Here is a 57,214-nt window from a genome sequence, read left to right as displayed (position 1 = left end):
AGGAGATCCCGCCGGCCTACGTGGAGTGGAAGCGGACGGGAGCCACCGCGCCCGCGTCCTCCGGCCCCGTCTCCGGGGTGGCGGCCTCGCTGTCGTCGTCCCGTTCGCGTTCGTCGGCGTCGGGCGCGTCCGGTTTCGCCACGCGCCGGACCTCCGAGAAGCCGGTCGTGTCCCTGGCGGTCGGGGACCGGGTCACGCACGACCAGTTCGGCCTCGGGACCGTCGTGGCGGTGAAGGGCACGGGCGGGAACGCCGAGGCGACCATCGACTTCGGGGACACCAAGCCGAAGCGGCTGCTGCTGCGGTACGCGCCGGTGGAGAAGCTGTAGACCGGAGAGATCGGCCCCTGCCGGGCGACCGGCGGGGCTGCCGGGACGTTACGCCGGGTCGATGCCGTGGCTGCGCAGCCACGGGAGCGGGTCGATCGCCGAGCCGCCGGCCGGACGCACTTCGAAGTGTAGGTGAGGGCCGGTCGAGTTGCCGGAGTTGCCGGAGCGCGCGATCGGATCGCCGGCCTTCACGGTCGTACCGGAGGGGACCGTGTAGGTGGAGAGGTGGCAGTACCACGTCTCCGTGCCGTCCTTCGCGGTCACGATCATCATGTTGCCGTACGCGCTGTTCCACTGCGTGCGCACGGTGCCGTCGGTCGCGGCCATCACGGTCGTGCCGTACGAGACGGGGAAGTCGATACCGGTGTGCAGGGACATCCAGTTGATGCCGGACTGGCCGTAGTAGGCGCTGAGTCCGTGCCGGGCGACCGGCAGGGCGAACTTGGGGCGCAGCCGCTCCTTGCGGGCCGCCTCCTCCGCCGCGCGCTTGCGCTCGGCCGCCTGCTGGGCCTTGAGGTCGATGCGCTCCTGCGTACGGCTGGCCCGGTCGGCGAAGTCGTCCGCGCCGGCGGCGAGGCTCTGGAGCTGCGTGTCCAGCTTGTTGTTGGCGGTGGCCGGTTTCACCGGCTGCACGTCCGCCGCGGTCGTCTGCGCCTCCGCGGCGCCGTCGTCGGAGAAGGTGCCGACGGAGGCGGCGGCGATCCCCGCGACGCCCATCACGCACGCCGAGGGCACCGCGATGGTCAGCAGCGCCGAGCGCTTGGGCGGCGTACGGCGGCGGGAACGGGCCCCGGCGCGCGCGGCCGCCCGTGAGCCGGCACGCGGGCCGAGCTCTTCCTGACCGTCCAGCAGCGGGGCGACGGTGGGCAGTTCGCCTGTGGTGGCCGGCTCGCCGTCGTCCGTGGCGGGATCGTGGTAGGCGGCCCCGTCGGCTTCGTCGAAGGCGACCTGCTCGAACGTCGCCGTCTCGTGCTGCTCGAAGGTTTCGCCGTGCTCCTCGTACGCGTCGGGGGCCGGGGCGCCGGCGCCGTCGGTGTTCCACTGCGTGGCGTCGTAGGCACCGGTGTCGAAGGCCTGGGTGCCCCATTCCCACTGCTGGGTCCGGTCGGCCGGATTGCCGGACTGGTCGGGCTGGAGCCAGGCGCCGGTGTCCCACTGCCCGGTGCTGTCCGGGGAGGTGGCCTGCGGCGGGATGACGGAGAGCGGCTGCTGCTCGGCCGTCCAGGACGTCGTGTCGTAGACGCCGGTGTCGTAGGCGGCGTGGTGCTGGGCCGCGTACGCGTCGTAGTGCGGGTTGTCGTGCGTGCCGGTGGGCCAGTGGCCGGTGTCATAGGCGCCCGTGTCGTGGCCGCTGCCCGGCATGTCGCCGAAGAGGGGGTCGGTGGCGAACGTCGCGGTGGTGTGGCCGGTGGCGGCGAAACCGGTGCCGTCCGTACCGGTGGTGTCAAATCCGGTGGCGGCGTAGTCGCCGTACGTGGTGAAGTCGCCGTACTGGGCTTCCTGGGTGCCGTACGACGCGTAGTGCGCCGAGTCGGCGTCGGAAGCCGGAGCCGGGGTCATGGTCCCCGACGGGTGACGGTCGTTCACCAACTTCTCTTTCGCCTCGACAACAGGGGCTGCCAGAGCAGTGCGGCGACTGTACCCGGCGGTACGCGGGCACGACAATCTTCGGCAGGTTTCGCGCGCGCAGGAAACGGGCATTCGGCCGTGTTTTGGCGGACGACGGGCACGGGTTTGGCCCTGTGTTCGAAGTTTGTTCGAGGCTGATCGGTGCTTCGACGCTGAGTGCCCGCTGTATGACGAGTCTCAGGCCACGGTCAGACCGCCGGTCCGGCCGACGGACGGTTCACCCTCGTGGGCCGTGTCGAGAACCTGCCGTATTCCGTTGGCGACAGCGGGGTGCACGGGCAGGGCGAGATGACCGATGCCGGTCACCCGCACGTTCTGCACCGTCAGGTCGGGATGGTCGATGCAGGCCGTCTCCAGCGGGTCCATCACATGGTCCAGGTCGCTCCAGAAGCTGACGAAGTGCGTACGGCAGCCCGGGGCCGGCCGAGTGAGCTCCTCGAGCACCGGTGAGCCGGGGCGCATCTGGCGCACGATGGGGTGCGCGTCGGCCAGGGGCACCACCCGGGTGCCCGAGTGCGGCGTGCCGAGTGTCACGAGAGTGCGCACGCGCGTGTCGCCGCCGAGCCGCTGCACGTAGTAACGCGCTATCAGGCCGCCGAGGCTGTGCCCCACGACGTCGACCTGCTGGGCTCCGGTGCGCTCGCAGACCTCTTCTATATGGCGGCCGAGCAACTCGGCCGCAGCGCGTATGTCGCAGGTGAGTGGCGAGTAGTTGAGGGACTCGATCTGCTGCCTGCCGTGCTGGGCGAGGCTGCGGCGCAGCAGGACGAAGACCGAGCGGTTGTCGATGAAGCCGTGCAGCAGGACGACCGGGGGCTTGGCCTCCGTGGGCAGTTGGGCGGCTCCGGCCGTGGGCAGGGCCGGGGTGGGGGTCCGTCGCTCCTGCGTGATGCCGGAGGGATAGAGGAGGAGATGCCCGGCCAGAATCGCGATCTCCAGGGCCGTGGCCTTCAGGAGTGCCAGCGAGAGTCCCGCCAGACGGCTCGGCAGCAGACGCTGGCAGAACGGAAGAAAGGGCAGAGCAGCCCTGGTGACCTTCATGGCCGACCTCCTGTCGGCACGCGGGAGGCCTGCCGCCCCCCGTATGCCCTCGTGGAAAGCAGCGGCGAAGACGGCTGATGACTGCGTGAGCGGCGTGAGTCGCGGGGAAGGAGCGCGGCTTGTGGCGCATGTGACGCCAGTGATGCGACGAGGTCCCCTGCCGGTGTGGCGAAGAGGCTCCCCGCTGTTGCGCCGTGTCTGCCCTGCGTGCTGTGCGTGCCCTGCGTGTCCCGCGTGCCTTCACCGAAGTGCCGTACCGCCGCTGTGCGTGGTGGGTGGGGCGGCGGTACGGCGACCTCGTCGCGGCTCCCCTTGCGCTTGTCCCATCGTGTGATTTCCCCCTCGGTCCGCACCGCGAAACTGCCGGTCGCGGGATCCTGGAGATAACGTTCGTTCACTTGCCGGGACGAATCGGGGCAGGGTGTCCGTGCGGTGCGGCGTGTACGACGAGCGCGATATGTGCGGTACTTGTCGATACGGATGGATGTAGTCGCTTCATGGAGGCAGTGATGGGTGTGGCAGCCGGTCCGATCCGCGTGGTGGTGGCCAAGCCGGGACTCGACGGCCACGATCGCGGGGCCAAGGTCATCGCGCGGGCGCTGCGCGACGCCGGTATGGAGGTCATCTACACCGGGCTCCACCAGACTCCCGAGCAGATCGTCGACACGGCCCTCCAGGAGGACGCCGACGCGATCGGGCTGTCCATCCTCTCCGGCGCGCACAACACGCTCTTCGCCGCGGTGATCGACCTGCTCAAGGAGCGGGACGCGGAGGACATCCTGGTCTTCGGCGGCGGGATCATCCCCGAGGCGGACATTCCCCTGCTGAAGGAGAAGGGCGTCGCGGAGATCTTCACGCCCGGCGCGACGACGGCGTCGATCGTGGACTGGGTCCGGGCGAACGCACGCCAGCCGGCCGGGGCGTAGGCCTCCGGCGGTGGTGCCGGGTGGTGTGCCGGTGGCCCGGGGGTTTGTCTGCCGGTGGTGATGGTCTGCCCGGGGTGCTGTCTGCGGGTGGTTACGGTTTGTCGGGGGTGCTGTCTGCGGCTGGTTACGGTCTGCTCGCGTGTGGTGATGGTCTGCCGGGGCCGGGGCCGGGGCCGGGGCCGGAGCCGGTGGGTGGCCGCCGGGCTCCGTGACGCGGGCCCGGGTCAGGAAGTGTTCAGCTCCTCCGTCATCGCCGCGCGCAGGCGCAGCGTCGTGACCAGGCGCTGGAAAGCCTCCGCCCAGTAGCCCCCGGCGCCGGGAGACGCGTTCTCCGGCTCGTCCGGTACGGCCAGCAGGGCGTCGAGGCGGCCGGCCTCGGACGGGTCCAGGCAGCGCTCGGCCAGGCCCATGACTCCGCTGAAACTCCATGGATAACTCCCCGCGTCCCGCGCGATGTTGAGCGCGTCCACCACCGCCCGGCCGAGCGGCGGCGCCCAGGGCACCGCACACACCCCGAGCAGCTGAAACGCTTCGGACAGGCCGTGCGTCGCGATGAAGCCGGCCACCCACTCGGCCCGCTCGGCGGCGTCCAGCGTGCCGAGCAGCTTGGCGCGTTCGGCCAGGGACACCGCGCCCGGGCCGCCCGCTTCCGGTGCCGAGGGCTCTCCGAGCAGCGCCCGCGACCACTCGGCGTCCCGCTGGCGCACGGCGGCCCGGCACCACGCCGCGTGCAGTTCGCCCTGCCAGTCGTCCGTGACCGGCAAAGCCACGATCTCCCGGGGTGTCCGCCCGCCCAGCCGCCGCGACCAGGTCCCGAGCGGGGCCGCCTCCACCAACTGGCCGAACCACCACGACCGTTCCCCGCGCCCGGCGGGGGCCTTCGCCACGACTCCGTCGCGCTCCATGTCGGGATCGCACTCGTGCGGCGCTTCGACGGTGATCGTCGGCGTGGCCACGGTGGATCCGGTGGCCGGGGCATCTTGGGCGGGCCGGGTGGGTTGCATGTGGTCGATGGCGACGCACGCCTCCGCCCTGAGCGCCATCCGCGCCGCGAGCGCCGAACCGGGCAGCGCCGACAGCAGCTCCGCCGCCGTCGCCCGGACGTTGCGGCTGCGGTCGGCCAGGGCCTGTTCCAGGAACGGCTCGTCGTCCGGCCCCAGGCCCGCGCGCAGCGAGTCGAGGAACATCAGCCGGTCCTCGGCCCGTTCCGTCGCCCAGGTCGTCGCGAGCAGGTCGCGCGCGGCAGCCGGTTCGCGGGAGCGCAGGGCGGACAGGAGGGCGACCCGTTCGGCGAACAGGCCCTCCTGCCACAGCTGCCGGATGCTGTCGGCGTCATCGAGATGCGGCAGGGCCGCTCCGCCGCCCGGCGTCGAGCGCAGGGCGAACCGCCAGTCCGGGTTCAGCCGGGCCAGCCACAGGGCCCGCGGCCCCGCGAACTCCAGCGCCGCCGGACGCAGGTCCGTACGCCCCCGGGCCGCGTCCAGCAAGGCCGGCAGCAGCTGCGGAGGCGGGGCAAAACCACGGGCGTTGGCCGCCGCGAGCCACTGGGGCAGCAGCTCCGTCAGGTCGGGCGCGGTACCCCGACGGCCGCCGCCGGACGCGCCCGGGCGGTCGGCCAGCAGTATCGCGAGTCTGCGGGCGGCCGCCTGCGGCAGAGGCGGACGCGGGTCCTCCGGTGTCGGTTGCGGACGCTCCGCCGCCGGCGCCGGACGCAGACCGGCCCGTCGCCGTACGGTCTCCACGGCCGCCGCGTCCAGCAGGGCCGCCGGTGCCTCCGGGCCCGGCCCGGTGCCAGGCGGTGTGCGCCGGTCCGTGCCCAGCAGTGCCGTGGTGACGAGCCCCTCCCAGACGCCCGTCGCGGGCGCGGCCACAGGAGCGGAGGTCCTGGTCATGAGCTTCCTTTCCATGGGGCGCCCGGGGTGGTTGAAGGCTCACCCTTACCGGTTGTCCCGGGATGCCTGAAAAATTCGCGGATTTGTGGGGGAGGAGGGGTGGGCCGGAAAGGCCCGGCCGCCGGCGCCGGCATGCGCGCCGGCGTCGGCGGCGGCGCCGGCTCAGCACAGGGCTGTCGCCTCGCCCGGGCCTTCCGGCCACGCCGTCAGCGGAGTGAAACCCTGGTGGCCGCATTCGCCGAAGACCCGCACCGGGGCGCCGCCCGACAGCGCGACGAGCCGCCACAGGCCCGGCCGGGAACGCGCGGCCGGTGTGAGCGGCAACGCCGCGTCCTCGTCCTCGTCCGCCAACTGCCAGGAGTCGCCGTCCGGGGTGGGGACGACCCGGTCCAGCGTCACCGGGACGGACTCCAGCCAGGGATCGTCGCGCAGGGCGTCGCCGTAACGGGCGGCGGCCTGGGACGTCGTCATCCCCCGCGGACGCATCGCCGTCGGCGAGGGTGGGGCGAACTGTTCGCCCAGGGCCACCCGCGGCTGCCCGGCGCCCGGGTAGGCGGACACCTCGGCATCCAGGGACAGCCCGACCGGCAGCGCCAGCTCCGGGGCGCGGCCGGCGGCACCGTAGGAGAGGAGCAGCACGGTGCGGTCCGAGTCCGCGCCGTACAGCCAGATCCGGCGGGTCGTCAGGCGGGTGTCCGCCGTGTCGTACTGGGCGAGCACCAGCCAGCGGTCCCGCACAGGCGGTCCGTCCGCGGAGCCCGGCAGACCGACGCGGGAGCGCACCGTCGCGGCGAGGGCGTCGGGCAGCCGCTCGCGACGCAGCCAGCCCTGACCGAGGAGATGCAGCAGCGCGCACTCCTCCAGCAGCCGCACCGGCCAGCCCGGACCGGTGGACGGTATGGCCCCCAACTCCCTGACGCGCGAGGCCAGACCTTGAGCCTGGGCGTCGACCATGCGGGCCGCCGTCTCCTCCCACAGGCCGTAGCCCGACTGCTCCGCCGAGGCCAAGCCGCCGCGCAACAGGTCTGTCAGGCGCTGCTCCAGCTCCACGGCGCCCGCCGTCACCCGCTCGGCCCGGCGCTCCGCCCGGCGCCGCGCAGCCTCCGGATCAGCGGACCCGGACGGCGAACCGGAGCTGTCCCCGGCCTTCTTCTCCTCCGCGCGCTTGCGCCGCCCCGCTATCCACTGCCCGGCCCACTCCGGCGCCTCTCCCGTCGGCACCGCTCCGTCGCCGCCGGCCCAGAGCAGCAGCAGCCCGAGCGCGTGCTTGCACGGGAACTTCCGGCTCGGACAACTGCACTTGTACGCGGGCCCGGAGGCGTCCGCGATGTCCACGATCGTCTGATACGGCTTGCTTCCGCTGCCCTTGCACAGCCCCCACACCGTCCCCTCGTCGGAACTCCCCGCCTCGGACCACGGCCCCGCCGCGCCGAGTTTGCTTCCCGCTTTGCGTGATGCGGCGTCAGGCGCCAGTGCCAGCACCTGGTCCGCAGTCCAGCGCACCCCCTGCTGAGTCATGTCATCGAAGGTAGATCCCACCACTGACAATCGGGTCCGCGAGCGGCTTCGGCGGAGCGTTTGCGCAGGTCAGAACGCATTGTCAGTGGTGTGGTGCAACGTGGATGCCAGATCCGAACCGGCCGAGCTGGAGGGGGACTCAGCCATGCCTGTGTCCGTAGAACCGACGTCCGTCGACCCGAGCCAGAACGGGTCCGCGCCCGCGAACGCGGGCACGGGCGCACCCGCGGACGTACCTGAGGCAGAAGCGCTGCGGCCGCACGCCGAGGACGCCTTCGCCGGTGAACTCGCCACGCTGGCCGCGCAGGACGACCGTCCGCGTCCGGCCCGCTGGAAGCTGTCGCCGTGGGCGGTGGCGACGTACCTGCTCGGCGGCACGCTGCCGGACGGCACGGTGATCACACCCAAGTACGTCGGCCCGCGCCGCATCGTCGAGGTCGCCGTCACCACACTCGCCACCGACCGCGCCCTGCTCCTGCTCGGCGTGCCCGGCACGGCGAAGACCTGGGTCTCCGAGCATCTGGCCGCAGCGGTCAGCGGCGACTCCACCCTGCTGGTGCAGGGCACGGCCGGCACACCGGAGGAGGCCATCCGGTACGGCTGGAACTACGCGCAGCTGCTCGCCCACGGCCCGAGCCGCGACGCCCTCGTGCCCAGCCCGGTCATGCGGGCCATGGCTGAAGGCATGACCGCCCGCGTCGAGGAACTGACCCGCATCCCGGCCGACGTGCAGGACACGCTCATCACCATCCTGTCGGAGAAGACGCTGCCGATACCGGAGCTCGGCCAGGAGGTGCAGGCGGTCCGCGGCTTCAACCTGATCGCCACGGCCAACGACCGCGACCGCGGGGTCAACGACCTGTCCAGCGCCCTGCGCCGCCGCTTCAACACGGTGGTGCTGCCGTTGCCGGAGAGCCCCGAGGCCGAGGTCGACATCGTCTCGCGCCGGGTCGACCAGATCGGCCGCTCCCTCGACCTGCCGGCCGCGCCCGACGGCCTCGACGAGATCCGCCGGGTGGTCACGGTCTTCCGCGAGCTGCGCGACGGGATCACGACCGACGGCCGGACGAAGCTGAAGTCGCCGAGCGGCACGCTGTCCACGGCCGAGGCGATCTCCGTCGTCACCAACGGGCTCGCCCTGGCGGCCCACTTCGGCGACGGCGTGCTGCGGGCGGGTGACGTGGCCGCGGGCATCCTCGGCGCGGTGGTCCGCGACCCGGCGGCCGACCGGGTCGTCTGGCAGGAGTACCTGGAGACGGTGGTCCGCGAGCGGGACGGCTGGAAGGACTTCTACCGGGCCTGCCGGGAGGTGAGCGTGTGAGCGACGCGGGGCGGGGGTCGGTTGCGGGACAGGGCATGCGAGGGGAGGGGACCAAGTGACGGGCTTGGAAGAAGCCGTGGGCCGGGCGGCCGGGGCGGGGCCGTTGTTGCTCGGGGTGCGGCATCACGGGCCGGGGTCGGCGCGGGCCGTGCGGGCGGCGCTGGAGGAGGCCCGGCCGCGGGTCGTGCTGATCGAGGGGCCGCCGGAGGCCGATGCCCTGATTCCGCTCGCCGCCGACGAGGAGATGCGGCCGCCGGTCGCCCTGCTCGCCCACGCCGTGGACGAGCCCGGCCGCTCGGCGTTCTGGCCGCTGGCCGAGTTCTCCCCGGAGTGGGTCGCCATCCGCTGGGCCCTGGAACACGACGTCCCGGCCCGCTTCATCGACCTGCCGGCCACGCACACGCTGGCGTGGGGGAGGCAGGAGGACGAGGCCGGAGTGGAGGGGGACTCTCCGCTGGATGCCGAGGCGGCGGACAGCGAGGGTGGCTCGGGATGCGGACCCGGAACCGGACACGGCCCGGCACCCGAACCCGGATCCGGCCCCGGACGTGAACCCGGCCCCGGACCCGGCGACGTGCGGATCGATCCGCTCGGTGTGCTCGCCGAGACCGCCGGCTACGACGACCCGGAGCGGTGGTGGGAGGACGTCGTGGAGCACCGGGGGGCGGGGAAGGGGGACGCGCTCGCGCCGTTCACCGTGCTCGAGGAGGCCATGGGGGCGCTGCGGGAGACCTACGGCAGCGGGGGGCACGACCGGGACCTGGTGCGCGAGGCCTACATGCGGCTCCAGCTGCGGGCCGCGCAGCGGGAGTTCGAGGACGGCGTGGCCGTCGTGTGCGGGGCGTGGCATGTGCCCGCTCTGCGCCAAAAGACCACCGTTGCCGCCGACAAGGCCCTGCTCAAGGGGCTGCCCAAGGTCAAGACCGACATGACGTGGGTGCCGTGGACCCACCGCCGGCTGTCCCGGGTGAGCGGCTACGGAGCCGGCATCGACTCGCCGGGCTGGTACGGGCACTTGTTCAGCGCCCCGGACCGGCCGGTCGAGCGGTGGATGACCAAGGTGGCGGGCCTGCTGCGCGCCGAGGACCGGCTCGTCTCCTCCGCGCACGTCATCGAGGCCGTGCGGCTGGCCGAGACGCTCGCCGCGATGAGGGGCCGTCCGCTGCCCGGCCTGAGCGAGACGACCGACGCGGTGCGGGCGGTGATGTGCGAAGGCTCGGACGTGCCGTTGGAGCTGGTGCGGGACCGGCTGGTCGTGGGGGACGTGCTGGGGGAGGTGCCGGCAACGGCCCCGGCGGTTCCGCTGCAGCGGGACCTCGCCCGGCTCCAGCGCCGCCTGCGGCTGAAGCCGGAGGCGCTCGAGCGGGAGCTGGAGCTCGACCTGCGCAAGGAGACCGACGCCGACCGCAGCAGACTGCTGCACCGGCTGCGGTTGCTCGGCGTCGCGTGGGGCGAACCGGCCGCCTCGCGGGGCAGCACGGGCACGTTCCGCGAGACGTGGCGGCTGCGCTGGGAGCCCGAGCTGTCGGTGCGGGTCGCCGAGGCCGGGGTGTGGGGGACGACCGTCCTGTCCGCCGCGACCGCCAAGGCCGAGGCGGACGCCGTCACCGCGCAGGGGCTCGCCGACGTCACCGCGCTCGCCGAGCGCTGCCTGCTGGCCGAACTGCCCGGCGCCCTGCCGACGGTGATGCGGATCCTCGCCGACCGGGCGGCCCTCGACGCGGACGTCGGCCGGCTCGCCGAGGCGCTGCCGGCCCTGGTCCGCTCCCTGCGCTACGGCGATGTGCGCGGCACCGACACCGGAGCCCTGGGAGAAGTCGCGGCGGGTCTGGCCGAGCGGGTCTTCGTCGGCCTGCCCCCGGCCTGTGCCGCACTCGACGCGGACGGCGCCGAGGAGATGCGGCGTCATGTCGACGCCGTGCACGGGGCCGTGGGACTCCTGGGGGACGCCCCCGCGGCGGGACGAGGCCGCTTGAGAGCCCGCTGGCATTCGGTGCTGCGGGTGCTGTGCGGGCGGGACACCGTACCCGGAGTGATCAGGGGGCGGGCCGTCCGGCTCCTGCTGGACGACGGGGAGTTGGCGCAGGACGAGGCGGCGCGGCTGATGGGGCTCGTCCTGTCGCCGGGCACGCCGCCGCCGGACGCGGCCGCGTGGATCGAGGGCTTCGTCGGAGGAGGCTCCGGGGGCGGGATGCTCCTGGTGCACGACGAGCGGCTGCTCGGGCTGGTCGACGCGTGGCTGACCGGGGTGCCGCCGGAGGCGTTCACGGACGTGCTGCCCCTGCTGCGGCGGACGTTCTCGGCGTACGAGCCCGGCGTGCGGCGGACCCTCGGCGAACTGGTCCGGCGAGGGCCGGGGACCGGGAACGGTGCGACCGGGGCCGGCTCCGGCATACCCGGCTTCGCGGCGGAGCTCGACCCGGTGCGCGCGGACGCCGTGCTGCCGGTCCTGCGGCTGCTGCTCGGGCTGGACGAAGTGGCAGGGCACATCGGCGACGAACTGGTGGGGGTGACGGGATGACGACCGACGGACTGCGGCGGCCGGTTCCGAACGCGGAAGCGGGAGACACCGACGGGAACGGGTCGCCGGCGGAAGGCCGGCCGGCGACGGCGGTGCCGGTGATCCCGCTGTGGGAACGGCCTCGTGAGGGAGGGCACGGATGACGGCCGAGGTGACGGACCCGGCGCAGGAGCGGTTGCGGCGGTGGCGGCTCGTGCTCGGCGGTGACGCGGCGGACGGCACCGGGTGCGAACTGTCCGGGCGGGACGCGGCGATGGACGGAGCGCTGGCCGCGCTCTACGGAAAGGGGGAGAAGCCGCAGGGGAGCCGGGACCGCTCGGCGGGGCTCGGGGCGTCGGCGCCGTCCGTGGCGCGCTGGCTCGGGGACATCCGGACGTACTTCCCGTCCTCCGTCGTACAGGTCATGCAGCGCGACGCCATCGACCGGCTCGGTCTCGCCACGCTCCTGCTGGAGCCGGAGATGCTTCAGGCGGTGGAGGCCGACGTACACCTCGTCGGCACGCTGCTGTCGCTCAACAAGGCCATGCCCGAGACGACGAAGGAGACGGCACGGGCCGTCGTGCGCAAGGTCGTCGAGGACCTGGAGAAGCGGCTCGCCACCCGTACCCGGGCCACCCTCACCGGCGCCCTCGACCGCAGCGCCCGGATCAACCGGCCCCGCCATCACGACATCGACTGGAACCGCACGATCGCGGCCAACCTCAAGCACTACCTGCCCGAGTACCGAACGATCGTGCCGGAGCGGCTCATCGGGTACGGGCGGGCGTCCCAGACCACGAAGAAGGAGGTCGTCCTCTGTATCGACCAGTCGGGATCCATGGCCGCATCGGTCGTGTACGCGTCGGTGTTCGGGGCGGTGCTCGCCTCGATGCGGACGATCTCCACGCGACTCGTCGTCTTCGACACTGCGGTCGTCGACCTCACGGACCAGCTCGACGACCCCGTCGACGTCCTGTTCGGGACGCAACTGGGTGGCGGCACGGACATCAACCGGGCACTCGCCTACTGCCAGTCGCAGATCACCCGTCCCGCGGAGACGGTGGTCGTGCTGATCAGCGACCTCTATGAGGGAGGCATCCGGGACGAGATGCTCAAGCGGGTCGCGGCGATGAAGGCCTCGGGGGTGCAGTTCGTGACGCTGCTGGCACTCTCCGACGAGGGCGCACCGGCGTACGACCGGGAGCACGCGGCCGCGCTCGCGGCGCTGGGGGCACCGGCGTTCGCCTGCACGCCTGATCTGTTCCCCGAGGTGATGGCGGCGGCGATCGAGAAGCGTCCGCTGCCGATACCCGACGCGGCGTGACGAGCGGAGGGCCGCGGTGGCCCGACTTCGGCCGGCAAACCGGACATGACTGCCCGTCAGCGGGCAGGGGGCTTGCGTCAACTCCGCACTCCCGTGCGAGGATCGGCGCCTGCTCGGCGGTGCGTCGCGCTGCGCTTGTTCCGTGGCACGGGAGGAAGCTCCCCCTCTTGATCTGGTCAGCCACCCTGCCCGGTGCCGCTGTGCGCATGCTGCGCACAGCGGCCGGGTGGCGTGCGCTCCGGGTGGCGCTGCTGGTGGGCGGGGTGCTCGTCATCGGGCTTCTGTGCGGGGAGCGGGCGTATGCCGCGGACGGCGTGCGGGGGCTGATGGGCGCGGACGTCACGGCCGGGCGGATCGGCTCGCCGGGTCTCCCTTCCCTGTCCGGAGCCGGCAGTGCTTCCCGCGCGGGGGCCGACGCGGCGGCCGTAGGGGAGCGGGTCGTGCGGGTGGTCGGTGATACGGGCGAGGCGGTGAGCCCGGGGCGGGGAGAGGCGCGGGCGAAGGAGCCGCCCTCGCCGGACTCGTCGTCCTCCTCCCCCTCCTCCTCGCCTTCTTCGCCGCTGCCCCTGCCGCTGCGGTCTTCCTCGCCGTCGCCGCTACCGCCTTCCTCGCCCTCGTCCTCGCCGCTGCAGTTGCCGTCGCCGCTGCCGTCGCCGTCGGCGTTGCCCTCGCTCAAGCTGCCTGTGCCGGCAGCGCTGCCCGCCCTGTCCGACTCGCCACCGGCACTCGCACGCGTAACCGCACCCGCACTCCCGAGCGATCTCCTGCCCCCGCTCCCCACCGGCGAAGTCAGGCTCCCGGGAGCGCCCGCGGCCGACGCCCCCGCCACCGCCGGACGGACCGTGGGGACGGACGTCGTCACCGCGAGGGCGGGCACCGTGGTGCGCGGTGCCCCGCACCGCGCCGCCGGACTCGCAGTGCCGCCCAGCCACATCAGACGCACAGACCCGGGCCACCCCAGACGCATAGACCAGGCAGGCCCGTCCGACCGCCTCGGAGACGGCCCGGGCGCGCACGTGCCCGCAGACCGGCCCGGTGGCACGCTCGGCGACCGGTACAAGGCCGACGGCGGTACGCCACGCCACTGCGACGCGCACGCCGTCACCCTGAGCCATACGGCGCCGCTGGGGCTCCTGCCCGGTGTCGCGGCCCCCTCTTGCACGGTCGGCACCCGGGAAAGTCACCGGGACATCCCCGTCTTCCCCGGCTAGCACTCTGCACCCCCAGCACCCCACGGATCACATCGCCCCTCCCCGTCCCCCCACCGACTCCACGAGGCATCCCCTCCAGGCGGTCGAAACCGTCGGTCGTCCGAGGCCGAGACCTCGTGGATGGGGTCGGTTGGCCCCCATTGGGGTGGGGACCAACCGCCCCGCACCCCGGAGAGCCGGGGTGTCAGACGGGCCTCACCGGGTCAACCCCAGCCCGGTGAGGCCCCTCACTCCCGGCACGCCGTGCCAGAGAGCGCGGCATCATGTGACAGGTATCACCGCTCAGGTGTGACCCTCGATTTAGAGGCCCCTCGCAAGCAGCGATAACCTGCGAGACGGACATGCCGCGCGCTCGGACACCGTGTGCGCCTCCCTTGTGACAGACAGCGGACGTCACGTTGCCCTCGCGGCACGCCCACGCAGACAACGAACCGCGAGATCACTGATAGGGACGGAAGCGCGTGGACCTGTTCGAGTACCAGGCGAGGGACCTCTTCGCCAAGCACGATGTACCGGTGCTGGCCGGTGAAGTCATCGACACGCCTGAGGCGGCCCGCGCAGCCACCGAGCGCCTCGGTGGCAAGTCCGTCGTCAAGGCCCAGGTGAAGGTCGGCGGCCGTGGCAAGGCCGGCGGCGTGAAGCTTGCCGCCACCCCCGACGAGGCGGTCGAGCACGCGACCAACATCCTCGGCATGGACATCAAGGGCCACACGGTCCACAAGGTGATGATCGCCGAGACGGCCCCGGAGATCGTGGAGGAGTACTACGTCTCCTTCCTCCTGGACCGTGCCAACCGCACCTTCCTCTCCATCGCGTCCGTCGAGGGCGGCATGGAGATCGAGGAGGTGGCGGCCACCCGCCCCGACGCCGTCGCCAAGACGCCGATCGACGCCAACGAGGGCGTCACCGAGGCGAAGGCCCGCGAGATCGTCGCGGCCGCCAAGTTCCCGGCCGCGGTCGCCGACAAGGTCGTGAACGTCCTCGTCAAGCTGTGGGACACCTTCATCAAGGAGGACGCCCTCCTGGTCGAGGTCAACCCGCTGGCCAAGGTCGCCTCCGGTGAGGTCATCGCCCTGGACGGCAAGGTCTCCCTGGACGAGAACGCCGAGTTCCGTCAGCCGGAGCACGAGGCCCTCCAGGACAAGGAGGCGGCCAACCCGCTCGAGGCCGCCGCCAAGGAGAAGAACCTCAACTACGTCAAGCTCGACGGCGAGGTCGGCATCATCGGCAACGGCGCGGGTCTCGTCATGAGCACCCTGGACGTCGTCGCGTACGCCGGTGAGGCGCACGGTGGCGTCAAGCCCGCCAACTTCCTCGACATCGGCGGTGGCGCCTCCGCCGCCGTCATGGCGAACGGCCTGGAGATCATCCTCGGCGACCCGGACGTCAAGTCCGTGTTCGTCAACGTCTTCGGTGGCATCACCGCCTGTGACGAGGTCGCCAACGGCATCGTGCAGGCGCTGCAGCTGCTCAAGGACAAGGGCGAGGAAGTCACCAAGCCCCTCGTCGTCCGTCTGGACGGCAACAACGCCGAGCTGGGTCGCAAGATCCTCTCCGACGCCAACCACCCGCTGGTCCAGCGCGTGGACACCATGGACGGCGCGGCCGACAAGGCCGCCGAGCTCGCGGCTGCGAAGTAAGGGACGAGGGACTAAACAGCCATGGCTATCTTCCTCAACAAGGACTCCAAGGTCATCGTCCAGGGCATGACCGGTGCCACGGGCATGAAGCACACCAAGCTCATGCTGGCCGACGGCACCAACATCGTCGGTGGCGTGAACCCCCGCAAGGCGGGCACCTCGGTCGACATCGACGGCAACGAGATCCCGGTCTTCGGCACGGTCGCCGAGGCGATCGAGAAGACGGGCGCGAACGTATCCGTCCTCTTCGTCCCGCCGGCCTTCGCCAAGGCCGCCGTCGTCGAGGCCATCGACGCCGAGATCCCCCTCGCGGTCGTCATCACCGAGGGCATCGCGGTCCACGACTCGGCCGCGTTCTACGCCTACGCCGTGTCCAAGGGCAACAAGACCCGCATCATCGGCCCGAACTGCCCCGGCCTCATCACGCCGGGCCAGTCGAACGCCGGCATCATCCCGGGCGACATCACCAAGCCGGGCCGCATCGGCCTGGTGTCGAAGTCCGGCACGCTGACGTACCAGATGATGTACGAGCTGCGGGACATCGGCTTCTCCTCCGCCGTCGGCATCGGTGGCGACCCGGTCATCGGGACGACCCACATCGACGCCCTCGCCGCGTTCGAGGCCGACCCCGACACCGACCTGATCGTCATGATCGGTGAGATCGGCGGCGACGCCGAGGAGCGGGCCGCGGCCTTCATCAAGGAGAACGTGAAGAAGCCGGTCGTCGGCTACGTCGCGGGCTTCACCGCGCCCGAGGGCAAGACCATGGGCCACGCCGGCGCCATCGTCTCCGGTTCCTCCGGCACGGCCGCCGCGAAGAAGGAGGCCCTCGAGGCCGCCGGCGTCAAGGTCGGCAAGACGCCGACCGAGACGGCGAAGCTGGCGCGCGCGATCCTCGCCGGCTGAGCAGGGTCAGCGCCCTACAGCTCAGTCGTACGGCTCATCGGTGGGCCCGCTCCCTGTACGGGGGCGGGCCCTCCGCGTTTCCGCGGAAGCAGGACTCAGCGTGGCTGCGGCATCAGCCGGACCGGCCCCCGCAGCTCCTCCTCGCGCAGCTTCGCCCGCAGCTCCTGCTCCGATTCCGACAGCGGCCCGGGCGCGACCGGTGGCGGTACGCCCTGGACGGTCTCGCCCGGCGGCACCGGCGGCTCGTAGTGCGTGGGGGCCGTGCGGGCGGTGAGGGCCGTGGCTCCGATCAGGGCGATCGTGAAGGCGATGGCGGCCCGGGTCCAGAAACGGGCCCGGCGTTCTCCGGCCCGGCGCACGACCAGTGGTTTGGCGGCCCGCAGCCGCTCGATGGAGGCCAGCTCGACCAGCCGCCAGTGGAGCACCTCCGGGTCCGCCAGCTCCGGCAGGCGCTCGGCGACCGCCTGCCGCGCGTGCGCCAGCCGGTTGGCGGCCGCGCGGCTGCTCGCCTCCGTCTCCGCTGCCGTCTCCGGCAGGCCGAGCCCGACACCGTCGTACAGGAGCAGCGTGCGGCGGTACGAGGGCGGCAGCTTCAGCAGGGTGTCCAGCAGGGCGCGGTCGAAGGCGTCGGAGGGCGGCGGCTCGGGATACCGGTGGCGGGGGCGGAACCGGTGCCACGGGGAGAGGGCACAGTCGTAGGCCACCGCCCGCACCCAGCCCGCCGGATCGCGGTCGCGGGCCACCTCGGGCCAGCGCTGCCAGGCGATGTGAAAGGCCCGTTCGACCGACTCCCGCGCCAGCTCGCGGCGGCCGGTCAGCAGGTAGGTCTGCCGGACGAGCGCGGGAGCGCAGAAGGCGTACAGCGCGTCGAAGGCCTGATCGGGCGTCAGGGCGGCGGTCGCATCGTCCGGCCGCAGGACCGTCGCCCGGGCGGGGCGGGAGCGCCGGTCGGTCCCGGTGACGTGGTTGCGACCGGCGACGGCGACGGCGGCCTCGGCGGTCGTGGGGTGGTGGTCCGCGACGGTCGTGTGGCGGTGGTCCGCGACGGTGGTGTGGCGATGGTCGGCGGCGGGGCCGCGGCTCCGGACGCTGCCGGCGGTACGGCCGTGCTCGCCGGCCGAGGCGCGGCTGCGGTGGCCGACGGCGGTACGGTCCTGGTCCGCGGTGGAGGTGCGGCCCCGGTCCGTGGCGGACGGGCGGCCCCGGTTCCGGCCGGAGGCCCGGCCGCGGTCCCCGGCCGAGGCGCGGCCCCGATCGCTCACGTCTGACGTGCCGGGCTCCTCATGAGGCGGTGTCACGTCCGCCTCCGTGCCCAGTGAGTTCAGCAGCTTCGCGTACTTCTCCCCTTTCCGGCCGCGCGGCGTCGAGCGACCGGTCTCCCACCCGCGCACCGTCTCGCTGGTGACGCCCAGCCGGGAAGCCAGCTGAGCCCGCGTCAGCGAGGCGGCCTCGCGCAGGCGTCGGCGCTCCTTGGGCGGCGGGAGCGGGAGGGCAGGGCTCTGTGTCACAGGACGCCCCTCCGTCCAGAAAAGTACATAAACGTATATTGGGCGACACAGCGATGGTTCGCCTGTTACGACGGGAAAGCGCGTGTCGTTGGGAGCATGGCGGGCGTGATCGAGATGACCGCTCGCCGACGTCCGCCGTCGCCCCTGCTCCTCCGGATGCGCGACCGTTCGCCCGGACTGGGCGGCGCCCTCGTGGGTGGTGCGGTCGCGGCGGGCCTCGGGCTCGCGGCGTTCGCCGTGCCGGTGATGCTGCTGTGGATCACCTCGCCGTACCCCGACAGCGGGCCCGGCGGCGCGCTGCACGTGGCGGCGGCGCTCTGGCTGCTGGCCCACGGAGCCGAACTGGTCCGCACCGACACGCTCGCCGGCGTCCCGGCTCCCATGGGCGTCGCGCCGCTGCTGCTGCTCGTGCTGCCTGTGTGGCTGCTGCATCGGGCGGGGCGGGACGCCGCGGACGGCGGGGCGGGGGACGAGGGTGACGGCATCGACGACGGCTTCGCCGAGGACATCGCGGCTGTCGAGGGCCTCGCGATGGTCGCGGGCCTCTCAGCGGTCCCGGGCCTCTCGGCGGTCGCGGGGCCGCCGCTGGTCTCCGTCCGTACCGCCTGGACGGGCGTCGTCCTCGGCTACCTCGCTGTCGCCGCGCCCGCGGCCCTGTACGCCGCGGGCGGTGTGCTGCGGCCGTCGTGGGTGTGGACGGGGGTGTGCCTGCCGCTGGTCGCCGTCCTGGCGGCCGGGGCGGGCGTGTGGTCGGCGTACGGCCGTCCGGCCGGGCCGCTGCGGCGGCTGCTGGGCGTGCTGCCTGCGGGGGTACGGCCGCTGGTCCTCGGGCCGGACGGGCGCCCGGGTACCGCCGCCCGGGCCGCGGCGGCCGGGGTGGCGGTCCTCCTCGGGGGCGGTGCGCTGCTGGTGGCGGTGTCGCTGGTGGGGCACGGGACGGCGGCCCAGGCCGCGTTGCTGCGGCTGACGGAGGGGTGGTCGGGGCGGTTCGCGGTACTGCTGCTCTGTGCGGCCCTCGTGCCGAACGCGGCGGTGTGGGGCGCCGCCTACGCCCTCGGCCCCGGCTTCGCCCTCGGCGCCGGCCATGTCGTCAGCCCGCTGTCCTCCGCGCCGGCTCCGTTCCTGCCGCCGTTTCCGCTGCTGGCGGCGGTGCCGGAGGCGGGGGAGGGGCGGCTGGTGCACTGGGCGGCGGCCGGGGCCGTGCCGATGGTCGCCGGGGTCGTCGTCGGCTGGATCGTGGCGCGGGCGGCGGTATCCGCAGAGCACGGCGGGACGCTGTCGGGCGGCGGGACGCGGCCGGGCGGCGGGCGTGGCGGCGTCTGGCCGCCGGGACGCACCGCCCGTGCCGCCGCCCTGGCGGCCGTGCTGTCCGCGGCCGTACTCGCGGGGCTCGCCGCGCTGGCGGGCGGCCCGCTCGGCGTCACCCTCCTGGCCCGGTTCGGGCCGGTGTGGTGGCAGGTGGGTACGGCGGCACTGGCGTGGCTGATGCTGCTGGCCGTCCCGACGGCGGTGACCGTGCGGTCCTGGCACTGCCGGGCGCCCCAGGCGGACGGGCCGAATATCGGCAGACAGCGGGAAGAGCCGGCCGAGGACAAGCCCCGGCGGAAGGGCTCGCGCCCCGCCCGGGGCTGGTTCACCCGCACCGGAGTCGCCGGAGTCGCCGGAGTCGCCGGGGGCACGGGCGGCGACGCTGCCTCCCCGCTCGACGGGACCGCGAAGCCGAGGACCTCATCCCCGACACCGGAGGTCCCCTACGCGCCCTACGTCCCCTTCGACCAGGACGCCCAGGACCACAACGACCCCCCACTCGAGCCGTACGACTTCCTGCCGCCCGACCCAGCCCCCGAGCCCTACGACGTCCCGCCCCCGCCCGACCCCACCCCCAGGTCGGACACTCCCTGAAGCTGCAGGCCGTCCGTCAGCCGTCCGTGCCCAGGAAGCCCCGCAGTTCCTTTGGCAGAAGCTCCGTGCAGGACTGCTTGGCCTCGTTCGTGAGGGCGTCGTTCATGCACGTGTAGTAGTCGCGGTAGACCATCTGGGCCGTGAACGACGCGGCGACCAGGGCGATGGCGAGGGACGCCGTGACCAGGCCGCTCACCGCGGCCGTCGTCTGGGGGCGGCCCGTCTGCTCGGGGGCCGGGGCGTCCGGGTCGGGCCTGCGGGGCTTGGCGCGCAGGGCGCTGATGCCCCAGTAGAGGGCGAGCGCGCCGAGCAGCAGCGCCACGTACGGCCAGCTGAAGAGGGCGAAGAAGAAGGCCCACATGCCGGAGAGCAGGGCGTAGCGCGCACGGCGCTGGGCGGGATCCGTCGGGTCCCAGCGCGGGTTCGCGCCGCCCTGGGGGCCACCCGGGCCCTCGGGGCCGCCGCCGGGGCGCTCGCCGAAGCCGTCGGAGGAGCGGCCGGGCTGCCGGTCGCTCCACTGCCTGCCCCAGGGTGCGCGGTCGTCCTCGCCGCCCTCCCGGGAGTCGTCGCCCGACGGGCGCCGCGGCTGCCAGGGCCGGTCCGGGGTGCCCTCGGGCGGCGGGGCGAACGGGTTGTCCTCCTGGGACCCGCGCCCTCGCTCGTCGCCGCGGTCGCCGTCCGACGGCGCGTCGGGTGGTGAGCTGGGGCGCTCCCGCAGCAGCACGCTGCCGCGCTCCCCTCCCTGCGCCGACAGCTGGGGGAACGTGAGGAGTCGCAGGCTGCGGTCCGGCATCAAGTGAGCGTCTTCCCGTTGATGAGTAGGAACGAGTTGCTGAGCAGGGATGGGTGGACGGAACCGAACGGTGTCGGACCCGGGCCCGCCACCTCTTGAACGCATCGCGTCCGGACGGCGTTCCCGAACCGGCTCGGCCCAGACGCTACCTTCCGGCCAAGCCCCCGTCCCGTGGGGGCTGCCCGGTGTGCCGGTATCGTTGCCGACGGTCGGCCGGTTCGTAGGCTTCCCCGTATCCGGGGGCGCGAAGCATTCGTATGAATGTACAAACGTCGAGGCCGGTCGAGGACAGACGCTCCCTTCGAGAAAGGCCCCCACCGTGGCCGCCAAGCCCGTGGCCCCGCGCGCCAAGCGCCTCGTCGTGCTGGTCTCCGGATCCGGCACCAACCTGCAGGCGCTGCTCGACGAGATCGACGCCGCCGGTGCGCAGGAGTACGGGGCCGAGATCGTGGCCGTCGGCGCCGACCGTGAGGGCATCGAGGGGCTGGCCCGCGCCGAGCGCGCCGGGCTGCCGACCTTCGTGCGCAAGGTCAGGGACTACGGCAGCCGCGAGGAGTGGGACGACGCCCTCGCCGAGGCCGTCGCCGCCCACGAGCCCGACCTCGTGGTCTCCGCCGGGTTCATGAAGATCGTCGGCAAGGAGTTCCTCGCGCGGTTCGGCGGGCGGTTCGTCAACACGCACCCGGCCCTGCTGCCCAGTTTCCCGGGGGCCCACGGCGTGCGGGACGCGCTCGCATACGGCGCCAAGGTCACCGGCTGCACCGTCCACTTCGTCGACGACGGCGTCGACACCGGACCGATCATCGCGCAGGGCGTGGTCGAGGTCCGGGACGAGGACGACGAGAGCGCTCTGCACGAGCGCATCAAGGAAGTCGAGCGAAGGCTGCTCGTCGAGGTCGTGGGGCGGCTCGCCCGCAACGGCTATCGCATTGAGGGACGAAAGGTAGTTATCCAGTGACCGCCGAGAGCAACAAGCGGCCCCTTCGCCGGGCGCTCGTCAGCGTCTACGACAAGACCGGGCTGGAGGAGCTCGCGCGCGGGCTCCACGAGGCCGGGGTCGAGCTCGTCTCCACCGGCTCCACCGCTGCGAAGATCGCCGCTGCCGGCGTCCCCGTCACCAAGGTCGAGGAGCTCACCGGCTTCCCCGAGTGCCTGGACGGCCGCGTCAAGACGCTGCACCCGCGCGTGCACGCCGGCATCCTCGCCGACCTGCGCCTGGACAGCCACCGCGAGCAGCTCGCCGAGCTGGGTGTCGAGCCGTTCGACCTCGTCGTCGTCAACCTCTACCCGTTCCGCGAGACCGTCGCCTCCGGTGCCTCGCCGGACGAGTGCGTCGAGCAGATCGACATCGGCGGGCCGTCGATGGTCCGCGCCGCCGCCAAGAACCACCCGTCCGTCGCGGTCGTCACCAGCCCGGCCCGCTACGCCGACGTGCTCAAGGCCGTCCAGAACGGCGGCTTCGACCTCGCCACCCGCAAGCGGCTCGCCGCCGAGGCCTTCCAGCACACGGCCGCCTACGACGTCGCCGTCGCCTCCTGGTTCGCCTCCTCCTACGCGCCGGCCGACGAGTCGCGCTTTCCCGACTTCCTCGGCGCCACCTGGGAGCGCGAGCACACCCTGCGCTACGGCGAGAACCCGCACCAGCCGGCCGCGCTCTACGTCTCCCCGGAGGGCGGCGGCCTCGCCCAGGCCGAGCAGCTGCACGGCAAGGAGATGTCGTACAACAACTACACGGACACGGACGCCGCCCGCCGTGCCGCGTACGACCACGCCGAGCCGTGCGTCGCGATCATCAAGCACGCCAACCCCTGCGGTATCGCGGTGGGCGCGGACGTCGCCGAGGCGCACCGCAAGGCGCACGCCTGCGACCCGCTGTCGGCGTTCGGCGGTGTGATCGCGGTCAACCGCCCGGTCAGCAAGGAGATGGCCGAGCAGGTCGCGGAGATCTTCACCGAGGTCATCGTCGCGCCGGACTACGAGGACGGCGCCCTGGAGGCCCTCACCAAGAAGAAGAACATCCGCGTGCTGCGCTGCCCCGACGGGCCCTCCGCCCCGGTCGAGGTCAAGCCCATCGACGGCGGCGCGCTGCTCCAGGTGACCGACCGGCTCCAGGCCGACGGCGACGACCCGGCCAACTGGACGCTGGCGACCGGCGAGGCGCTGGACGCCGACGAGCTCCAGCAGCTCGCGTTCGCCTGGAAGGCCTGTCGCGCGGTGAAGTCCAACGCGATCCTGCTCGCCAAGGACGGTGCCTCGGTTGGCGTCGGCATGGGGCAGGTCAACCGGGTCGACTCCTGCAAGCTGGCGGTGGAGCGGGCCGGGGCCGAGCGGGCCCGGGGCGCGTACGTCGCGTCGGACGCGTTCTTCCCGTTCCCCGACAACATCGACGTCCTGGGCGCCGCCGGCGTCAAGGCCATCGTGCAGCCCGGCGGTTCCGTCCGTGACGAGCTGGTCGTCGAGGCCGCGCAGAAGGCCGGCATCACGATGTACTTCACCGGGACGCGGCACTTCTTCCACTGACGGTGGCGAGCGGGTCGGTGATCGACGCCGACCCGCTCTCCGTACGACTCAGCCGTCGACCTCGTACCGCCCGACCTCCAGGAAGTACCGCAGCTCCTCCGGAGTGCCGTCGATGGCCTCCTCGGCGGCGGCCCTGAGCGCCGCGCTGATGGTCGGGTCGGCCAGGATGCGGGCGATGGCGACGCGGTCGTCCTCGGCCTGGGCGAGGCGGTAGCCGGTCTCCAGGAAGGCGCGCAGGGCCTCCGGGGTGTTCACGTCGAGTGCCTTGCCGGCTTCCCGCTTGACGCCCCGGCCGGAGTCCGGGTCGGCCAGGATGCGGGCGATGGCGACGCGGTCGTCCTCGGCCTGGGCGAGGCGGTAGCCCGTCTTCAGGAACTCCCGCATGTCCTCCACGGTGCCGTCGAGGGCCTCGTTGGCCTCCCTGATGACGCCTCGGCCGCTGTCCTCGTCGGCGATGATGCGCAGGATCGCGATCCGCAGGTCGTCCTCCGACATCTCGTCCACCGGCGTGCCGTCCGTCGCCGCGGTGGCGGTCACGGCGGGGGCCGCCGGAGCCGGGCCGGCGGCGAGGGCCGGGGTCGTGAGCAGGAGGGCCGGTGCCAGGGCGGCGGCGACGATCAGGGCACCGCGGGTGGGTCTCATGCGTGAACCTTCCTGACGAAAAAGGGAGTTGGTGGGGCCGAGTGGTGCCAGGCGGCTGCCTGGGGCCCGGTGCGGACATCTTCACATCGACCGCCGCGCGCGGCAGCTCCCTTTTTCAGGTCGAGGATGTTCAGGTCGAGGAGCGCAGCGCCGCCCATGTGCTGGGGCCGACCTTGCCGTCGGGGTCCAGCCCCTTGGCGCGCTGGAAGCCGCGTACCGCCGTGGCGGTGTCCTTGCCGAACTGGCCGTCCACGCCCGCGCCGCCCACGGCGTAGCCGCGCTTGGCCAGCATGCACTGCACCTGTACGACGCGCTGGCCGCTGTCGCCGCGGCGGGTGAGTTCGGTGCCGGAGTAGTAGGTGCAGTCGGTGAGCCACGGCGGCCTGGCCGGGGCGGTCGGCGTCTTCGGCGGTTCCGTGGCCGACGGCCGGGGCGTCGTCGTCTCCGGTGGGGGAGCAGGGGCGGTCGTGCGGGGGTCGGCCTCGGCCCCGCGGTCCGAAGGGCTGGGCGAGGCGCCCGTCGTCGTCCCCTCGCTCTCCGGGACTCGGCGGGACGGTGTGGGGGAATCCGGGTGGTCGAAGCCCGGCAGGGACGTCCGGTCGTGACCGTCGCCGGTCGCACGGGTCGTGGGCGCGGCGGAGCCGCTGTCGCCGGCCGACGAAGGGCGCGTGACCAGAAAGGCCGTCAGGCCGAGGGCGCACACGGTGAGTACGACGGCGAGGACGGCGTAAGGTTTCAGCCGCCGCCGGGCGGGAGTTCCGGTCGCCGGTGTACTCCCCGCCGCCGCCGACCCGAAGCCCGGCTGCCCCGCTGCTGGTACGCCGGGTGATTGCGCTCCTCCGGGCGGCGCGAGCCCCGGCATCGCAGCCACCGCCGGCCGCACCCGCGGCGCCGGTAACGGACCGTCCCTCAGCGCCTCGCAAGCCCGCTGCCGGGCCAGGATGCGGCTGCCGAGCGGCTCCTGCCAGGAGGCGGACCGGGGCTGTGCCGAGGCCGCGTCCACCAGGTCCTGGGGGCCGGGGCGCAGGGCCGGGTCCTTGGAGAGGCACGCCGTGAGGAGGTCGGCCAGCGCCGGGTCGGCCGTCCGCACCTCGGACATGACCTGCGCGTTGGGCTCCTCCGAGGCGATGCGGTGCAGGACGTCCACGCCGGTGCCGTCGCCGAAGGGGGCGTGCCCGGTGACCGCGTGGACGACCGTGCTCGCGCAGCAGAACACGTCGGAGGCCGTGTCGCAGCGGCCGTCCCTGAGGTACTCGGGGGACATGAAGGCGGGGGTGCCGACGCGGTTGCCGGTCGTGGTGATCGCGCTGGCGTCGGCGGCCTGGGCGATGCCGAAGTCGACGAGGTGTGCGCCCTGTCGGGTCAGGAGAACGTTGGAGGGCTTGAAGTCCCGGTGCACGATCCCGGTCGCGGCCAGCGCGCCGAGCGCCCGCCCGAGATCGGCCACCAGCCGCCAGGCGTCGTCCGGTGGCAGGACACCGCAGTCCCGCACCGCCTCCGCCAGGTTGAGACCGGGTAAGTACACGGTCGCCATCCACAGCAGCTCGCTGTCCGGCTCGAAGCCCGTGCCCAGCAGCTCGGGCGTGTAGGGCGCGCCCACGCGCGCGTGCACGGTGGCCTCCCGCTCGAAGCGCCGTCGGAAGGGCACGTCCTCGGCGTACTCGGGCCGGATGACCTTCACCGCGGCGAGCCCGGGCGTCCCGTCCCCGTGCCGCGCCAGGTAGACCCGTCCCATACCGCCCCTGCCGAGCAGCCCAAGCGGCACGTACGGTCCGACCCGGACCGGATCGGCGGGCCGCAGCGGCACGCAACCGGTCTGCGCGACGGCGTCTGACATGGATCCCCCGGCTGTGGTCCTGGCAGCGATGCCGGAAACGGTACCGGAGGCAGGCCGCCGGCCCGACCTGCCCGGCGCCCGGGCAGTACCTGTGAATTCTGAGGGTCACTTCTTCGCGGCGGGGGTGTACTCCTTGAGGTAGTGGGCGACGCGGGCGGCGTAGTCGCGGTACTTCGGGGGAACACCGCCCGCGTTGTTCACGCTTTTGTACGACGTCCGGTACGCGGCGGCGACCAGCACCCTGCGGTCGCCGCTCAGCCCGGCCTCCAGGCGCGGCTCGGCGAAGCACAGGTAGCGGGCCATGGCCGGGATGGACTCGGAAGGGGTGAGCGGCGGCCTGGGGGTCTCCTTCGCGGGGACGCCGTCGGCACGGATCCACCAGCGCAGGATGCTCGGGGTCCAGCGGGCGATGCCGTACTCGCCCTCCTCGCCCGCGTCCGGGTCGGAGAGACCGGGGTCGAAGTCGCTCTCCACCTTCAGCATCGCGGCGATGAGCGCCGGGGTGATCTCCGGCTGGACGCAGTCGTGGGCCGAGTCGACGATGAGCCGCCGGTAGGTGACCGGGACGCCCTTGTCGGTGCGCAGTTCGGAGGCGCCGTACGTGGCGGGGGACACCTTGCGGGTCTCGCCGGCCTTGTTCCCGCCGTCGTCGCCGGGACCGGCCCAGGTGGCGACGCCGTAGCCGAGGGCGGCGACGGCGGCACCGGCCGCCAGGACCGCGATGGGGCGGGAGCGGCGGCGGGCCGGGCGCAGGCGGGGCAGGCGGAAGGTGCGGTGGCCGGTGCCGGCGGCCGCCCGGACGCGGGCGAGCAGCGTGTCGCCCAAGACGCGGTCCTGGTGGGTGCGGGTCAGGCAGGCGGAGATGATCTGCCGCCAGGCTTCGGGCAGTTCGGGCGACAGACGCAGCTCGTCGGTGCCGCGGGCGTAGGCGGCGGCCGCGTCGCGGCGGGCCGTCGCGGTCGCGCCGGGCAGCGGGAAGGAGCCGGTGAGGACCAGGTGCGCGAGGACACCGAAGGCCCAGATGTCGGCCGACGGGCGGATCCTGCGGCCCCGTTCGCCGATCTCGGTCCACAGGAGCTCGGGCGGGGTGTAGTCAGGCGTGGAGAACGCCGGGGTGTAGGCGTGGGTGCCCTCCAGTTCGGCGGCCATGTTGAAGTCGGCGAGGCGCACCGAACCGTCGTCCATCAGCAGCACGTTGGCCGGCTTCAGGTCGCCGTGCACCCAGCCGGCGCCGTGCAGCTGGGCCAGGCCCTCGCAGATCTGCGCGAGCAGCGCGGGACCCGCCTCGGGCCGGGGATCCGCGGTGAGCAGGGCGGACAGGGAGCCCTTGGCCCGCTCCAGGACGAGGACGGTGGCGCCATCCAGCTCCGGCCGGTCCGGGTCGTCGACCGTCAGCGTCTCGTACATCCGCACCAGGCGCGGCTGCTTCAGCCGCCGGTACAGCTCGACCTCCCGTTCGACCAGCTCGCGCAGATGGGTCAGCCGGCGGGGCGTGGCCGTGCCCGTGGGCAGGAACTTCAGGGCGGCCGTCCGGGGCAGCTCCGTGCTCTCACCGGTGCGCCGGGCCGCGTACACACTGCCGAAGGCGCCGGTCGCGAGGGGCTCGCGCACCTCCCAGACGCCGACCCGGTAGCCCTTCGGCACCGCGACGGCGTAGGGCTCGGTCACCGGGTCACCCGGCCCGGCGGCGGGCCCGCCAGGACGGCCAGGTCGTCCTCGCGGACCAGGTCGAAGCGGAGCGCCAGGGAGACCAGGGACTCCTTCTTGCCGTTGAGCCGCGGGCCGGTGTCCGCGCTCTCCGGGCCCGGCTTGAGGCGCAGTTTCACGGCGAGGTAGTCGATGTTCCACTGCACCGAGGTGCGGGACGCGGCCGGCCAGGTGGGGCGCAAGCGGTCGGCGACCTGGTCGACGGTGGGCAGCGGGGCGTGCGGGGCGCCGCGCAGGCGCGGTTCGCACAGGGCGGCCAGGACCGCGAAGTAGCGCTTGGTGCGGTCGAGGGAGAAGGCCGGTGCGGTCGTGGCGCCGTCGAGGCCGCCCGTGCCGCTCAGGTAGTCGTGGCGCGGCGCCCACACCTGGAGCGCCAGCAGGTCGCCGGCGGCGGGCAGCACGATCCGCGAGAACTCGAAGGGGATCGGCGCGTCCAGCCGCCCGGGCGCGATCTTGACGTGCTCGCCCGCGCCCTCCGGGTTCTCCACCACGTAGGTCTGTTCGCGGCTGAGGTTGCTGAGGATCCAGAAGGCGCCCTGCGCGGTGATCTCACCGGCCCGGCGGGAGACTCCGTCGTGGGTGATGCGCAGGTCGTTGCCGTGTGCGGAGCGGCCGAACGTGAGGCGTTCGCCGGGCGCGAGTCTGATCTGGCCGAGGTTTCGCTCGTCCTCCGTGGTCGGCGGAGGTACCACGATGATGCTGTACAAGGTGCTCTCCCGTGCCTGACAGCTATGGACGTCAGACTAGGGCGACGCACCAGGGCCGTGCCCCCCTCGAACGGGTGAGACACGGCCCTTGGATGTGATTGGCGCGAACTGTTCCGCCCGCCGCGTCCGTTCAGTAACGGGGGCGGTTGAACCAGGCCTTGCCGTTGGCGTTGCCGACGAACACCGCGACCAGGATGGCCAGGACGGTGTGCACCAGGCCCACGAGGATGAACGGGTAGATGCCGAGGACGGCGGTGATGATGGCGAAGACCAGGATGGTCACGCGGACGCCGTTGCCGCCGTTGTTGAACTTCGTCGCCAGGACGGCCGCGAACACCAGCCAGGCCAGGCCGAACACCACGTAACCCCAGATCACGCCGGTCGACTGGCCGACCAGGTCCTGGAAAGCGGTGTTGTCCTGGAGGGCCTCGTCGTCCTTCGCGGAGTTGAGGGCGGCGGCGGCGAAGGCGAATATGGCCACGCCGATGACCTGCAGACCGACGATGACCCACATCATCACGCGGGCCGCGCCCACGGAGCCCGGCATCGTCGTCGGCGCGGCGGGGCCGCCGTACTGGGACACCGGAGGGGCCTGCGGGTAGCCGTACCCGGGCGCCTGCCCCTGCTGCTGCGGGTAGCCGTAGCCCTGCTGCTGCGGCTGCTGCGGCTGCTGCGGCTGTCCCTGCGGGGCGCCGTAGGGATTGTTCGGGTCGCCGTAGCTCATGGGGGCTTTCCTCCGTTGGTCCGAGTGCGGGGACGACGCGTGGCATCCGCACGGAGGAGAGTTCTTCAGACAGCGACCGTCCCCCCGTTGAGCTGCCCGCGGCACTTGTCAGGTCATCGTTCTTCACCAGTGACGGGCTTGTCCAGCCGCATTCCCGATGTGTTGTGCAAGTGCAACATCACTGATCATGGGCGGATACGAGGGGAGGGGCCCCGCGGTGCCCGTATTGCGGCCGGATTGGAACCGTGGGCGGGTCATCCGCGAGGATGGGGTCATGACCGCCCAGATTCTCGATGGCAAGGCCACCGCAGCCGCGATCAAGTCCGACCTGACCGCCCGCGTGGCGGCGCTGAAGGAGAAGGGCGTCACGCCCGGCCTCGGCACGATCCTGGTCGGGGAGGACCCCGGCAGCCAGAAGTACGTCGCCGGCAAGCACCGTGACTGTGCGCAGGTCGGCATCGCCTCCATCCAGCGCGAGCTGCCGGCCACGGCGACGCAGGAGGAGATCGAGGCGGTCGTCCGGGAGCTGAACGAGGACCCGGCCTGCACGGGTTACATCGTGCAACTGCCGCTGCCCAAGGGCATCGACGAGAACCGCATCCTGGAGCTGATGGACCCGGACAAGGACGCGGACGGCCTGCACCCGATGAACCTCGGCCGTCTGGTCCTGAACGAGCCGGCCCCCCTGCCCTGCACCCCCAACGGTGTGCTGACCCTCCTGCGTCGCTACGGCGTGGAGATCAAGGGCGCGGAGGTCGTGGTCGTCGGCCGGGGTGTGACCATCGGCCGGCCGATGCCGCTGCTGCTGACCCGGCGCAGCGAGAACGCGACCGTGACCCAGTGCCACACCGGCACGCGTGACCTGTCGGCGCACCTCAAGAGTGCGGACATCATCATCGCCGCGGCGGGTTCCGCCCATCTGATCCGCGCCGAGGACGTCAAGCCGGGCGCGGCCGTCCTCGACGTCGGCGTCTCCCGCAGCGCCGAGGGCAAGATCGTGGGCGACGTCCACCCCGACGTGGCCGAGGTCGCCGGCTTCATCTCCCCGAACCCCGGCGGAGTTGGCCCGATGACCCGTGCCCAGCTGCTCGTCAACGTGGTCGAGGCGGCGGAGCGCAGTGTCGGCTGAACGGAACGCGGCGAGCGCGGCGAGCGCGGCGGGCACGGGCAGCGCCTCGGACGCCGGGGACGCGGAGAGCGCCCCGGCCGTCACAGGAGCGCAGACCGTGCACGGTGAGCCCGACGCGCCCACTGTGGTCGATGACGCCGATGCCGAGGTGCGCGACGAGGACGGCGATCTCACCGTGCGGGATCCCGTCAGTGCCCCCGATGCCGAGGGGCGGCCGCGGCGGGTCACCCGGCGGTTTCCGTTGTTCACCAAGGACACCGCGCGGCCCGAGGGCGGCGGCCGGGCCGCGCCCGGGGACGCGTTCGCGCCGGCGCGGCAGTGGCCCGTCCTCGCCGTGCTGGGGCTGGTCGGACTCGGGCTGCTCGTGACCGCGTTCGGGCAGTTCCGGCTCGGGACGCTGCTGATCGGCATCGCCCTGCTGGGCGGTGGCGCGATGCGCTGGCTGCTGCCGGACGTCGGTATGCTCGCCGTCCGCTCCCGGTTCACGGACATCGTCACGTACGGCGTCATGGGACTGGCGATCGTCCTGCTGGCGATGATGGCGCAGCCGGAGCCCTGGCTCCAGATCCCGTTCCTGAAGGACACACTGCACTTCACGGTCACCAGCGAGTGACGTGACGGCGGTCCGTCCTCTCCCCCGAGGAAGGACGGGCCGCCGTCACGGCCCACCCTCCTGCACGGCGAACGGCCTGTTCAACGGCTGTCAGTGCGCTGTGGCACGGAAGTGACGGTTCCGGTACGTCCGCAGGGAGATTCGGCATGAAGTGGTGCAAGGACGGGTTCGGCATGGACAATCGGGACGGTCCGGGGTGTATCACGCGCGGGTCCTGTGCTTCCGTGCGCCCCCGGTCAGGGAACTGAGATCCTGGGTGGGCGCATCCCTGTGGGTAGCCACAACGGGGACTCGGCCGAGGCCGCCAACGCGCGGGGGCGTACAGCGCGGGAAACAACAGCACGTACCGGGGGGAAGAGGGGGACGCAATGCCTCGTTGGAGGGCCTTGCCGGATGAGCTCGATCCGCAGATCAGGGAGTTCACCAGCCAGCTGCGCAGACTCGTGGACCGCAGCGGTCTGAGCATCGCGTCGGTGGCGGACCGCACGGGCTACAGCAAGACGTCGTGGGAGCGTTATCTGAACGGCCGGCTGCTCGCGCCCAAGGGCGCGATCGTGGCGCTGGCCGAGGTCACCGGGACCAACCCGCTGCACCTCACCACGATGTGGGAGCTCGCCGAGCGCGCCTGGAGCCGCTCGGAGATGCGGCACGACATGACGATGGAAGCCATACGGATCTCCCAGGCGCGCGCCGCGCTGGGTGAGTTCGGCGGGCAGGACTTCGGGAGTCCGCAGGCCGGTGCCAAGGGCGACGGCAAGGCGGCCGCCGCGGGCGGTGGCGGGGCGGGCCGCCGAAGCGGCAGCGCCACGGTGACGCCGGGGATCGCGGGCCCGGCGGGCGTCGCCCCGACCGTGCCGCCGCAGCCGACGGCGCCCGAGGTGCAGGACTCCACCGGCAGCGACGGGACCGGGGTCAACTCGTGGGGAGTGGCCGGGTACCAGGGGCCGGCCCAGGGCCGCGGGCGCACCGCCGGCGCGGGGCCCGGTACCACCCGGATGCCGGGCGTCGGGCCGGACGCGTACGGCACGCCGCCGCGGGACGCGGTCCCGGCGGGCGTGGGAGGTGCCGGCGGCACGGGCGGCTCCGGTGGGTCCGGGCGCTCCGGCAGCTCTGCCGGGAAGCGGCGGACCGCGACGTTCGTCGCGGGAGTCGTGGGTGTGCTCGTGGTGATCGCCGGCGCGTTCTACCTCACCGGTGGCGGTGGCGACGACGAGGCCAAGGGCGGCACGAAGTCGCCCTCGCCGAGCGCCACCACGAACCAGGAGCTGCCGCCCGGCGTGAAGTGCAGCGGCGACAGCTGCACCGGCAAGGACGCGGAGAACATGGGGTGCAGTGGTGATCTGGTGACCACGGCCCGGACCGCGACCGTCGGCACGACCGTCGTCGAGGTCCGCTACAGCGAGACCTGCAAGGCGGCCTGGGGCCGTATCACCCAGGCCGCCCAGGGCGACGAGGTCCAGATCAGCGCGGGCAAGGCGAAGCAGACCGGCAGCATCACGGCCACCGGCGACGCCATCGCGTACACCCCCATGGTCTCGGTCAAGAACGCCACCGACGCCAAGGCCTGCGCCACCCTGGCCTCCGGCCGGCAGGGCTGCACGGAGTAGGGGGACGAACGCCTGCCATCCGGCGGGGCGTCAGGGTTCTGGCCGCTGGCTGTGCTCTGTGCGCCGCGGGCCCGGTCGCGCCTGGTCGCAGTGGCGGACACCGGGCGGAGGAACCGGCGGCAGAAACGGGCGCGGAAGGAATTTTGGTGAGGGTGGCATGCGCGCCGGAATCGGGGGCACGCGAACCGTACCCCCACGGGAGTCCGGCTTGGTCGGTTCCCCCCCGGCGGCCGCCTTCGTCCTCCTCTCCCGGACGGGCGGCCGCCTTTTGTTCGGGTGTCGGGTGGGTTGTGGGGTGGGCCACACCGACCCGGCCGTGCGGGATCCCGGATGCGCGATAGCCTGACCGCTGGATGGATCTCTTGACGCCAAGAGATCGATCAAACGTCCGGGGCAGGGACGCCCCACCGCCAGCTGTCATACGGAGAACGCCATGACCCGCACTCCCGTGAACGTCACCGTCACCGGCGCGGCCGGCCAGATCGGTTACGCCCTGCTCTTCCGCATCGCCTCCGGTCAGCTGCTCGGCGCGGACGTGCCGGTGAAGCTGCGCCTGCTGGAGATCACGCCCGCCCTGAAGGCGGCGGAGGGCACGGCCATGGAGCTGGACGACTGCGCGTTCCCGCTCCTGCAGGGCATCGACATCACGGACGACCCGAACGTCGCCTTCGACGGCACGAACGTGGGCCTGCTCGTCGGCGCCCGCCCCCGCACCAAGGGCATGGAGCGCGGCGACCTGCTGGAGGCCAACGGCGGCATCTTCAAGCCGCAGGGCAAGGCCATCAACGACCACGCCGCGGACGACGTCAAGGTCCTCGTCGTCGGCAACCCGGCCAACACCAACGCGCTCATCGCCCAGGCCGCCGCGCCGGACGTACCCGCCGAGCGGTTCACGGCCATGACCCGTCTGGACCACAACCGCGCCCTGACCCAGCTCGCGAAGAAGACCGGCTCCACGGTCGCCGACATCAAGCGGCTCACCATCTGGGGCAACCACTCCGCCACCCAGTACCCGGACATCTTCCACGCCACGGTGGCCGGCAAGAACGCCGCCGAGGTCGTCAACGACGAGAAGTGGCTGGCCGAGGACTTCATTCCGACCGTCGCCAAGCGCGGCGCCGCCATCATCGAGGCCCGCGGTGCCTCCTCGGCCGCGTCGGCCGCCAACGCCGCGATCGACCACGTCTACTCCTGGGTCAACGGCACCGTCGACGGCGACTGGGTTTCGATGGGTATTCCGTCGGACGGTTCGTACGGCGTCCCGGAGGGCCTCATCTCCTCCTTCCCGGTCACCTGCAAGGACGGCAAGTACGAGATCGTCCAGGGCCTGGAGATCAACGAGTTCTCCCGCGCCCGGATCGACGCCTCCGTCAAGGAGCTCGAGGAGGAGCGCGAGGCGGTCCGCGGCCTCGGCCTCATCTGACCGGAGCCTCTCCGCGTTCACGCGCAGGCCCCGTACCGGTTCCCTCCGGTACGGGGCCTGCGGGCTGTCCGGCGCCCTTCCGCGAGCCCTGTACCCGGTGATCACCCCCGTTCCGTGCCCCCCTTTGCCCCTGATTGCCCGCATCTCCAGTGACACAGCGCACTTTCGGCCATGGATCGCGCATGCATCGAGGGGAGGAGGGCAGGCGCTCTCGGTCTCTTAGTGACACATGTGTGACACAGGGGCGCTGATCAGGAACGGAAGGCGAAAGCGATCATGGCGGAAAGCAACGAACTGCAGGCGCGCAGCACCATCCACGCGGGAGGGGAATGGCGTGCGGCCGTCTCCGGCGCCACGCGCGAGATCCTCGACCCCGCGGACGCCCTGCCGTTCGCCGTGGTCGCGGAGGGCGACGAGAAGGACACCGATCTGGCGATCGCCGCCGCCCGGCGCGCCTTCGACGAGGGGGAGTGGCCGCGGACGCCCGTCGGGGAGCGGGCCGCGCTGCTGCGGCGGGTCGCCGACCTGCTCGTGCGCGACCGCGAGCAGCTCGGGCTGCTGGAGAGCCGCGACGCGGGCAAGACCGTCGAGGAAGGGCGCGTCGACATCGACTGCGTCGCCGACGCCTTCCGGTACTTCGCCGACCTGGTGGCCGGCGAGTCGCCCGGCCGGGTCGTGGACGCGGGCTCGCCCGACATCCACAGCGTCGTCGTGCACGAGCCCATCGGCGTCTGCTCGATGATCACCCCCTGGAACTACCCGCTGCTCCAGGCCAGCTGGAAGATCGCCCCGGCCCTGGCCGCCGGCAACACCTTCGTCATCAAGCCGAGCGAGATCACCCCGATGACGACCATCGCGCTGATCGAGCTGCTCGTCGAGGCCGGACTGCCCGCCGGGGTCGCCAACATCGTCACCGGGCCGGGCCATTCGGTCGGCGCCCGGCTCTCCGAGCACCCCGACGTCGACCTGGTCTCCTTCACCGGCGGCCTGATCAGCGGCACCAAGGTGGCCCAGGCCGCCGCGCCGACCGTGAAGAAGGTCGCCCTCGAACTCGGCGGCAAGAACCCCAACGTGGTCTTCGCCGACGCCTGCGCCACCGACGAGGACTTCGACACCGCCGTCGACCAGGCCCTCAACGCCGCCTTCATCCACAGCGGCCAGGTCTGCTCGGCCGGCGCCCGCCTCATCATCGAGGAGTCCGTGCGGGACCGTTTCGTCACCGAACTCGCCCGCAGGGCCGAGAAGATCCGCCTCGGCCGCGGCACCGAGGACGGCGTCGAGTGCGGCCCGCTGGTCTCCGAGCAGCAGCGCGCCAAGGTCGAGATGTACGTCGAGTCCGCCCTGAAGGAGGGCGCGGTGCTGCGCTCCGGCGGCAAGCGCCCCGAGCCGTCCCCCGAGCGCCCGGAGAGCGGCTACTTCTACGAGCCGACCGTCCTCGACCACTGCCACCGCGAGATGCGCGTCGTGCGGGAGGAGGTCTTCGGGCCGGTCCTCACCGTCGAGACCTTCAATACCGAGGACGAGGCCGTCGCCCTCGCCAACGACACCGAGTACGGCCTCGCGGGCGGCGTCTGGACCACCGACGCGGGCCGCGCCCGGCGCGTGGCCGGCCGGCTGCGGCACGGCACGATCTGGATCAACGACTTCCACCCCTACCTGCCGCAGGCGGAATGGGGCGGTTTCGGCAAGAGCGGAGTGGGCCGCGAACTCGGCCCGGCCGGCCTCGCCGAGTACCGCGAGACCAAGCACGTCTACCAGAACCTCGCGCCGAAGCCCGTGCGCTGGTTCGCGGGCTGACTCCCCGCCCAGGGCCACCCTCCTCCCTCCGAGCCCCGTCCCTTCGTCCCCTCTGGTTCATCCCCTCTGGAGCAAGCACGCCATGTCCCACAACCATGAGTACGACTATGTCGTGATAGGCGGCGGAACAGCCGGTTCCGTCATTGCCTCCCGCCTGACCGAGAACCCCGACGTCTCCGTCGCCGTCATCGAGGGCGGCCCCAGCGACGTCGGCCGCGACGACGTGCTGACCCTGCGCCGCTGGATGGGCCTGCTGGGCGGCGAGCTCGACTACGACTACCCCACCACCGAGCAGCCACGCGGAAACTCGCACATCCGGCACAGCCGGGCCCGGGTCCTCGGCGGCTGCTCCTCGCACAACACGCTGATCGCGTTCAAGCCGCTGCCCGCCGACTGGGACGAGTGGGAGGCCGCCGGCGCCAAGGGCTGGGGCGCGGTGCAGATGGAGGCGTACTTCGCGCGCCTGCTCAACAACATCGTCCCGGTCGACGAGCAGGACCGGAACGCCATCGCCCGCGACTTCGTCGACGCGGCCCAGGAGGCGCTCGGCGTGCCGCGCGTGGAGGGCTTCAACCAGAAGCCGTTCACCGAGGGCGTCGGCTTCTTCGACCTCGCCTACCACCCCGAGAACAACAAGCGGTCCTCGGCGTCGGTGGCGTATCTGCACCCGGTGATGGACGAACGCCCCAACCTGACGATCCTGCTGGAGACCTGGGCGTACAAGCTGGAGCTGGAGGGCAACCGCGCCACGGGCGTGCACGTGCGCACCAAGGACGGCGAGGAGATCCTCGTCAAGGCGCGGGGCGAGGTCCTGCTGTGCGCCGGCGCCGTCGACTCGCCCCGGCTGCTGATGCACTCCGGCATCGGCCCGAAGTCGGACCTGGAGAAGCTCGGCATCCCCGTCACGCACGACCTGCCGGGCGTCGGCGAGAACCTGCTCGACCACCCCGAGTCGGTCATCGTCTGGGAGACCAACGGCCCCATCCCGGAGAACTCCGCGATGGACTCGGACGCGGGCCTGTTCGTGCGCCGCGACCCCGAACTGCCGCACCCCGACCTGATGTTCCACTTCTACCAGATCCCCTTCACGGACAATCCGGAGCGACTGGGCTACCAGCGACCGGAGTTCGGCGTCTCGATGACCCCGAACATCCCCAAGCCCAAGAGCCGCGGCCGGCTGTACCTGACCAGCGCCGACCCCGAGGTCAAGCCCGCCCTGGACTTCCGCTACTTCACCGACGAGGACGACTACGACGGCAAGACCCTCGTCGACGGCATCAGGATCGCCCGCGAGATCGCCAAGACCGAACCCCTGGCCGGCTGGCTCAAGCGCGAGGTGGCCCCCGGCCCGGACGTCACCGGCGACGAGGAGCTCGGCGAGTACGCCCGCAAGGTCGCCCACACCGTCTACCACCCCGCCGGCACCTGCAAGATGGGCGACGCCGACGACCGGCTGGCCGTCGTCGACCCCGAGCTGCGCATCCGCGGCCTGGAGGGCATCCGCATCGCCGATGCCTCCGTGTTCCCCACGATGACCACCGTGAACCCGATGATCGGCGTGCTCATGGTCGGGGAGCGTGCCGCCGAGCTGATCGGTGGTGGTGCCAAGTGACCGCGACCCTCGAACCCCCCACGGAGCAGACCATGGACACGACCCCCGTCTTCTCGGTGGAGGGCCTGTGGAAGGTGTTCGGCCCCAAGGCCGACCGCGTTCCGGGCGACCCCGAGCTCACCGCCCTCGACCCCGCCGAACTGCGCGCCCGCACCGGCTGCACGGCCGCCGTCCGGGACGTCAGCTTCGACGTGCGCAAGGGCGAGGTCTTCGTCGTCATGGGCCTGTCCGGCTCCGGCAAGTCCACGCTGGTGCGCTGTCTGACCCGGCTGATCGAGCCGACCGCCGGCACCATCGCCATCGACGGCGAGGACGTCCGCGCCATGGACCGTTCCCGGCTGCGCGAACTGCGCCGCCACCGCGCCGCCATGGTCTTCCAGCACTTCGGCCTGCTGCCGCACCGCACGGTCATCGACAACGTCGCCTACGGCCTGGAGATCCAGGGCATGGGCAAGGCCGAGCGGCGTGAGCGGGCCGCCGAGGTCGTCGCCAAGGTCGGCCTGGAGGGTATGGAACAGCGCCGTCCCGGCCAGCTCTCCGGCGGCCAGCGGCAGCGCGTCGGCCTCGCCCGCGCCCTCGCCGTCGACCCCGAAGTCCTTCTGTTCGACGAACCGTTCAGCGCGCTCGACCCGATGATCCGGCGCGACATGCAGGAGGAGGTCGTCCGGCTGCACCAGGAAGAGGGCCGCACGATGGTCTTCATCACCCACGACCTCCAGGAGGCCCTGAAGCTGGGCGACCGCATCGCCCTGATGCGCGACGGCCGGGTCGTGCAGCTCGGCACGCCCGAGGAGATCGTCGGCTCGCCCGCCGACGACTACGTCCGCGAGTTCGTCCGGGACGTCCCGCGCGAGCAGGTCATGACCGTCCGTACGGCCATGCGCCGCCCCTCCGCCGACCAGGACGGCAGCGGACCGGCGGTCCGGCCCGAGGCGACGGTCTCCGAGGCCATCGAGGCGGTCGCCCGCGCCGGCGCACCGGCCCGTGTCATGGACAAGGGCCGCTGCGTGGGCGTGGTCGACTCCGACACCCTGCTCGGCGTCGTCGCCGGCACGGAGCAGCCCGCCCCGCCGGGGACCGAGCAGCCCAAGGAGGCGGTGTGATGGCGACGATCACCGCGTCCCCGCCGCGTATCGGCCTGCCCGGCCTCCTCAAGCGCCCGGCCGTCCGCAAGCTTCTCTTCCTGGCCCTCGCGGCCGCGATCCTCGTCCCGCTGGCGAACGCCCGCTGGGCGAGCGGCACCTGGCCGAGCGCCCTGACCGTCGACTTCTCCGAGCCGCTCGCCAAGGCCAGCGACTGGATCATCGACAACCGCGACAGCCACCCGCTGTTCCTGTACTTCCTCGGCCACGTCAGCAATGTCGTCGTCATCGCCGTACGGGCCGTCTACCTCACCCTCCTCGCCATCGGCTGGGCGGGCGTCACGGCCCTGGGCGCGCTGGTCGCCTGGCGCGTCGCGGGCGTGCGGCTCGCCCTCGGTACGGGCACCGCGTTCCTGGCCTGCGGCCTGCTCGGCATGTGGGTGCCGACCATGCAGACGCTCGCCCTGATGGTCGTCGCGGTCGTCGCGTCGGTCGTGGTGGGCCTGCTGCTCGGGCTCGCCGCCGGGTTGTCCGACCGGATGGACCGCGTCCTGCGCCCTGTCCTGGACACCATGCAGGTACTCCCGGCCTTCGCCTACCTGCTGCCGGTCGTGCTGATCTTCGGTATCGGCGTCCCGGCGGCCGTCCTGGCCACCGTCATCTACGCCGCCCCGCCCATGGCCCGGCTGACCTCGCTCGGGCTGCGCGGCGCCGACAAGGAGGTGCTGGAGGCCGTCGCGTCGCTCGGTTCCACCGCACGCCAGCGGCTGCTGACCGCCCGTCTCCCGCTGGCCCGCAAGGAACTCCTCCTCGGCGTCAACCAGACGATCATGATGGCGCTGTCCATGGCCGTCATCGCGGCCGTCATCGGCGCGGGCGGTCTCGGTGACCGCGTCTACCAGGCGCTGGCCTCGGTCGACGTGGGCGCCGCGCTCGCCGCCGGTATCCCGATCGTGCTGCTGGCCGTCGTCCTGGACCGCGTCACGGGCGCGGCGGGGGAGCGGCTCGGCGCCGAACCGGAGCCCCGGCGCGGGCTCGGTTGGCTGTACGCCCTGGTCGGTGTCGTCGCCGTGGCGGTCGCCGGGCGTCTCGCGGGCCGGCTCGACTGGCCCGACTCCTGGGTCGTCGGCATCGCCGAGCCCGTCAACCGCGTGGTCGACTGGATGACCGCGCACCTCTACTCGGGTGTCCCCGTGATCGGCGGCACCGCCGACTGGGCGGGCCACTTCACCACCTGGGTGCTCGACCCGATGCGTGACGGCCTGCAGGGGCTGCCCTGGTGGTCGGTCCTGCTGATCGTCGCCGCGCTGGCCTGGGTGATCGGCACCTGGCACACCGCGCTGACCGCCGTCCTCGCCATGGCCGCGATCGGCGCGCTCGGCGTCTGGAAGCCGTCCCTCGACACGCTGTCGCAGGTCCTCGCCGCCGTCGCCGTCACCCTCGTCGTGGGCCTCGCCACCGGCATCGCGGCGGCCCGCAGCGACCGCCTGGAGCGGATGCTGCGCCCGGTCCTGGACGTCTTCCAGACGATGCCGCAGTTCGTCTACCTGATCCCGGTCGTCGCCCTGTTCGGCGTCGGCCGCGCCCCGGCCGTCGCGGCCGCGATCGTGTACGCGCTCCCGGCCGTCGTCCGCATCACCACCCAGGGCCTGCGCCAGGTCGACCCGGCCGCCCTGGAGGCCTCCGGCTCGCTCGGCGCGACCAGCTGGCAGCAACTGAAGCAGGTCCAGCTCCCGCTGGCCCGCCCGGCCCTGCTGCTCGCCGTCAACCAGGGCCTCGTCCTGGTCCTCGCCGTCGTCGTCATCGGCGGCCTGGTCGGCGGTGGCGCGCTCGGCTACGACGTCGTCTTCGGCCTCGCCCAGGGCGACCTGGCGACCGGTCTGGTGGCCGGCGCGGCGATCGTCTGCCTCGGCCTGATGCTCGACCGGGTGACGCAGCCCACCGAACGCCGCGCGAAGAAGGGAGCGTGACATGCGATTCCGTACCTCCGCCGCGGTCGCCGCGGTGAGCTCCCTGGCGCTGCTCACCGGCTGCGGCGCCGCCGACATGACCAAGCAGGCCTCGCCCTTCGCCAACGCCCAGGGCGCGAAGACCGTGACCCTCTCCGTGCAGTCCTGGGTGGGCGCCCAGGCCAACGTGGCCGTCGCCCAGTACATCCTGGAGCACGAGCTGGGCTACCGCGTCGACACCGTCCAGGTCGACGAGGTGCCCGCCTGGGACGCCCTCAGCCAGGGCCGCGTCGACGCGCTCCTGGAGGACTGGGGCCACCCCGAGCAGGAGCAGCGGTACGTCAAGGACAAGAAGACGATCACCGCCGGCGGTGAACTCGGCGTCACCGGCCACATCGGCTGGTTCGTGCCGACGTACCTCGCCAAGCAGCACCCGGACATCACCAACTGGAAGAACCTCAACAAGTACTCCCACCTGTTCCGCACCCCGGAGAGCGGAGACAAGGGCCAGCTGATGGACGGTTCGCCGTCCTACGTCACCAACGACAAGGCGCTGGTGAAGAACCTGAAGCTGGACTACCAGGTGGTGTTCGCCGGGTCCGAGGCCGCACAGATCACGCAGATGCGGCAGTTCGCCAAGGAGAAGAAGCCCTTCCTCACCTACTGGTACACGCCGCAGTGGCTCTTCAAGAAGGTCCCCATGACCGAGGTGAAGCTGCCGCCGTACAAGGAGGGCTGCGACGCCGACCCGGAGAAGGTCGCCTGCGCCTATCCGCACACGCCGCTGCAGAAGTACCTGAACTCGGGCTTCGCCAAGAACGGCGGCAAGGCGGCGGCCTTCCTGAAGAAGTTCAAGTGGACGACCGAGGACCAGAACGAGGTCTCCCTGATGATCGCCGACAAGAAGATGACGCCGGAGGACGCGGCGAAGAAGTGGGTGGACAGCCACAAGTCCACGTGGAAGAAGTGGCTGTCCTGAGCGTCCCTACGGTCGCAGCCCGGCGGCGATCTCCCGCAACGCGCGGGCGGCCCGCCGCTGGAGCCCCGGCCCGAAGGTGATCCGGGTGGCCCCTCGCGCGCCGAGTTCGGCGGGCGTGGGGCCACCCTCGGTCCGGGCACCCACGTTGATCGGTCCCTGGATGCCGGCCCGCAGCAGCGGCAGCACCTCCGGCGGGGCCCCGATCGGGTAGACGCAGTCGGCGCCTGCGGCGACGTACAACGCGGCCCGCTCCACGGCCTGTTCGGGATCGGCGACCCCGCAGGCGAAGGTGTCCACGCGCGCGTTGACGAAGAGCCGGTCGCCGGCCGCCTCCCGCACCTCGGCCAGCCAGTCGGCGTGCGCACGGGGATCCTTGAGCACCCCGCCCTCGGAGTCCTCCAGGTTGCAGCCCACCGCCCCGGCCTCCAGCAGCCGCTCCACGAGCTCCTTCGGCGCGAGCCCGTACCCGCCCTCCACGTCCGCCGACACCGGCACGTCGACGGCCCGGACGATCCGGGCGACGGCCGCGAACATCTCGTCGGCGGGGACCTGCCCGTCCTCGTGGCCGAGGGAGGCGGCGACCCCGGCACTGGGCGTGGCGAGCGCCGGGAACCCGGCCTCGGCGAACACCCGGGCACTGGCCGCGTCCCACGGCCCGGGCAGCACGAGGGGATCGCCGGGCGCCCGGTCGTGGTGCAGGGCGCGGAACATCTCGGCCTTGCTCATGGCGTGTAACCTCCCGGCGGAATCCGGCGGCTGACCATCATCCGGTTCCAGTTGTTGATGGCGACGACCAGGCCGATCAGATGGGCGAGCCCGGCCTCGTCGAAGTGCTTGGCGGCCTGCTCGTACACCTCGTCCGGCACGAAACCGTCCGTCAAAACCGTCACGGCCTCCGTCAGCGCCAGCGCGGCCCGCTCCCGCTCGTCGAAGACGTCCCCGGCCTCCTTCCACGCGGCCAGCAGATCGAGCTGCTTCTCCCCGACCCCGGACTCGCGGGCGATCGCGAGGTGCATGTCGAGGCAGAACGCGCAGTGGTTGAGCTGCGAGGCGCGGATCACGACGAGTTCGGCCAGGGCCGGGTCGCCCAGGCCCTGCTTGGCGGCCTTGCCGAGCGCGGACATGGCCCGGGCCACCGCCGGGTCCAACAGCCCGGTCCGGACCGTCACTTGTACTGGCCCGGCTGGTAGTGCCCCGGCGTCATCCGGCAGGTCACCCCGAACCGGTTCCAGGCGTTGATCGCCGTGATCGCGGCGATCAGCTGCGACAGCTCGGCCTCGTCGAAGTGCGCGGCCGCGTTCTCGTACACCTCGTCCGGCACGAAACCGTCCGTCAGGACCGTCACGGCCTCCGTCAGCTCCAGGGCCGCGAGCTCCTTCGGGGTGTAGAAGTGCCGCGACTCGTCCCAGGCGCTGAGCTGCACGATCCGCTCGACGCTCTCGCCCGACGCGAGGGCGTCCTTGGTGTGCATATCGATGCACAGGGCGCAGTGGTTGATCTGCGAGGCGCGGATCTTCACCAGCTCGTACAACGTGTGGTCGAGGCCCTGCCGGGCGGCCATGTCCAGCCGGACCATCGCCTTGTAGACCTCGGGCGCGTGCTTGGCCCACTCCAGGCGGGCGGGCTGCTCGGGGGCGTGCTCCACAGTCGTCGTGCCGGTCGTGTCATCGCTGTGCGTGGTCGTCATGCCCTCGATCCTAGGGAGCAAGCAGCCCAGGGGTATGGTCCACTTTCATGGCGGATCAATGGGCCACTCTGGGCATCGACCTGCACCTGGAGCCGACCGGCCCGGGCCTGCGGCGGGGGTTGACCGACGCCCTGCGCGAGGCGGTGCGCTCGGGCCGGCTGGCCCCCGGCACCCGGCTGCCCTCCTCCCGAGCGCTCGCCGCCGACCTGGGCATCGCCCGCAACACGGTCGCCGACGCCTATGCCGACCTGGTCGCCGAGGGCTGGCTCACCGCCCGCCAGGGCTCGGGGACCCGGGTCGCCGACCGGACGGTGGTCCCGCCGGCCGGCGCGGCACCCCACGCCCGCGCACGCAGCCGCCCCGTCTACGACCTGCGCCCCGGCAGCCCCGACCTCGCGTCCTTCCCGCGCGCGCAGTGGCTCAAGGCGGCCCGCCGCGCCCTCACCGCGGCCCCCTACGACGCGCTGGACTACGGCGACCCCCGTGGCCGCCCCGAGCTGCGGGCCGCCCTCGCCGGCTACCTCTCCCGGGCCCGGGGCGTGCGCGCCGACCCCGAACGGATCGTGGTGTGCGCGGGGTTCGCGCACGGCCTGAAGCTGCTCGGCACGGTCCTGCGGGCGCGCGGGGCACGGACGGTCGCCGTCGAGTCGTACGGGCTCGATGTGCACCGGAGGATCCTGGCGGCGTCCGGCCTGCGCACGGTCCCGCTGCCCTTCGACCGGCTGGGCACCGACCCCGGCGCGTTGTCCGCCGCCGACGCGGTCCTCCTCACCCCCGCCCACCAGTTCCCCATGGGTGTTCCCCTGCACCGCGACCGCCGCGCGGCCGTCGTGGACTGGGCGCGCCGCACCGGCGGGCTGGTCCTGGAGGACGACTACGACGGAGAGTTCCGCTACGACCGTCAGCCCGTGGGCGCGCTCCAGGGCCTGGACCCCGACCGGGTGGTCTATCTGGGCACGGCGAGCAAGTCCCTGGCCCCCGGGCTGCGGCTGGCCTGGATGGTGCTGCCGCCGGGCCTCGCGGAGGAGACCACCGAGGCCAAGGGCGGGATCGAGATCTGCGGGGTGCTGGACCAGCTGACCCTGACCGAGTTCCTCACGTCCGGGGCCTACGACCGCCATCTCCGCGCGACCCGCCTGCGCTACCGGCGCCGCCGCGACGCCCTGGTCGACGCCGTCGCGGCCCGGGCCCCAGAGGCCCGCGTCACCGGCATAGCGGCCGGGCTGCACGTCCTGCTGCGGCTGCCGCCCGGCACCGAGCAGTCGGTGGTCCAGGCGGCCCACTGGCAGGGCCTGGCGGTCCACGGACTCACCCGCTACCGGCACGCCGCCGCGCTCGCCGAGCCCGCCGACGCCCTCGTCGTCGGCTACGGGACACCGCCGGACCACGCGTGGTCGGGGGCGCTGGACGCGCTGTGCGCGGTACTGCCCGGATAATCGCGCGAATTACCCTCGGGAATGCCGTTCAGCGGATATGGTCACCCCATGAGTGAAAGTATTTCCCCGTCCCGCGTGGCCCTGAAGAAAATAACGCCCGACGTCTCCGCCGCGATGGGCTCCCTGCATGCCGCAGCCGTTTCCGCGGCCCAGGACGCCAAAATCGAACCGGAACTGCTGGAACTGGTCAGGATCCGCGCCTCGCAGATCAACGGCTGCGCGTTCTGCATCGACATGCACACCAGGGACGCCCGCGGCCGAGGCGAGACCGAGCAGCGCATCTACGCCCTGAACGCCTGGCGGGAGACGCCCTTCTTCACCGAACGCGAGCGTGCGGCACTGGCGTTGACCGAGGCGGTGACGCTCGTCCACGACGGCCACGTCCCGGACGCGGTGTACGCCGAGGCGGCCGGAGTCTTCGACGAGAACCAGATCGCGGCGCTCATCTGGTCGGCCACCGTCATCAACGCGTACAACCGGATCGCGATAGCGACGCGTATGGCGCCGAAGAGCTGAAAAAACAGAATTGAAGCAGTCATGGAAAAACGCGCCGGGTCGAATTCGACCCGGCGTCGCCATTTCCTCGGATCAGTCGGCCGGCAGCGGCTCCATGAGGCCGTCCAGCCACCTCCGCCATTCCCCGGCCCGCTGAGCCGGAGGCACCCGCATCGGCCGCCCGACCCAGCCCGTCACGGGCCGGATCCCGTGCAGCGCGTTCACCAGCCACACCTCCCGGCCGTCCAGCTCGGCCACCGTCCGCTCCCGGTGCGCGATCCGGATCCCGGACCGCAGCGCCCGCTCCTGGATCAGCCCGGCCGTCACCCCCGGCAGGACGGGCAGCCGGGGCGGGGGCAGACACAGGGTGTCGTCCTCCCACCACAGCACGCTGGCCGTGGCCGACTCCAGCACCGTGCCCGAGGGCGCGATCAGCACCGCCTCCTCCGCGCCCTCGCCGGACGCCCGGCGGCGCACCCGGGCCAGAGTGTCCAGGTCCGGGCCCTTGCGGCGGGGCACGGTCCGCGGATCGGACTGGCCCGCCGCCCACAGCCGCACCTGCGTGCCGAGCGGCGGAGCGGGCCGCAGCAGCAGCCGCAACTCCAGGGAACCCGCCGCGAGTTCCACCCGAGGGAACCAGTCGCCCGTGCGCGGCAGTACGGCGGTCACGTCCTGCCAGAACGCGTCGAGCCGGCGCGGCTCAGGCCCGCCGCAGTCACCGCAGGCCCGCCCGAACCGCTCCCGGTGCCGGTCATAGGCCCGCACCCGGCCCCCGCGCACCAGCCACGAGTCCGCGACGAGCAGCCGCCCCCCGCCCACCTGGTCCGGGGCCGGAGCCAGGCCACGGCCGTGCGCCCACGTCCACAGGCCTTCCGCCACCGCCGGTGTCGTCACCCACACCCTCCTCAGTACTTGCGTCCCGCGACGGCCGGTGCCCCGTGCCGGGGCCCGTACGGCGCGTGCTCCAGCCACGACCCGCACCACGGCAGCACCGGCGCCAGGGCCGCCGCCGTCCGCTGCCTGACCCGGACGATCCGCCGGCGCGGCCGCAGATGGTCCAGGGCGGCACCCGCGGCGGCACTGTTGAACAGGGCCGCCGCCCGCCGCACCTCCGCGAACCCGGCGACCGCCTCGCCGGTCCCCGCGGCGATCGCCTCGGCGGCGGCGGCCGCGTCCGCGATCCCGCTGTTCATGCCGCGTGCCCCGAACGGCGGGAAGAGATGCGCCGCCTCGCCGGCCAGCAGCACCCGCCGGTGGGGATCGGTGAACGACGCCGCCACCTTGCGCAGGAAGCGGTACGTCGACACCCACAGGATCCGCTCGCCGTAGCCGTCCCCGACGACCGAGGGCAGCCAGCGCCGTACGGCCTCCTCGGTGCCGAACTCCTCCGGCCGGTCGTCGTCCCGGCACTGGAGGTCGACCTGGAAGCCCCCCGTGAACGGCACCCGCATCACACTGCGTCCGCCCACCCCGGGATGCTCGTAGTGGAAGACCCGCTCCAGCGGCAGCTCCGCGCCCGGCACGTCGCCGACGTCGACGACGACGTGGAAGCCCTCGCCGTGCGTGCCCTCCAGGGCGATGCCCAGCTCGCGCCGGACCGCGGAGCGGGCCCCGTCGGCGGCGATCGCGAACGCGCCGGTCCACACCCGCCCGTCCTCACCGGTCAGCCGGACCTCCGTCTCGCCGGTGCTCACGCCCGTCACCCGCGCGCCCCACACGAACTCCACCCCGGCCTCCGCGCAGGCCGCGCGCAGGAACCGCTCGGTGTCCGTCTGACGCAGGCTGGTGAAGGGCGGCGGACCGGACGGGGGCGGGAACGTGCGGGAGTACACCTCACGTCCCCGGTAGAGGGTGCGCCTGGTGTGCCAGGTCCGGCCGTACGAGGTGATCTCGGCCGCGAGGCCGGGCCGCATCGCGTCCAGCAGGCCGAGGGTCTCCCGGTGCACGAACAGGGCCCGGCTGCCCGGCCGTTCACGGTCCTCCGGCTCCGCCTCCAGCAGGACGGCCGGCAGCCCGTGCGCCCGCAGCGCCAGAGCCGCCGACAGGCCCACGGGACCGGCGCCCACGACCAGGACCGGCGTCATGCCCGGGCCCCTTCGGTGAGCATCCGGGCGATCTCCACCCGCTTCACCTTCCACGTCGCGGTCATCGGCAGGTCCTCGAACCGCCACTGCCGCGGTTCGGCCAGCGCCGGCAGCCCTGCCGTGGCCCGCCGCCAGCGCTCCGGGTCCAGGGGCCGCTCGCCGCGCACGCACACCACCGGCACCGGCTCCCGGTCCGCGCCCGGCACGATGACGACCTCGCGCAGCTCCTCCAGCCGGGACATCAGCGCGTCCTCGACCTCCAGATTGCTGTGCACGGCGTCGATCTGATCCACCTCACGGTCGATCAGGTACAGCGCGCCCAGACGGCTCCGGTAGCCCATGTCGCCCATCTCCCACCAGCCGTCGGTGAGCTGACGGTCGTAGCGCTCCGGCATGCCGAGGTAGGTGAGGATCCGGCCCCGGGTACGGGCCTCGATCCGGCCCGGGGTGCCGGGCGGGACCCGCCCGCCCCCGGCGTCGGTGACCCGGACGCGGGTGAAGCCGGGTATCCCGACCCCGACCCGGCGGCCGTCCGCGCGGGCCGCACTGCGCCGCGTCACCACCTGGAACGCCACCGGGCCCGTCTCGCTCTGCCCGTACAGCTGGACCAGCCAGGGCGTACGGCGCCGCGAGGCGCCCAGCAGCCGCCGGACGGTGCGCGGATGGATCGCGTCGAACGTGGAGCCGTACGCCCGCACCCGGGACAGCGGGGCGCCGGGCGCGTCGGCCAGTTCCTCCCACAGCACGAACGTGTTGGGGTGCGTCTCCACGATGCCGGGCCGGTGCCGGACCAGCAGCGGGCCCACCGCGGCCGGGTCCGGGTCGGTGATCAGCACGAGCGGGCTGCCGAAGTGCAGCAGGACGCCGAGCAGATGGTAGAAGCGCGAGTGCACGAACGACATGTGCAGCGCCGCCGGCTCGCCCCGCGTGGGCCAGCCCATCGCCTGCTGCGGCACCAGCCGGTTCCACATGGTGTGCGCGCAGTGCACGGCCAGCTTGGGGACGCCGGTGGTGCCCGAACTGTGGGTGATCAGGGCGGGTTCGCGGGGGTGCAGCCGGACCGGCGGGGGAGGCTCGGCGCCCGCGTACTTCGCCAGGGGTTCCGCCCCGGCCGCGTCGTCCACGCAGAGCGTCCGCCGCACGAGCCCGGACAGGGCGAGTTCCTTCAGGCCGTCCAGGGTGGCGCTGTCGGTGATCAGCCAGGGCCGGCGCAGCCGTTCGAGCAGCTGCCCTGCCACGGCGGGGGCCAGCGCGGGCGACAGCAGCACGGGCACGGCACCGATCCGCGCGACGGCACAGGTCAGCAGCATGATGTCGACGTTGTCCGCCTTGTGCACGACGACCTGCTCCGAGGGCCGAACCCCGGCCTCCCAGAGCCGGCCGGACAGGTCCTCGACCAGGTCGGCCAGCACGGTGTAGCTCAGGTCGACCCCGAGGGCCGGAGCGACGTCCAGCGGCCGGTCCAGGGTGACGAAGACGGCCCCGTGCCGGTCGGCCGCACGCCGGAAGACCGGTCCGAGATAGAAGCCGCGGTCCGTGAACAGGGGTGCTCGCATGCGGTCGTTCCTCTCTACGGGGTTCGCCGGGCGCCTCTCCGCGGGGCTCGCCGGGCGCCCCTCCACCGGGTTCACCGGGCGCCCCTCCACGGGGTTCACCACGCGCCCCGTCGCACCAGATGGCGGCGCAGCTTCCCGGTCGGGGTGCGCGGCAGCGACGGGACGAAGCTGACGCTGCGGGGGACCTTGAACGCGGCGAGGCTCTCCCGCGCGAGGCCGATGAGCTCGTCCGCCAGGCCGTCCCGCACCGGCGCGGCGGGGACCACGAAGGCCCGCAGCCGGCTCGCGCCCCGCCCGTCGGGCACGGCCGCGACCACCACCTCCCGCACCGCCGGATGGCCGCGCAACACGGCCTCCACCTCCAGCGGCGAGACGGTGATGCCGCCGACCATCTCCATGTCGTCGGCCCGCCCCAGATGCCGGAAGGAGCCGTCCGGTTCGCGGCACGCCCGGTCGCGGGTGGCCAGCCAGCCGCCGACGAGGGTCCGGGCGGTCTCCTCCGGCCGGTTCAGATAGCCGGGCGTCACCGTCGGCCCGCGCACCCACATCTCGCCCTCCTCGCCGTCCGGCACCGGGTGGCCGTCCCCCTCCCGCAGCTCCACCTCGAAGCCGGGCACGGGACGGCCGACCGTCCCCGGGTGGTTGTGGGCGAAACCGTTGGCGCAGAACGCGTGACCGGCCTCCGTGGAGCCGATCTGCTCCAGCACGGGCGCGCCGAGCAGCGAAGTCACCTGCTTGGCGAGCCCCTCGGGCAGCCCCTCGCCGGCCGACACCGCGGCCCGCACCGAGGCGAAGCAGCCCTCGTGCCCGTGACCCCGCTCGGCCACCAGCGCGGCGTACGCGGACGGCACGGAGTACAGCAGCGTCACCCGGTGCCGGGCGACGAGTTCGTCGAGGATCGCCGGGGTGGGGCGCCGGTCCACCAGCACCGCGGACGAGCCGGAGAACAGCGGGAAGACGAAGGCGTTGCCGAAGCCGTAGGCGAAGAACAGCTTCGACACCGACAGGGTGACGTCCTCCGCGGTGATCCGCAGCACCCGCCGGCCGACGAGGTCGTGGTACGTCCGCGGATCGCCGTGCGTGTGCACGACGCCCTTGGGGCGGCCCGTGGTGCCGGAGGTGTACTGGACGTAGAGCGGGGTGTGCGCGTCGGCCTGGTGGGCGGGCGCGGGCCCGGCGGCGGGGGCGAGCGCCATCAGCTGGTCGGCGCCCAGGCGGGCCCGTCCGGCGAACCGCTCCTCCAGACCCGGCCCCGTCACACAGAGCACGGCCCCGGTGTCCTCGGCCAGGAAGGCGTGGTCGGCCGCGGGGAGTTCGGGGTTGACCAGGACCGCGACGGCGCCGAGACGAGCGGTGGCGAGGAAGGCCGTCACCCAGGCGAGGGAGTCGGGCAGCGCCAGCAGCACACGGTCCCCGGGCCGTACCCCGTGCCCGGCGAGCACGGTGGCGGCCCGGGCCGAGAGGTCGTGCACCTCGCCGTGGGTCCAGGCCCGGTGCCCCTGGTGGAAGGCGGTCCGTCCGCTCCACCCGCGCCGCTCGGCGAGTTCCGCGAGCTGGGCCGCGAGGTTCCCGGGCGCCTCGGCCTCGGCGGGGTGCAGCAGGGCTTGCGGACTGGTCATCGCCGTGCCTCCTCGGCGGCCCCGGCCCGCTCTCCCGGCGAGGCCTGTCGCCGGATCCGGTCGGCCTTGTGCTGGTGCAGGGCCCGCATCGGGGCCGCGGTCTTGAGCAGCATCTCCTCGTACTCCGCGTCCGGATCGGAGCCGAGGACGATCGCCCCGCCCGCGCCCAGATGCATCCGGCCGTCGGCGAACACGGCCGTACGGATGACGATGCTGAGGTCCGCGCCGCCGCCGCACCCGAAGTAACCGAGGGCGCCCGAGTACACGCCCCGGGCCTCGGACTCCAGCGAGTCGATGATCTCCAGCGTGCGCAGCTTCGGCGCGCCGGTCATCGAACCGCCGGGGAAGCAGGCCCGGACACAGTCCACCGCGTCCGTGTCCGCCCGCAGCCTGCCCCGCACGGTCGAGACGAGCTGGTGCACGGTGGCGTACGTCTCCGTGGCCATGAGCTTGGAGACCCGCACCGAGCCCGTCCGGCACACCTGCCCCAGGTCATTGCGGAGCAGATCGACGATCATCAGGTTCTCGGCCCTGGTCTTGGCGTCCGACGCCAGCGCGTCCCGCAGCCGGGCGTCCTCCTGCGGCCCCTCGCCCCTCGGCGCGGTCCCCTTGATCGGCTTGGCCTCGGCGGTGCCGTCCCGTCCGATCCGCAGGAACCGCTCGGGCGAGGACCCGGCCACCTCCAGCTCCCCGAACCTCAGGAACGCCGCGTACGGGGCCGGGTTGTCGCGGCGCAGCGTCCGGTAGAACTCCAGCGCGTCGGGCGGAGCGGGCAGCCGGGCGGCGTTGGTCAGGCAGACCTCGTAACTGGTGCCCGCGCGCAACTCCCGTTTGCACGCCTCGATGTCCGCGAGATACGTCGCCCGGTCGCGCACCAGCCACGGCTCGGCGGCGCCGGGGTCCGCCGGGGCGGGTGGCACGGGCAGGGGCGGCCGCTGTGTCGCCACGCACGTGAGGTCGGCCAGCGCGCTCTCCAGCCAGTCGGCGGCCTCCCGCGCGGCCTGCGGGGTGTCCTCCGCGAGGCAGACGGCGTACGTGAAGCCCTCCTGGTGGTCCACCGCGATCACCCGGTCGGCGAACAGCCAGGCGGCGTCCGGGACGGGGGAGCGGTGCCGGTTGGGCGACCCGCAGTCCGCCTTCACCTCGTAGCCGAAGTAGCCGACGTACCCTCCGGTGAAGTCGAACGGCAGCCCGGTCGCGTCCACGCGGCGGCTGCTCAACTGCCGCTTGAGGTAGTCGAAGACACTGGCCGCGACCTTCCTCACCGGCCGCCCGGCCCGCTCGATCTCACAGCGCCCGGTCTCGACGTCGTACCGCACGAACTCGGCGAGCGGCCCGCTGCCGTCCCCGAAGAACGAGAACCGCGACCGCCCCGGCTCCACGAGTGAACTGTCCAGCCAGAACGCCCGCGGCGCCCCCGCGTACATCCGCCCGAACGCCGCCTCGGCGTCCACGGCCCCGGCGATCCGCCGACTGTGCAGCCGGTACCCGACCCGGTGAGGCCGGCGGGGCCGGGGGATGGTGGCGGCGGGAGGGGCGCCGGCGCCGGAGGGGCCGGGGGTTCCAGCACCCCCGGACGGACCGGCGCCGGAGGACGACACAACCCCTTCGGACGGCGCACCCCCGCCCGACTCCCCGCCCCCGGCTTCAGACGCAGTCGCCCCGTGGCCCGGGACCACCGCCCGGGCCGCAGCCGCAGACCCACGGTCCGCTGCCGGTGACAGCGACACCCCCGCCTCGCACTCGGGTACCGCCACCCGGCGCCGGACCGCCTCCGGGGACGGCACCGCCGTGTTCTTCGTGCGCAGCTTGCCGGCCCGCTTCGCGGTCAGGTTGCGGAAGTTCACGAGCATGCGGTGGCCGAACTCCGTGAGGACGGACTCCGGGTGGAACTGCACGCCCCACAGCGGCCGCGTCCGGTGCCGCAGGCCCATCAGGACGCCGTCCTCCGCCCAGGCCGTGGCCTCCAGCATCTCCGGCAGCGGTTCGCGCACGGACAGCGAGTGGTAGCGGACTGCGGTGAAGTTCTGCGGCAGGCCCTCGAACAGATCGCGCTCGTCATGCCGGATCGTCGAGAGATGCCCGTGCCGCGGCTCCGGCGCGGGCCCCACCACCCCCCGCTCCCCGAGCGCGATCCCCTGATGGCCCAGACACACGCCGAGCACGGGAACCGGGGAGGTCGCGACCAGCCTGGCCGCGATGCCGAAGTCACGCGCGTCCGCCGGGTGTCCGGGCCCCGGGGACACCACCAGGTTGTCGAACTCCCGGAGATCCGGCACCCCGTCGGCGGCGGCGTCGTTGCGGACGACCACCGGCTCCTCGCCGTTGACCTCGGCGATCAGCTGGAACAGGTTGTACGTGTACGAGTCGTAATTGTCGATGAGCAGGGTCTTCACCCGCCCACCTCCCTCTGTTCGTTCGCGGGCCTACATGGCCCGGCGTTTGTGCCGACCGCGGAGCGCCTGGAGCGACGGGTACAGCCATTTCCTGAAGAAACGCTGGAGCCGCGGCATGAGAATCCAGGTGACAAGGGCCGTCACGCACAGGCATAACAACAGCGTGCGGAACAGTGCATTGAGGTCACCGAGATAGGGAAGCACCGTCAGATTGAACAGGAGCACCGGTGGGAAAACCGCGCTCATATTCACGAACCACAGTTTCCATTTCGACGGCGGAGCCGGTGGCGCGGGTGTCAGAGTCTGCGCCTCGAACCAGGCCCGGGCGCCCCGCACCCGCCTGCGCGCCGTCTCCTGGGCGAGCCCTTCCAGCCGGGCGTCCCACTGTGCCCGGGAGGGCGATTTCTCCCAGGCCAGGGCCGAACCCTCGCTGGCGAAGCGATAGACGACATGCCACTCCGCATCTCCGTCGACAAGTACCCCACCCCCCAGAAACCCCGGTTGCCGCGCGGTAGCGCCCAGCATGGCCCACCCCCAGGAGTGGAAGTCGGCCGCACGGCCCGGCGTCACGCGATAGGCCACGGTGACCGTGACGGGATTACTGGTCACGCCGTCCCATACGGAAAGCGGTTCACCCGCGTTCAAGATTCAACAAACAATTTTCCGATCGTCCGGAACGTGAAGCTTTTCAGTAGGTGGGAAACCCCTCGACCTGCGGCCTCTCCTCCTGCTCGACCGGCGCCTCCCCGAACCGCGACAGCGCCAGCGCCCCGGCCACCGCCACCGCGAAACCCAGCACCGCCGGCCACCCCAGCCCGGGCCGCGTGCGGTCCCCGAGCCACACCACGCCGATCAGCGCGGGCCCGACCGTCTCCCCGAGCACCAGCCCGGCGGTCGCGGTGGTCACCGACCCGCGCTGGAGGGCGGAGGTCAGCAACAGGAACGCGGCCCCGCCGCCGAGCAGCAGCGCGTACACCGCCGGGTTCGTGACGAGCGCACCGGGCGTCAGCCCGTCGATCAGCCGCACCGCCACCTCCACCACCCCGAACCCCAGCCCGGCACCCAGCCCGAGCGCGAGCGCCCGCCCCCGCTCCGGCAGCCGCCCTCCCGCCGCCCCGAGCAGCAGCACTCCGCCCGCCGCAGCGAGCATCGCCCACTTCAGCCAGACCGGTCCGCCCTCGTCGCCCTCCGCCCCGGACGCCAGACCCAGCAACGCGAGCCCGGCGCACACGACCCCCACCGCCGCCCACTCCCCACGGCTCAGCCGCACCCTGAGCAGCCCCGCCGCCACCACGGCCGTCACGGCGAGACTCGCGGCCAGCGCCGCCCCCACGGCGTAGATCGGCACCGACCGCAGCGCGACGATCTGGAGCAGGAAGCCGAGCCCGTCCATCCCGAGCCCGACCAGATACCGCCACTGCCGCAACGCCCGCCACAACAGCGCCACGTCCCCGCCCGGGCCGCCCGCCACCGCCCGCGCGGCCATCGCCTGCAACACCGTCGCCGTACCGAAGCAGACCGCCGCACCAAGGGCGCACACCATTCCAAAAATCACAAAACGACAGTAGGGGAGGGGGCGTGAGCCAGGGGCCCGTGCGCGCCCGCTCACACCGGTCTCTAGGCTGACCGCTCGGCAGTACATGACAGGAACACGCGGTACACGACGGGGACACGGGGAGACACACGCATGGCTGAAACACGGCGGCGACTGCGCTCGAGCACGGTGGTGCTGGGCGGCATGGGGGTCCTCGCGGCGGCCCTGTCCGCGTGCGGCTCCGAGCCGGACCGCCGCTGCGTGGACCAGGACAGCTACGACTACATCAACGGCTACAAGATCGTCGCCGACAAGAACTGCGCGTCCGGCTCCTCGTCCTCCTCGTACGGCAAGAGCCGCAAGAAGACCGGCAGGACCACCACCACGGACGCCGACTGGTACTACGACGCCGACGTCAGCGGCCGCTACGCCGACAACGGCACCTTCAGCCGCAGCGAGGCCGTCGACCGGGGCGGCTTCGGCTGCTCGGGCTCCGGCAGCGGCGGCGGCTGACCGGGGTCGTACGCATGGAACGCCACACCATCACCCCCCGCCCCGGCTGGCAGCAGACCGTCGAGGAACAGGGCCTGATCTATCCCCTGACCCGCTACCCCGACGACACCCTGCGCCCCTACTGGGACGAAAGCGCCTACTACGTCTTCACCCTCCCGGAGATCGAGGCCCTGGAGGAGGTCGTCGAGGAACTCCACCGCATGTGCCTGGCGGCGGCCGACCACATCGTCACGGAGGACCGCTTCGCGGACCTGGGCATCACCGACCCGCGCCTGGCCCGCACGGTCGCCGAGTCCTGGCACCGGCGCGCCGAACTCCCCTCCGTCTACGGCCGTTTCGACCTCCGCTACGACGGCACCGGTCCGGCCAAACTCCTGGAGTACAACGCCGACACTCCCACCTCACTGGTGGAGGCCGCGTCCCCCCAGTGGTTCTGGATGGAGGACCGCTTCCCCGGCGCCGACCAGTGGAACTCCCTCCACGAACGCCTGATCGACGCCTGGCGGAAACAGACCGCCCTGCTCCCGCCGGGCAGCCCCCTGTACTTCGCGTACTCCTCCGCCGACGAACTCGGCGAGGACATGATGACGGTCGCCTACCTCAAGGAAACGGCCGAGCAGGCAGGCCTGGCCACCGACTGGATCTCCATGGAGGAGATCGGCTGGGACCGCCTCTCCGGCCGCTTCGTCGACAACCGCCTCCGCTTCATCCGCAGCATCTTCAAGCTCTACCCCTGGGAGTGGCTCACCACCGACCGCTTCGCCGACCACGTCCTGGACACCCTGGACAACGGCGGCGGCACGGGCACGACCCTCTGGATCGAGCCGGCCTGGAAGATGCTCCTCAGCAACAAGGCGCTCCTGGCCGTCCTGTGGGAGCTGTACCCCGGCCATCCCAACCTCCTCCCGGCCTACTTGGACGGCCCCCGGGACCTGCCCGCGAAGGGCTGGGTGGCCAAGCCCCTCCTGGGCCGAGAGGGTGCCGGCGTCACGATCCACGAGCCCGGTTCCCCTCCCACCCTCCGCGACGAACCCTGCTGCTACCAGCAACTGGCCCCCCTGCCCGACTTCGACGGCAACCGGGTGGTCCTGGGCGCATGGGTGGTGGAGAACGAGTCGGCGGGCCTGGGCATCCGCGAGAGCTCTGGCTTGATCACGGATGAATACGCCCGCTTCCTGCCGCACGTGATCCTGTAGGGCTCCCGCAGTTGTCGGAGACCGATCGGCCGCACTGGCTTGATCGCATCCCTCGCCCGCTCCGGGCGTCTCCTCACAGACAACCCACAGACTCCCCGCCCCCGTCCTCTGTGACGCGAGAGACGCCCGGGACCGACGGGACGTCTGCGCACGGGGTTTTGAGGAGAGGATCATTGATCCATGCCCGGCGAATATGTGTGACCGCCGTGGCGGTGCTGGCGGCCCTGGCGGGCTCGCCCGGACTGGCACAGGCTGAACAGTCCCGAGAACCGGGGCTGTTGAGCGCGATGGACGACAACCCCCTTCCGCCCGGGTGGCGGATCGGCGGGGAGGGCGGGGCGCGCGAGCTGGTCTGGCGTGCGCCGAAGGCCGTGCCGATGGGAGACGCGCGGGTCGAGTTCCGTACCGGGGACCGGCTGCTCGGGGTGCCGAAGCCGGCGCGGGACGGGCGGACCTTCCGGCTCCCCGTCGGCGAGGCGCGGCCCGAGCAGCTGACGGACCTCCAAGTGACGGCCGCGGGGCGTCGGCTGGACGCGTCGGCCGATGACGAGCACAGGTCCGGCTCGGGCGTGGCACGGATGCCCGCGCAGGCGCCGGCGAACGGCGTTGACCCGGGCAAGCCCGGCTCGTACCGCACGGTCGCCGGGGAGTACGACCTCGCTCCGGTGCGCCTGCCCGGGTTCGACACCCCGGTGGAGATGACCGCCAAGGTGGTGGCGCCGAAGGGCGCCACCGGCAGCCGGCCGCTCGCGCTGTTCCTCCACGGCCGCCATAGCACCTGCTACAAGCCGGGCTCCGAGGACGACGTGACCGGCGACTGGCCCTGCGCGGACGGCCACAAGCCGATCCCGAGCCACCGGGGCTACCTGCGCGACCAGCGACTGCTGGCCTCGCAGGGCTATGTGACGGTGTCGATCTCGGCGAACGGCATCAACGCCCAGGACTGGGAGGCCGAGGACGCCGGTGCGCAGGCGCGTTCCTCGCTGGTACGGCAGCACCTCGCCCGCTGGGCCGACTGGACCGCCCATCGCTCCTCCGCCCCGGCCGTCGTGCGCAAGGCGGCGAAGGCGGACCTCTCCCGCGTCCTGCTCGTCGGCCACTCGCGCGGTGGCGAGGGCGTCAACCGGGCCGCCATGGACAGCCTCTACCCGCCGCCGGCCGCCGAGGACGGCTACCGGGGCCCGGTGCGCTGGAAGGTGCGCGGGGCTGTGCTCATCGGACCGACGATCTTCGGCCAGAATCCAGTCGCCGACGTGCCGTCCGTGACGCTGCTGCCGGGCTGCGACGGCGACGTGTCGGACCTGCAGGGCGAGGCCTTCGTCGACGGGACCCGCGGGATCAGCCGGGGCACGGCACTGCACAGCGCGGTCTACATGATCGGCGCCAACCACAACTACTTCAACAGCGAGTGGACCCCGGGCGAGGCCGTCGCACCGGCCAATGACGACTTCGGGACCGACCCCGATCAGCCGGACCCGGTCTGCACGCCGGGTGCCGCGACCCGGCTGACCGCCGTCCAGCAGCACAAGGCGGGCGCCACGTACATCGCCGCGGCGGCCCGGCTCTTCCTGGCCGGGGACGATCGGGTGCGTCCGCTGCTGGACGGTTCCGGCAAGCGGGCCCCGTCCGCGGGCCCGGCCCGGGTGCTGACCCACGCGGTCGGCGGCCGCCGCAACGGTGGTTTCCTGCCGGACGGCGGGGCGAAGGTGAGCGGCGCCCGGCTGTGTTCGGCGATCGACCCCGACCCGGCCGTGGCCTGTCTGGACCCGGAGACCCCCGGATCGTCACCGCACTTCGCGTCGTGGGAGACGGAAAGGGAGACCGGCCGCAGCGCGGTGGACCTGAAGTGGTCCGCGCCGGGCCGGACCGCGCGTGTCACTCCGGCCAAGCCGCTCTCCCTCCGCGGCTCCCAGAAGCTCGCGCTCCGGAT

The 57,214-nt window shown here is 72.8% G+C and carries 46 protein-coding genes (2 of these 46 running past the window's edge); 25 read left to right on the top strand and 21 right to left on the bottom strand.

Annotated features, from left to right (window positions below; translation table 11 throughout):
• Positions 1–329, top strand: the 3' end of a protein-coding gene (gene pcrA, locus ACZ3I3_RS05790) for a DNA helicase PcrA (protein ID WP_467362898.1). 2,152 nt of this gene lie to the left of the window's left edge; only the last 329 of its 2,481 coding nucleotides appear in the window; its start codon lies off the left edge, out of view; the stop codon is at positions 327–329.
• Positions 330–377: 48 nt separating this feature from the next.
• Here the strand turns inward: pcrA and ACZ3I3_RS05785 are convergent, their stop codons facing one another.
• Both ACZ3I3_RS05785 and ACZ3I3_RS05780 read right to left on the bottom strand, forming a co-directional pair.
• Entirely contained in the window at positions 378–2,030 is a 1,653-nt protein-coding gene (locus ACZ3I3_RS05785) for a M23 family metallopeptidase (RefSeq protein WP_467362897.1), read from the bottom strand.
• Positions 2,031–2,135: 105 nt separating this feature from the next.
• Positions 2,136–2,999, bottom strand: a complete 864-nt coding sequence (locus ACZ3I3_RS05780; protein ID WP_467362895.1) for a lipase family alpha/beta hydrolase — start codon at positions 2,997–2,999, stop codon at positions 2,136–2,138.
• A 509-nt stretch (positions 3,000–3,508) separates the two neighbouring features.
• Here ACZ3I3_RS05780 and ACZ3I3_RS05775 point away from each other — a divergent pair.
• Complete coding sequence (locus ACZ3I3_RS05775; protein ID WP_037673345.1) at positions 3,509–3,925, top strand: cobalamin B12-binding domain-containing protein; 417 nt, start codon at positions 3,509–3,511, stop codon at positions 3,923–3,925.
• Between the two features lie 224 nt (positions 3,926–4,149).
• Here the strand turns inward: ACZ3I3_RS05775 and ACZ3I3_RS05770 are convergent, their stop codons facing one another.
• Complete coding sequence (locus ACZ3I3_RS05770) at positions 4,150–5,817, bottom strand: DUF5691 domain-containing protein (RefSeq protein ID WP_467362894.1); 1,668 nt, start codon at positions 5,815–5,817, stop codon at positions 4,150–4,152.
• A gap of 162 nt (positions 5,818–5,979) precedes the next feature.
• Positions 5,980–7,335 (bottom strand): SWIM zinc finger family protein, encoded by a 1,356-nt coding sequence (locus ACZ3I3_RS05765; RefSeq protein ID WP_467362893.1) that lies wholly within the window; start codon positions 7,333–7,335, stop codon positions 5,980–5,982.
• Positions 7,336–7,480: 145 nt separating this feature from the next.
• Between ACZ3I3_RS05765 and ACZ3I3_RS05760 the strand changes: the two genes are divergently transcribed.
• The 6 genes from ACZ3I3_RS05760 (at position 7,481) to sucD (ending at position 16,237) form a co-directional block, all read left to right on the top strand.
• Positions 7,481–8,656, top strand: coding sequence for an ATP-binding protein (locus ACZ3I3_RS05760; protein ID WP_467362891.1), 1,176 nt, complete (start codon positions 7,481–7,483; stop codon positions 8,654–8,656).
• A gap of 55 nt (positions 8,657–8,711) precedes the next feature.
• Complete coding sequence (locus tag ACZ3I3_RS05755) at positions 8,712–11,177, top strand: DUF5682 family protein (RefSeq protein WP_467362890.1); 2,466 nt, start codon at positions 8,712–8,714, stop codon at positions 11,175–11,177.
• Positions 11,178–11,316: 139 nt separating this feature from the next.
• Positions 11,317–12,480: a VWA domain-containing protein gene (locus ACZ3I3_RS05750; protein ID WP_467362888.1), complete on the top strand. Its 1,164-nt coding sequence runs from the start codon at positions 11,317–11,319 to the stop codon at positions 12,478–12,480.
• A gap of 167 nt (positions 12,481–12,647) precedes the next feature.
• A complete protein-coding gene (locus tag ACZ3I3_RS05745) occupies positions 12,648–13,691 on the top strand; it encodes a hypothetical protein (protein ID WP_467362886.1) in 1,044 nt (347 codons plus the stop codon).
• A 461-nt stretch (positions 13,692–14,152) separates the two neighbouring features.
• A complete protein-coding gene (sucC, locus tag ACZ3I3_RS05740; RefSeq protein ID WP_467362884.1) occupies positions 14,153–15,331 on the top strand; it encodes an ADP-forming succinate--CoA ligase subunit beta in 1,179 nt (392 codons plus the stop codon).
• 21 nt (positions 15,332–15,352) lie between these two features.
• Positions 15,353–16,237, top strand: a complete 885-nt coding sequence (gene sucD / locus ACZ3I3_RS05735) for a succinate--CoA ligase subunit alpha (RefSeq protein WP_010036416.1) — start codon at positions 15,353–15,355, stop codon at positions 16,235–16,237.
• A gap of 95 nt (positions 16,238–16,332) precedes the next feature.
• On the opposite strand, the gene ACZ3I3_RS05730 is transcribed toward sucD, so the two are convergent.
• Positions 16,333–17,745 carry a sigma factor-like helix-turn-helix DNA-binding protein gene (locus ACZ3I3_RS05730; RefSeq protein ID WP_467362881.1) on the bottom strand — a complete coding sequence of 471 codons (1,413 nt, stop codon included), beginning with the start codon at positions 17,743–17,745 and terminating at the stop codon, positions 16,333–16,335.
• Between the two features lie 96 nt (positions 17,746–17,841).
• Between ACZ3I3_RS05730 and ACZ3I3_RS05725 the strand changes: the two genes are divergently transcribed.
• Entirely contained in the window at positions 17,842–19,647 is a 1,806-nt protein-coding gene (locus ACZ3I3_RS05725) for a cell division protein PerM (protein ID WP_467362880.1), read from the top strand.
• 16 nt (positions 19,648–19,663) lie between these two features.
• On the opposite strand, the gene ACZ3I3_RS05720 is transcribed toward ACZ3I3_RS05725, so the two are convergent.
• Entirely contained in the window at positions 19,664–20,440 is a 777-nt protein-coding gene (locus tag ACZ3I3_RS05720; RefSeq protein ID WP_467362878.1) for a hypothetical protein, read from the bottom strand.
• Between the two features lie 319 nt (positions 20,441–20,759).
• Here ACZ3I3_RS05720 and purN point away from each other — a divergent pair, with 319 nt between their 5' ends.
• Positions 20,760–21,398, top strand: coding sequence for a phosphoribosylglycinamide formyltransferase (gene purN / locus ACZ3I3_RS05715; protein WP_467362876.1), 639 nt, complete (start codon positions 20,760–20,762; stop codon positions 21,396–21,398).
• Positions 21,395–22,960 (top strand): bifunctional phosphoribosylaminoimidazolecarboxamide formyltransferase/IMP cyclohydrolase, encoded by a 1,566-nt coding sequence (purH, locus tag ACZ3I3_RS05710; protein WP_467362874.1) that lies wholly within the window; start codon positions 21,395–21,397, stop codon positions 22,958–22,960. The genes purN and purH overlap by 4 nt, the downstream gene beginning before the upstream one ends.
• 48 nt (positions 22,961–23,008) lie before the next feature.
• On the opposite strand, the gene ACZ3I3_RS05705 is transcribed toward purH, so the two are convergent.
• From ACZ3I3_RS05705 to ACZ3I3_RS05685, 5 genes are all read right to left on the bottom strand, one after another.
• Positions 23,009–23,602, bottom strand: a complete 594-nt coding sequence (locus ACZ3I3_RS05705; protein ID WP_467362872.1) for an ALF repeat-containing protein — start codon at positions 23,600–23,602, stop codon at positions 23,009–23,011.
• Between the two features lie 130 nt (positions 23,603–23,732).
• Positions 23,733–25,439, bottom strand: a complete 1,707-nt coding sequence (locus ACZ3I3_RS05700; protein WP_467362870.1) for a protein kinase domain-containing protein — start codon at positions 25,437–25,439, stop codon at positions 23,733–23,735.
• 105 nt (positions 25,440–25,544) lie between these two features.
• Positions 25,545–27,107, bottom strand: coding sequence for a protein kinase domain-containing protein (locus ACZ3I3_RS05695; protein ID WP_467362868.1), 1,563 nt, complete (start codon positions 27,105–27,107; stop codon positions 25,545–25,547).
• A complete protein-coding gene (locus ACZ3I3_RS05690) occupies positions 27,104–27,853 on the bottom strand; it encodes an FHA domain-containing protein (RefSeq protein WP_467362866.1) in 750 nt (249 codons plus the stop codon). Before ACZ3I3_RS05690 ends, ACZ3I3_RS05695 begins: the two co-directional genes overlap by 4 nt.
• Before the next feature lie 130 nt (positions 27,854–27,983).
• Positions 27,984–28,577: a hypothetical protein gene (locus ACZ3I3_RS05685; protein WP_467362865.1), complete on the bottom strand. Its 594-nt coding sequence runs from the start codon at positions 28,575–28,577 to the stop codon at positions 27,984–27,986.
• Positions 28,578–28,851: 274 nt separating this feature from the next.
• Between ACZ3I3_RS05685 and ACZ3I3_RS05680 the strand changes: the two genes are divergently transcribed.
• From ACZ3I3_RS05680 to ACZ3I3_RS05640, 9 genes are all read left to right on the top strand, one after another.
• Positions 28,852–29,706 (top strand): bifunctional methylenetetrahydrofolate dehydrogenase/methenyltetrahydrofolate cyclohydrolase, encoded by an 855-nt coding sequence (locus ACZ3I3_RS05680; protein WP_467362863.1) that lies wholly within the window; start codon positions 28,852–28,854, stop codon positions 29,704–29,706.
• On the top strand, positions 29,696–30,319 hold the full coding sequence (locus ACZ3I3_RS05675) for a DUF3017 domain-containing protein (RefSeq protein WP_467362861.1): 624 nt from the start codon (positions 29,696–29,698) through the stop codon (positions 30,317–30,319). Before ACZ3I3_RS05680 ends, ACZ3I3_RS05675 begins: the two co-directional genes overlap by 11 nt.
• Positions 30,320–30,687: 368 nt before the next feature.
• Entirely contained in the window at positions 30,688–31,926 is a 1,239-nt protein-coding gene (locus ACZ3I3_RS05670) for a helix-turn-helix domain-containing protein (protein WP_467362859.1), read from the top strand.
• A 433-nt stretch (positions 31,927–32,359) separates the two neighbouring features.
• On the top strand, positions 32,360–33,349 hold the full coding sequence (locus ACZ3I3_RS05665; protein ID WP_467362858.1) for a malate dehydrogenase: 990 nt from the start codon (positions 32,360–32,362) through the stop codon (positions 33,347–33,349).
• A gap of 276 nt (positions 33,350–33,625) precedes the next feature.
• A complete protein-coding gene (locus tag ACZ3I3_RS05660) occupies positions 33,626–35,146 on the top strand; it encodes an aldehyde dehydrogenase family protein (protein ID WP_467362856.1) in 1,521 nt (506 codons plus the stop codon).
• An 82-nt stretch (positions 35,147–35,228) separates the two neighbouring features.
• A complete protein-coding gene (locus tag ACZ3I3_RS05655; RefSeq protein ID WP_467362854.1) occupies positions 35,229–36,758 on the top strand; it encodes a GMC family oxidoreductase in 1,530 nt (509 codons plus the stop codon).
• A 32-nt stretch (positions 36,759–36,790) separates the two neighbouring features.
• Positions 36,791–37,861, top strand: a complete 1,071-nt coding sequence (locus ACZ3I3_RS05650) for a quaternary amine ABC transporter ATP-binding protein (protein ID WP_467362853.1) — start codon at positions 36,791–36,793, stop codon at positions 37,859–37,861.
• Positions 37,861–39,810 (top strand): ABC transporter permease, encoded by a 1,950-nt coding sequence (locus ACZ3I3_RS05645; RefSeq protein WP_467362851.1) that lies wholly within the window; start codon positions 37,861–37,863, stop codon positions 39,808–39,810. Before ACZ3I3_RS05650 ends, ACZ3I3_RS05645 begins: the two co-directional genes overlap by 1 nt.
• 1 nt (position 39,811) lies before the next feature.
• Positions 39,812–40,768 (top strand): ABC transporter substrate-binding protein, encoded by a 957-nt coding sequence (locus ACZ3I3_RS05640; protein WP_467362850.1) that lies wholly within the window; start codon positions 39,812–39,814, stop codon positions 40,766–40,768.
• Between the two features lie 6 nt (positions 40,769–40,774).
• Here the strand turns inward: ACZ3I3_RS05640 and ACZ3I3_RS05635 are convergent, their stop codons facing one another.
• Genes ACZ3I3_RS05635 through ACZ3I3_RS05625 form a run of 3 tightly spaced genes read right to left on the bottom strand, consistent with a single transcriptional unit; the run spans position 40,775 to position 42,455 of the window.
• Positions 40,775–41,494: an isocitrate lyase/PEP mutase family protein gene (locus ACZ3I3_RS05635; protein ID WP_467362848.1), complete on the bottom strand. Its 720-nt coding sequence runs from the start codon at positions 41,492–41,494 to the stop codon at positions 40,775–40,777.
• Positions 41,491–41,937, bottom strand: coding sequence for a carboxymuconolactone decarboxylase family protein (locus ACZ3I3_RS05630; RefSeq protein WP_467362846.1), 447 nt, complete (start codon positions 41,935–41,937; stop codon positions 41,491–41,493). The genes ACZ3I3_RS05635 and ACZ3I3_RS05630 overlap by 4 nt, the downstream gene beginning before the upstream one ends.
• Entirely contained in the window at positions 41,934–42,455 is a 522-nt protein-coding gene (locus tag ACZ3I3_RS05625) for a carboxymuconolactone decarboxylase family protein (protein WP_467362845.1), read from the bottom strand. The genes ACZ3I3_RS05630 and ACZ3I3_RS05625 overlap by 4 nt, the downstream gene beginning before the upstream one ends.
• Positions 42,456–42,502: 47 nt before the next feature.
• Here ACZ3I3_RS05625 and pdxR point away from each other — a divergent pair, with 47 nt between their 5' ends.
• Both pdxR and ACZ3I3_RS05615 read left to right on the top strand, forming a co-directional pair.
• Complete coding sequence (gene pdxR / locus ACZ3I3_RS05620) at positions 42,503–43,891, top strand: MocR-like pyridoxine biosynthesis transcription factor PdxR (protein WP_467362843.1); 1,389 nt, start codon at positions 42,503–42,505, stop codon at positions 43,889–43,891.
• 48 nt (positions 43,892–43,939) lie between these two features.
• Positions 43,940–44,407, top strand: a complete 468-nt coding sequence (locus tag ACZ3I3_RS05615; RefSeq protein WP_467362841.1) for a carboxymuconolactone decarboxylase family protein — start codon at positions 43,940–43,942, stop codon at positions 44,405–44,407.
• Positions 44,408–44,479: 72 nt separating this feature from the next.
• Here ACZ3I3_RS05615 and ACZ3I3_RS05610 read toward each other — a convergent pair whose 3' ends face one another.
• The 7 genes from ACZ3I3_RS05610 to ACZ3I3_RS05580 form a co-directional block, all read right to left on the bottom strand.
• Positions 44,480–45,280 carry an aminotransferase class IV gene (locus tag ACZ3I3_RS05610; protein WP_467362839.1) on the bottom strand — a complete coding sequence of 267 codons (801 nt, stop codon included), beginning with the start codon at positions 45,278–45,280 and terminating at the stop codon, positions 44,480–44,482.
• A gap of 11 nt (positions 45,281–45,291) precedes the next feature.
• The gene (locus ACZ3I3_RS05605) at positions 45,292–46,470 is read right to left on the bottom strand and encodes an FAD-dependent monooxygenase (RefSeq protein WP_467362837.1); all 1,179 of its coding nucleotides are present in this window, start codon (positions 46,468–46,470) and stop codon (positions 45,292–45,294) included.
• The gene (locus tag ACZ3I3_RS05600) at positions 46,467–48,026 is read right to left on the bottom strand and encodes a class I adenylate-forming enzyme family protein (RefSeq protein WP_467362835.1); all 1,560 of its coding nucleotides are present in this window, start codon (positions 48,024–48,026) and stop codon (positions 46,467–46,469) included. The genes ACZ3I3_RS05605 and ACZ3I3_RS05600 overlap by 4 nt, the downstream gene beginning before the upstream one ends.
• Before the next feature lie 95 nt (positions 48,027–48,121).
• Positions 48,122–49,645: an AMP-binding protein gene (locus tag ACZ3I3_RS05595; RefSeq protein WP_467362833.1), complete on the bottom strand. Its 1,524-nt coding sequence runs from the start codon at positions 49,643–49,645 to the stop codon at positions 48,122–48,124.
• Positions 49,642–52,041, bottom strand: a complete 2,400-nt coding sequence (gene pabB / locus ACZ3I3_RS05590; RefSeq protein ID WP_467362831.1) for an aminodeoxychorismate synthase component I — start codon at positions 52,039–52,041, stop codon at positions 49,642–49,644. The genes ACZ3I3_RS05595 and pabB overlap by 4 nt, the downstream gene beginning before the upstream one ends.
• 30 nt (positions 52,042–52,071) lie before the next feature.
• Positions 52,072–52,686 carry an antibiotic biosynthesis monooxygenase gene (locus ACZ3I3_RS05585; protein ID WP_467362829.1) on the bottom strand — a complete coding sequence of 205 codons (615 nt, stop codon included), beginning with the start codon at positions 52,684–52,686 and terminating at the stop codon, positions 52,072–52,074.
• 43 nt (positions 52,687–52,729) lie between these two features.
• Positions 52,730–53,584 (bottom strand): DMT family protein, encoded by an 855-nt coding sequence (locus ACZ3I3_RS05580; RefSeq protein WP_467363361.1) that lies wholly within the window; start codon positions 53,582–53,584, stop codon positions 52,730–52,732.
• Positions 53,585–53,728: 144 nt separating this feature from the next.
• On the opposite strand from ACZ3I3_RS05580, the gene ACZ3I3_RS05575 reads away from it, so the two are divergent.
• From ACZ3I3_RS05575 to ACZ3I3_RS05565, 3 genes are all read left to right on the top strand, one after another.
• Positions 53,729–54,088 (top strand): hypothetical protein, encoded by a 360-nt coding sequence (locus tag ACZ3I3_RS05575; protein WP_467362827.1) that lies wholly within the window; start codon positions 53,729–53,731, stop codon positions 54,086–54,088.
• A gap of 14 nt (positions 54,089–54,102) precedes the next feature.
• The gene (locus ACZ3I3_RS05570) at positions 54,103–55,284 is read left to right on the top strand and encodes a glutathionylspermidine synthase family protein (RefSeq protein WP_467362826.1); all 1,182 of its coding nucleotides are present in this window, start codon (positions 54,103–54,105) and stop codon (positions 55,282–55,284) included.
• A 173-nt stretch (positions 55,285–55,457) separates the two neighbouring features.
• On the top strand, positions 55,458–57,214 hold the 5' portion of the coding sequence (locus ACZ3I3_RS05565; protein WP_467362824.1) for an alpha/beta hydrolase. 1,012 nt of this gene lie beyond the right edge of the window; only the first 1,757 of its 2,769 coding nucleotides appear in the window; it begins with the start codon at positions 55,458–55,460; the stop codon falls past the right edge of the window.

This window comes from Streptomyces sp. NPDC016851 (genome assembly GCF_055562795.1).
Note: the sequence above shows the minus strand (reverse complement) of the source record. Positions and strands in the feature narration are given on the sequence as shown.

What these genes read in the sequence shown, in the direction of transcription:
- ACZ3I3_RS05785 (WP_467362897.1), bottom strand. Translation starts at nt 2,030, where the DNA reads ATGCCCGTTTCCTGCGCGCGCGAAACCTGCCGAAGATTGTCGTGCCCG.
- ACZ3I3_RS05780 (WP_467362895.1), bottom strand. Translation starts at nt 2,999, where the DNA reads ATGAAGGTCACCAGGGCTGCTCTGCCCTTTCTTCCGTTCTGCCAGCGT.
- ACZ3I3_RS05775 (WP_037673345.1), top strand. Translation starts at nt 3,509, where the DNA reads ATGGGTGTGGCAGCCGGTCCGATCCGCGTGGTGGTGGCCAAGCCGGGA.
- ACZ3I3_RS05770 (WP_467362894.1), bottom strand. Translation starts at nt 5,817, where the DNA reads ATGACCAGGACCTCCGCTCCTGTGGCCGCGCCCGCGACGGGCGTCTGG.
- ACZ3I3_RS05765 (WP_467362893.1), bottom strand. Translation starts at nt 7,335, where the DNA reads ATGACTCAGCAGGGGGTGCGCTGGACTGCGGACCAGGTGCTGGCACTG.
- ACZ3I3_RS05760 (WP_467362891.1), top strand. Translation starts at nt 7,481, where the DNA reads ATGCCTGTGTCCGTAGAACCGACGTCCGTCGACCCGAGCCAGAACGGG.
- ACZ3I3_RS05750 (WP_467362888.1), top strand. Translation starts at nt 11,317, where the DNA reads ATGACGGCCGAGGTGACGGACCCGGCGCAGGAGCGGTTGCGGCGGTGG.
- sucD (WP_010036416.1), top strand. Translation starts at nt 15,353, where the DNA reads ATGGCTATCTTCCTCAACAAGGACTCCAAGGTCATCGTCCAGGGCATG.
- ACZ3I3_RS05725 (WP_467362880.1), top strand. Translation starts at nt 17,842, where the DNA reads ATGGCGGGCGTGATCGAGATGACCGCTCGCCGACGTCCGCCGTCGCCC.
- ACZ3I3_RS05720 (WP_467362878.1), bottom strand. Translation starts at nt 20,440, where the DNA reads ATGCCGGACCGCAGCCTGCGACTCCTCACGTTCCCCCAGCTGTCGGCG.
- ACZ3I3_RS05705 (WP_467362872.1), bottom strand. Translation starts at nt 23,602, where the DNA reads ATGAGACCCACCCGCGGTGCCCTGATCGTCGCCGCCGCCCTGGCACCG.
- ACZ3I3_RS05700 (WP_467362870.1), bottom strand. Translation starts at nt 25,439, where the DNA reads ATGTCAGACGCCGTCGCGCAGACCGGTTGCGTGCCGCTGCGGCCCGCC.
- ACZ3I3_RS05685 (WP_467362865.1), bottom strand. Translation starts at nt 28,577, where the DNA reads ATGAGCTACGGCGACCCGAACAATCCCTACGGCGCCCCGCAGGGACAG.
- ACZ3I3_RS05680 (WP_467362863.1), top strand. Translation starts at nt 28,852, where the DNA reads ATGACCGCCCAGATTCTCGATGGCAAGGCCACCGCAGCCGCGATCAAG.
- ACZ3I3_RS05670 (WP_467362859.1), top strand. Translation starts at nt 30,688, where the DNA reads ATGCCTCGTTGGAGGGCCTTGCCGGATGAGCTCGATCCGCAGATCAGG.
- ACZ3I3_RS05665 (WP_467362858.1), top strand. Translation starts at nt 32,360, where the DNA reads ATGACCCGCACTCCCGTGAACGTCACCGTCACCGGCGCGGCCGGCCAG.
- ACZ3I3_RS05660 (WP_467362856.1), top strand. Translation starts at nt 33,626, where the DNA reads ATGGCGGAAAGCAACGAACTGCAGGCGCGCAGCACCATCCACGCGGGA.
- ACZ3I3_RS05655 (WP_467362854.1), top strand. Translation starts at nt 35,229, where the DNA reads ATGTCCCACAACCATGAGTACGACTATGTCGTGATAGGCGGCGGAACA.
- ACZ3I3_RS05650 (WP_467362853.1), top strand. Translation starts at nt 36,791, where the DNA reads ATGGACACGACCCCCGTCTTCTCGGTGGAGGGCCTGTGGAAGGTGTTC.
- ACZ3I3_RS05645 (WP_467362851.1), top strand. Translation starts at nt 37,861, where the DNA reads ATGGCGACGATCACCGCGTCCCCGCCGCGTATCGGCCTGCCCGGCCTC.
- ACZ3I3_RS05640 (WP_467362850.1), top strand. Translation starts at nt 39,812, where the DNA reads ATGCGATTCCGTACCTCCGCCGCGGTCGCCGCGGTGAGCTCCCTGGCG.
- ACZ3I3_RS05635 (WP_467362848.1), bottom strand. Translation starts at nt 41,494, where the DNA reads ATGAGCAAGGCCGAGATGTTCCGCGCCCTGCACCACGACCGGGCGCCC.
- ACZ3I3_RS05625 (WP_467362845.1), bottom strand. Translation starts at nt 42,455, where the DNA reads ATGACGACCACGCACAGCGATGACACGACCGGCACGACGACTGTGGAG.
- pdxR (WP_467362843.1), top strand. Translation starts at nt 42,503, where the DNA reads ATGGCGGATCAATGGGCCACTCTGGGCATCGACCTGCACCTGGAGCCG.
- ACZ3I3_RS05615 (WP_467362841.1), top strand. Translation starts at nt 43,940, where the DNA reads ATGAGTGAAAGTATTTCCCCGTCCCGCGTGGCCCTGAAGAAAATAACG.
- ACZ3I3_RS05605 (WP_467362837.1), bottom strand. Translation starts at nt 46,470, where the DNA reads ATGACGCCGGTCCTGGTCGTGGGCGCCGGTCCCGTGGGCCTGTCGGCG.
- ACZ3I3_RS05600 (WP_467362835.1), bottom strand. Translation starts at nt 48,026, where the DNA reads ATGCGAGCACCCCTGTTCACGGACCGCGGCTTCTATCTCGGACCGGTC.
- ACZ3I3_RS05595 (WP_467362833.1), bottom strand. Translation starts at nt 49,645, where the DNA reads ATGACCAGTCCGCAAGCCCTGCTGCACCCCGCCGAGGCCGAGGCGCCC.
- ACZ3I3_RS05580 (WP_467363361.1), bottom strand. Translation starts at nt 53,584, where the DNA reads ATGGTGTGCGCCCTTGGTGCGGCGGTCTGCTTCGGTACGGCGACGGTG.
- ACZ3I3_RS05575 (WP_467362827.1), top strand. Translation starts at nt 53,729, where the DNA reads ATGGCTGAAACACGGCGGCGACTGCGCTCGAGCACGGTGGTGCTGGGC.
- ACZ3I3_RS05570 (WP_467362826.1), top strand. Translation starts at nt 54,103, where the DNA reads ATGGAACGCCACACCATCACCCCCCGCCCCGGCTGGCAGCAGACCGTC.